Consider the following 57,671-nt stretch of genomic DNA (forward strand, 5'->3'; position numbering starts at 1 on the left):
GGTCTCTTGGGGTAGAGATTTCAAGATCGCCTGTATCACTGCGGACGGTCTTTTTAGTGTGTCCGTTGCGCTTGTTTGGTTTATCTGCTTTCTCATGCTTGGGGTAACCGAGGTGGTCTTCCATCTCGGCTTCAAGTGCGGTGTCGATAAAAGATTGCATGAGCTGCCTCTGAAAGTCTTTGATGTCATCGAAGCTGTTCATGCTACCAGCCATTTGCTCGGCCAGTTTTTTAATGTCAGATTGAGTCGTCATTGCTTATTCTCCTGTTAGTGGATTATAAGCAGTTACACAAAGTTTGGGAAAGGCTCGCTGTGGAATATATTTGTTCTATGTATAAATCTAATGATGGTTTTATCACTGTTCTATATAAGCTCTTCTATAAATTCACTTTGCGTCATGCCAGCATGCTTACAATAAAAAGCTTCTATTGAGTTTAAAGCGTCTCTTAGTTGCCGCTGTGACACCTGCACATACTGTAAGGTAACATCATCGCTTGATTTAGCTTCACGATGATTGAGCAATCGTTTAAGGACTGGATAGCTGATATTTAAGCTATTGGCTACCGTTCCAAAAGTACGACGCAGATCATGTGGTGTAATATATAGGTTTGCTTGATTACCTATGGCCTTATAACTACCACTTAAATCTTTTATATGGTCATCACTAGCTTGCAAGTCACTTGGGAATACCCATTGCTTACCAGAACTCATTCTCCACCTCTCTTCAAGTAGAGCCTGTAGAATATTACTAGTAGGCATATGATAATCAGAACCGTTTTTGGTATCTTTGAATATTATCCTGCCCGCTTTAAGGTCAATGTCAGACCACTTTAAAGACTGGGCTTCGTTTAAACGCACACCAGTAAACATAAAAAGTAGCATGATATCTCGTGCATTATTGCTATGAGGCGCTTGCATATGTGAGCTTCTATCAACATAACTTAAAAGCGTTTTGATGTACGTACCTAAATATTCTTCTTCGATATGTTTGGTACGTGGCTTAACTCTATTCCAATCTTTCTTTGCATTAAGTATGCGTATAGGTTGCTCTTTGATTAAAAAGTCTTCGTCATCATCTAAAAAGCTATCATGGCAATAATTCCAAACTGATCTCAGAGCTCTCATAGTTGCATTAGCCTGAGCTTCGCTATGCTTGCTTATCTCCTTATGTTTATCACTTATCATTGACTTAGTAATATCATTTAGAGAGATATTTAGCCAGTCTTTCAGCTTATTTAGTATTTGACGGTCATAAGTGGTAATAGTGCCTTCAGCTAAACCAGTCTTCATTAATTTAAAGTAGTCATAAGCTTCTTGCAGTGTTGGCACATTATTGGTCTTATCCTTCGGATCTTCTAGGTTCTCATGAAGCCCGTCATAAACATGCATGCCTTTTTTGATGTTAGCCATCATTATGCTGGCTTTTTCACGTGCTTCGGTTAGCGTAATTAGATGCGTTTCTTCTACTTCGTCTCTATACAGATTTCCGTTAATGCGCTTATGCAATGTATAGCGTTTAGACTGCTTACCTACACGTAGCGCAAATCCAGTTAGTACATCGTCCATATAGATTTCAGTACCTTTAGCGGTATAGTCTATTGAATCAATAAGTTTTTTGGTAAGTTTAACTTTCATATATCACCCATGCAGCAGTACATAACCATAGTGTTAGTAGTCATCATACTCTAATTACTACAAGGGTCAAAGTATCAAGATAGTATCAAAAAATTAATTACATCCGTACATTTACATAAATTTTAGACAATAAAAAACCCTTACAAGTCAATGACTGTAAGGGTTTGAATTTGGTGGGCCCAGTAGGACTTGAACCTACGACCAAAGGATTATGAGTCCTCTGCTCTAACCAACTGAGCTATGGGCCCTAACGTTAGACGCACAATGATACCTGATTTTTTTAATTTTTCAAGTAAAAGATAGGCAGTAATCAAGATATTTTTTATTGAACCATATTTTTGTATTACAGGTAACCACCAGCTATGGTTAGACTACGGCCTCCATCCACGGTGATGATCTCTCCTGTGACATAATTTGCCTGCACAAGATACAGTACGCTATGAGCAATCTCATCAGGTTGGCCTATGCGCCTCATAGGGATAGCGTCGATGATACTTTGTTGTTGCTCATTATCAATAGCTTGGTCGCTAGTAGGGTCAGGTAAAATGTTGACCCCAGGAGCAACCCCGTTGACCCGTACTTCTGGCGCCATCTCTAGCGCTAGCGACTGTACCATCATTCGATGCGCAGCCTTTGCCATGTTATAGACAGTATAGTGGTTAAACGGTCTATCATGTGCGTGTATGTCCAATAAACTGATAATACAGCCTTGTTGTTGCTTTAGATAAGGTAATAGGGCTTGGCTTAATAGTAAAGGGGCTTTCGCATTGGTCAAAAGCAACTCATCCCACTGTGCATCATTGATACTACCGAGCGGGCTAGGATAAAACCGTGAGGCATTATGCACCAGTACATCAAGCTGTCCAAACGCCTCTATAATACTTCCAACAAAGCTGTCTAAAGCCGCTCCATCGTTGACTATCGTTAAATCAGCAACGATAACTTTTGCACTATTAGCACGGATGTCGTTCAGATCATCAGCTAAGTCATTAGCGTCTTGTTCACTACGGTGACAATGAATGATAACGCGGTAACCTTGCCTATGAGCCGCTTTAATAATAGCTGCCCCAATGCGCCTAGCACTACCTGTGACAAGCATCACTGGCGTTTGGTTATTTATATTTTCTGCTTGGTAGGCATTAAGTTCTTGGTTCATAGCAATATTACTTTTTTCTCTAAGGTGCTTGTCTATATCATTGTTGCGCTTGCAAGTGTTCAATCCTGCTTTGGCGTAAGGCTGCACCAATAGCCGGGCCTTTAAGGTCTGGCGCAATGTCAGTCATACCGATGGCGTGAAAGCTGTTTAGTGCTAACATCATTTGGCGATGCTGTGTTGCTAGCTGTAACACATGACTGCACACTAGCAGTTGAGAGAGCTTGTCAGGCTCCTTATGCGCACCGCAGGCTTGGATTAGATCGATTTTTTCAGCCGCATTTAGACTGTTTATTGTGCTTAGTTTTTCAGCTTGCTGAGCGAATAAAATTGCGAACTGAGTATGTGCTTTTGGGACTTTGGCTTTATTACCGATAGCGTTAATATTTTTTATAGCGGTTGATACGTTAGACGTAGAATCAGAGTTTTCGCTAGTAAATAGTGATGAAGACAGGCTAGTCATTAGTAGTGCCCAACGCTGCGATAAATTTAAATGCATCTGTCCTGCAAAGTATAACGCTGTCTGCACTGTTTCTCTTATTTGAATATTGTCCCAAGCGTGATGCAAAGGCGCGAAATACTCTGCGAGTGCACCAATTTCAAACAGTTTTTGCCAGTAGACTTGCGGTGATAGTTGCATAGTTGCACGGCTTGACTCTTGCCAGATACGCTCGGCGCTTAAATGAGTCAGCTCTCCTGTATCGACCAATTGACGCATCAGCGTTAAAGTGTCATCCGCGATGGTAAAGCCCAAATCGTAGTAACGGCTATAGAAGCGTACTGTTCGAAGTACACGTAATGGGTCTTCATTAAAAGCACTGGACACATGACGCAATGTCTTACTTTTTAAGTCTTGTAGTCCGCCATAGTAGTCGATGACTTGTCCATTAATCGGGGTATCATCGGTTAAGCTGGTAACTTCGATTGCCATCGCGTTGATGGTTAAATCACGACGGCGCAAATCATCCTCTAGACTGACATCGGGACTGGCATGTACGCTAAAACCTTTGTAGCCTGAGCCTTGCTTGCGCTCTGTGCGTGCCAATGCATACTCTTCATGACTGGTCGGATGCAAAAACACAGGAAAGTCAGCGCCCACTTGTTGAAACCCTGCATCAATCATCTCTGCCACAGTAGCGCCAACGACGACGAAGTCCTTGTCCTTGATAGGACGTTTAAGCAGTCGATCGCGTACAGCACCGCCTACGAGATAAATTTGCATAGAAGCCTCTTGTTATTATCGAGCTTTATATCACTAGCTCAATTTTTATGAATCAAAAAACCAGCCAATGCTCTATAAGTTGCATTGACTGGTTTTAGTATAGCAGAAGGGCTCTGTCAATGGATGACAGAGCCCTTCTTAATATAATCAATCCTCTACAAATTTGGTAGGGTGTCAGCCTCGCTCAGTCTACTATTTGTAGTACTTTCACTCGGCTTCCTTGTATCCAAATTATATTGAACCGATACAGTGCATTCATACTGGGTATGGTATATGACTATTTTTCGTTTTCTAGGTCTTGAGCTTCAGTAACGGTCAGTGCAGTCATATTGACAATACCACGTGCTGTCGCTGATGGCGTCAAAATGTGTACCGGCTTATTAGTTCCTAATAGGATAGGGCCAACAGAAGCACTGCCAGTTGCTGTTTTGAGCAGGTTAAAAGCAATATTTGAGGCATCAAGGGTTGGCAAGATAAGCAGGTTCGCTGCACCTTTTAACGGGCTTGATGGCATATCGTTTAGACGAATATTTTCGTTAAGCGCGGCATCACCTTGCATTTCGCCTTCAAATTCAAAGTCGACATTCATATTGGTTAGTAGCTCATGAACCTTACGCATTTTGACAGCGCTGGCACGATCTGAAGCACCAAAGTTAGAATGAGACACTAGCGCAACGCGTGGCGTGATACCAAAGCGACGTAATTGATCTGTTGCCAAGACAGTCATTTCAGCCAATTGTTCAGCCGTTGGGTCTTCATGGACATAGGTATCAGCAATAAAGATATTACGATCTTGCATGAGTACCGCATTCATCGCATAGAAATCATTCATACCTTGTTTTTTGCCAATGACGCTTTCAACGTATTTTAGATGCAATTGGTAATGGCCAAAGGTACCACATACCATGCCATCTGCCGCACCGTTTTCGACCAGCAAAGAACCAATCAAAGTCGTCTTACGGCGAACATCACGACGCGCAAGCTCAATGCTTACACCGCGGCGTTTGTTCTTCTCGTAGTAGCCCTGCCAGTAGTCTTTGTAGCGAGGATCGTCATCAACGTTGACGATGGTAATATTCTCGCCAGCTTTTAGACGTAGGCCCAGTTTTTTGATATTGGCTTCGATAACTGAAGGGCGACCAACCAAAATAGGTTGTGCTAGCTTCTCATCAACGACCACTTGTACAGCAAGCAAGACGTTGTTGTCTTCACCTTCACAGTACACAATACGTTTTGGATCGGCTTTAGCACGAGCAAAGATTGGCTTCATCACAAACGCTGAGTTATAAACAAACTCAGATAGACGCTGACGATAGGCTTGCATGTCATCGATCGGTAGCGTGGCAACGCCCGAATCCATCGCTGCTTTGGCCACAGCAGATGCGATCTCAATGATTAGATTTGGTTCTAGAGGGCCTGGGATTAAGTAGTCACGACCAAAGCTCTGCATCTTTTCGATGTTTCTAGCGCTGGTAGTTGGAGTGGCTTCGACGTGTGCCATCGCAGCGATTGCTTTTACGCAGGCGACTTTCATCTCTTCGTTAACAGTGGTTGCACCAACATCTAATGCACCGCGGAAGATATACGGGAAGCATAGCGCGTTGTTTACTTGGTTTGGATAGTCTGAACGACCCGTTGCCATGATGACGTCTGGACGTACCGCATGGGCCAATTCTGGCATGATTTCAGGTGTTGGATTGGCAAGTGCAAAGACGATAGGGTCTTTTGCCATACGGCGAACCATATCTTCTGATAGTGTACCTGGCATTGATAGGCCTAGGAACATATCGACATCGTCCATGACTTCTTCGATAGAAGTAGCCGTAACATCACGAGCATAGCGTTGTTTGGTTTCATCAAGGTTTTCACGGCTAGTACTGATGATACCGCGTGAGTCTGAAACAATAATGTTGTTCTTATTAACGCCAAGCGCGCAAATAATATCTAGGCAAGAAATGGCTGCTGCGCCTGCGCCTGAACAAACAATTTTAATCTCTTCGATTTTTTTGCCAGTGATCAACAAAGCATTTAGCATGGCTGCGGCAACAATGATTGACGTACCATGTTGATCATCATGGAACACAGGAATGTTCATACGCTCACGTAGTACGCGCTCAATTTTGAAACATTCTGGTGCTTTGATGTCTTCTAGGTTGATACCACCAAAAGTAGGCTCAAGGGAGGCAACCGCTTCGATGAATTTGTCTGGATCATTTTGAGCAATTTCAATATCAAAAACGTCGATACCTGCGAACTTCTTAAATAGAACGCCTTTACCTTCCATGACTGGCTTCGATGCCAATGGACCGATATTACCCAGACCCAATACAGCAGTACCGTTAGTGATAACACCAACGAGGTTATTACGTGCCGTGTATTTAGACGCAAGTTTTGGATCTCTTTGGATCTCAAGACAAGGTACAGCAACACCTGGAGAGTAGGCGAGTGCTAAATCACGTTGGTTGGCTAGCTGCTTAGTAGGGGTTACCGAAATTTTACCTGGGCGTGGAAACTCATGGTAATGTAAGGCAGCTTGTTCAAACTGCTCTTTTTCTGTACTGAGGTTATCCGTATTCGAAGTGGTATCGTCATTCATAATAATTGCCATGGTTGGAATAAATTGGAATAAATTAAATGGTGATAAAAAACAACGTCTAACCCTCCAAAGATCATTGAATGATAATAATTGAAAGGGATAAAGACGTTAAACGACTCACGACCATCAGAATCATGGTCGACGATCAAAGATCAGGTCAAAAAAGCAAACCAGCTAAAATATTCATTCTAGCATTATTGCCAATTCACTGCCTAGTCAACAACGGTGAATTGTGCGAATAATATAATAAAATGATATTCGTTATTTATCTCGTTGATAATGCCAAAAAATGCAGTTGGATATCAACCTTAATTTCATAATATTTCAAAATATTACAGAATTGAAAGGTGTTAAGACGGGCAACTACTAAGATGAGCAACTAATAGGCATCTGCGGTGTATCAGGCGCAGGCGCACTGCTATCTAAATCATTAGCGATATCTTGCACGCTGTAAGGATTGGCTAATAAACGAAAAACTCGATCAACTTCTTCAAACTGGCCTTGCTCTGCGGCAGTAATTGCACGCTGCGCCATGCTATTACGAAGGACATAGACAGGATTGGTGGTTGTCATGTCGTTAACTACCTGTTCAAGTGGCAGCTGCTCGATCTGCGCCAGATAACGTGCTGACCAGTCTTGCCATACTTGCTGCGCATCATCGCTTAATTCAGTGGTCATGGTAGTCAGTAGCTTTTGCTCATAAGGATAATCTGCTGGTGCGACCAAACCGAGTAGGGCGCGGAAGCTATTGGTATAGTCGAGCAAGTTGTCTTCTAATAGTGTCAACCATTCAAAGGCTAAGCTGAGACTTTCTCTTTGATGCGGTAAGCCAAGCTTGCGGCACAGACCTTGCTGATAATGCTGCATAAAGGTTGCTTCGTAAGGCGCTAGGCAGTCAGCAAGAGTCTCACGAGTAACGCCTTCTAGGCGCATAAAGTGTGGCAGCCAAACGTTTAGATTCCAATGCCCAATAGCAGGCTGATTCTGATAAGCGTAACGACCCGTATGGTCAGAATGATTATTAATCCATGCAGGATTGAAGCGCTCCATAAAGCCAAACGGCCCGAAGTCCAAAGTACTGCCCGTGATAGATAAGTTATCTGTATTCATCACACCATGAGCAAAGCCAATCAATTGCCAATCAGCAATCATACGGGCCGTACGCTCGACCACTGCGGTCAAAAAAGCTAAGACAGGCGCTTCGCTATCACGGCACTCTGGATAATAAGTGTCAATCATATAGTCGGTGAACTCACCCAGTACATCAGGGGCGAAGCTGGCAATCCACTCGACATGACCGAGACGAATATGACTATCAGCCACACGCATCAACGCTGCACCTGCTTCGATACGCTCACGGCGCACTCTCGTATCAGATACCACAAACCCCAATGCGTTAGATGAGGGGATGCCAAGCTGGGTCAATGCATGACCGCACAGGTATTCGCGAATAGTACTACGTAAGACTGCTCGTCCATCACCCATGCGTGAGTAGGGCGTCAAGCCAGCGCCTTTGAGGTGCAAGTCTTGTGGCTGTCCATCATTATCGAGTACCTGTGCCATGAGCAAACCGCGTCCGTCGCCCAATTGCCCAGCCCACTGTCCAAACTGGTGACCAGCATAGGCCATCGATAATGGTTTGAAATCAGCTGGCACGTATTGACCGCCCAATATCTCAACCCAATTGGTCATCAGATCCTCATCGTCGGCCCAGCCCAACTGCTGTGCAACTTGACTATTGAAGTGACCGGCACGAGGATTGTCTAGTGGTGTCGGTGGCTGCTCATGATAAAGGCGCGTGTCTAGGTTGACGTAAGTGTTTTGATAACGCATACAGGCCGTTTCCATTAAATTATAAAAGTGAGAATGTCACTATAGCATAGCTCTCATATGGCATCGTTGCACTCTGTCCGTCTCTTGTAATATCTGACCAAAAAATAAAATTATCTGTCTTTAAGTAATTGAATGTGATGAATGTGATTGTTATTGCTTTTAGGTTGGAGCTGGCAATGGTTCAGCCAATGTACTTGACCATCTATTATGATAATAAGGTCATTAGAAGTAGCTGTAGTGACATAAGCGACAAATTATAAGCAAAAAAATCCCCCTATCTAGGACGGATAGGGGGATGGAGAAGCTTCAAAATTATAAAACAAATCAGAGGTTAATTAAGCAGCTTTTTCATTCGCGCCAATAGAGCGGAAGGCAGTTTTTAGATTGCTGTTATGCTCAAGGATTTTCTGTTCAATTTTCGCATAATCATGCTTTAGCTTATCATCAACTTCACGTAAGCGATCAGCACATTCTATTTTTTTCATTTCAATAGTTTGAGCTTTCAGTGATTGCCATTCTTCGACAGTTTGTTTAAATGCATCGTATTCAAACTTAATGCGGTCTTGGAAGCTCTTCATCGCATGAGGAAGATCGATGCCGCTTACTGCTGCTGTATCGATTTGCTGCTGAGCTTTCTTAAACTGCATTTGCACTTCGGCATGCTTAATAGTCGTATCATCAACAGTACGCAAATCCGTCGTTAAACCGATTTTTGATAAACCAGCAATCAACCATTTTGTTGGATCATATTGCCACCATTTCACGCCATTACGATAATCATACTGGAAGAAATGATGATAGTTATGATAACCCTCGCCCCACGTAAAGATAGCTAAGAAAAAGTTATCACGAGCACTATTAGTATCCGTATAAGGACGTGTACCAAACATATGACATAGCGAATTGATGAAGAACGTAAAGTGATGCGTCAATACCAAACGTAGTAGGCCTGCGATAACCAACGTACCCCAAACATCACCAAGCAACCAACCGATAGCGGCAACCATACCAACGTTCATGGCAACTACCCATAGACCGTAGTATTTATGCTGAATTTGTAAGACTCTATCTTTAGTCAAATCAGGAATGTTTTTGTAGTCGAACTTGCCGCTAGGGTAGTTGCGTAGCATCCAACCAATATGGCTGAACCAAAAACCACGCTGTGCTGAATACGGATCGTCCAAACGATCATCTACATGACGATGGTGAGTACGATGTCCAGAAACCCAATCAAACGCTGAGCCTTGTACGGCTAAGGTTGAACCTAACAATAAAAAGTTTTTGACAATAGGGTGCGCTTTGTAAGCACGGTGCGATAGCAGACGATGGTAACCCGCCGTGATACTGATACCTGTCCATACCATAAAGGCACCAAACACACCCCAAACAGGAGCGCTAACTTCATGAGTCCATAGATACCATGGCGTAATCACAGCAGCAGCAATTGGCGTCGCTACTAAAATAGCCGCTGGAATCCAGTTAATTGGTGCTTTGGTAAATTCAAACTCACGCATATCAATGCTTTGCTCTTGCGCAGAAAGATCCGCTTGCTCAGAAGCTTTCGCATAATTGCGTTTTGCAACAGGCTGCTCATCAAGCGCCATTTGCGCTTTTTTCTCATCGAAACGAGTTTTAAAACGCGTTACTTGAGTGCTGGCGGTCTTTACAAGCGTATCACCAGATTTGATAGCGAAACGTAAGCCTTTAAGCGGTAAGCCAAGTGCTTTTTTTGCAATCATATAATATCCCTAACGGTATTAATTTAAGCCACCATAGTACCTTAAAAAGCGTGTAAAGTGAACACTTATACACTATAAAAATATTGCTAAATAACAATAACTTGTATGGATTATAGAATGTATTGATCAAAAATACGAGTGACTTATCAGACATGAAGGAGAAATGTAACAAGAAGGGTAGATATGTAGAAAAGAATGCGTTTATCGAAAAAATGATTAAATATCAAAAAAGTACGGATAACTCGGTTAAGGCAACAGCAAATGACTTGGAAAATCCGTAATGATGACATCGGTCTGCCATTTGATGAGCTGCTCAATGGTGGGAATATCATTAACCGTCCAAGCACTTACGGGCAATCCATAACGGTGGCTATGCTTGATGACGGCTTGGGTCAAAAGCGGATAATGAATGCCCAGTTGAATACAGCCGAGTTGCAATGCGGTGTTGGTCGCGCTTGCCAACGCTTCTGGCGTACGAATAAGCAAGCCGCGAGGCATATGAGATAATAGTTTGTGACGTTGCAAACGGTTGTGTAACTCGACATCGAAGCTCGTCAATACAACTGGTAAGCTGGCAAGGGGTGTATCAATAAATGCCTGCCGAAGCGCTGCAATCAACACCGCGTAGTTGGTACGGCTATGCGTCTTAATTTCAAGCTCAATAACGTTAAACCCGCTAAGCGCAGGTGCCATGCTCGCCAATGTCATAATAGGTTGGCCAAACTGCAATTGGCACTGAATCTCAGTCAGTTTTAACTGATCAATACGTGATTGCCGACCGCACATACGCTCTAAATCATCGTCATGGAATACGATTAAGTGACCGTCAGCGTTTAGTTGTATATCAAATTCTACGCCTGCTAAGCCTTTTGACTTAAGATTTTGAGAGTATTGAAAGCCTGAAAAGGTATTTTCTAACGCCTCACCGCGTGCGCCTCGATGACCTAGTAATAATGTATCTCTAAAATTTATCATATGCACCAATTATCGATGATTTTATGCCCAATCATATAGCGTCATATCAATGACGTCTAACAAAAACTGTGATGCAATCCGTAGTTTTATAAATATGACTTCTTAGGGACTAAACTTGACAATGTTTGTTATGTTTTTGCAACCAAACGCAGGTTTTTCCCATAATAAGGGGCACTATTTGTATATCCATGGGCTACACTAATGACCATTTGATTTAAACACCGTATAATAATGTGGTTTTCATATCTGTAGCAGCTAGCGTTGCGATTTGAATGTTGAACACTGTCAGTCAGTGGCGGTACGAACCTGTAAATTGGGAGTAGAGTTAGTATGAGCGTAGCAAATATAAGTTTGAGCAAGTGGCATAAAGTTGCTGGGATTGGATTGGTATGTGGTTTGGCGCTTGCAGGCTGTGATCGCTCAGATAAAGAAGACACTACTGAGCAGGCAGAGCTAACAGAACAAGAGACGGTCGATGCTGAAAATAGCGTTGCGCCTGCGATCAGTTGTGATGATCCTATGGTGCAAGATCGCCTTAAGTCAGCTCTGAAAAATACGCTCAATCAACAAGCACAGTCATTGGCTGCCAATTATGCAAATGATGCTGAAATCAGTTTAGCAAACGGTGTGGTTAGCGAAAAAACCAATGGCGTTGTCATTGACGTTCAAAACGCTGCCATCTTGCAACAAGCCAATGAGAACGGCATGACCACTTGTCAAGCAAGTGTCAGCATGACGCTACCAAGTGAAGACTTGTATCAAGCCAGTCAGGTACAAGCGGCCAATAATCAGCCAAGTCTACAATCGCGTTTAGCGCAAGACAATATCCGTATCAATAACAATATGCTCGTTGATGACGCTTTCACTTACATCGTCGGTACTCAAGGCGGTCAAGTGCGTACGCGTATTGCGGGTCAGCCTGCTTTGATTACTGTTGTTGCAGATGTAATGGCAGGTTCTGTATTTAAAACTGCAATGGATGAGCAACGCGCCCAACGTGCTGCTGAGCGCCGTGCAACACAGAACAACGATACGGCTCAAACAGCGCCAATCCGTCAGCCAAGAACCGTAACGCCAGTTGAGCCAATTCGTCCAACTGAACCTACGCCGCCGCCAACCATCAATAAACCTGCTGAAAGTCAGAACAGTTCGACTGCAAACACTCAAGCAGATGCTGCCGAGCCTAGTAAGCCCGCCACGCCAAAAGCCGTACCTAAAGATGAAACCATCGATATGGTGATCATTGAAGACAACAGCGCGACTTATTAATTGGTCATTGTAATAAGAGATAGCGATATCCAGTAGAGCGAATTGCTATCGCTGAATAATAAAAACCCCGCAACAATTATGTCGCGGGGTTTTTTTGGGTTTAAGCTCTTTATTGTTAAATACTTAGTTTGTATTATTGACTGTCAGTGAACGTTTTCAATGCTTGACTGTCCCACAACACCTCAGAGACTTTTTCTGGGTCTGTACAAAAGCGTGCAGCGACAAATAACCAATCAGATAAGCGATTGATAAAGCTGACAGCAGTACTTCGAATCGCTTGTGGACGCTGCTGCTGCAATATCACAGCTTGACGTTCAGCGCGGCGACATACGCTACGCGCCACGTGTAATTGACTCACCAATATAGAACCTGTCGGCAAAATAAAGTCTTTCAGCGGTGGCAATGTGGCATTCATCATATCTATTTGCTGCTCTAACCATTCAATATGAGTGGCATTAACCCCTTCATACTCTGGCATGGCAAGCTCGCCGCCTATATTGAATAACAAGTGCTGAATGATGACCAAGGCTTCAGAGAACTCTTTCTCTATAGATTGCCCTTTATTATGCTTTAATTGCGCACGTACCAAGCCGATATGTGAGTTGAGCTCGTCGATGTCACCCATGACGCTAAATAGATCGTCCGCTTTACTAAGGCGGCTGCCATCAGCCATACCAGTGCTGCCATCATCTCCAGTACGTGTGTATATTTTGCTTAAGCGATTGCCCATCTTTACATCCTTAACGGTTTTTATGATTGAATAGCGTTAGTTGCACGCTCATTGTAGTATTTTACGCCTGTTTTCGCTAAGATAATGGGTTACGTTTTATATCACGACATTTTTGGTCTGAATTTTTTATTTTCTTGATTTATAGTTACAGTCGTTGGTATGGCTTATTCATACACGGCGGCTGAGATTTCCCATTTCTCTATTTTATTTACGTTACAAGGCTTTTTTACTATGACCACACCACTTGCAGATGCGATGTCCCAACTTGCTATTTACGATTCATTGACTGGCAGCAAGCGTCAGTTTTTACCACTCAAAGCAGGGCAGGTTGGTATGTATGTGTGCGGCATGACCGTTTATGACTATTGTCATATTGGTCATGCGCGAGTGATGGTCGGTTTTGATATGGCCGTTCGTTGGTTGGCACGTTTGGGTTATGACGTGAATTACGTACGTAATATCACTGATATCGATGATAAAATCATTGCCCGTGCCGCTGAAAACCGTGAAGAGATTGGTACATTGACGCAGCGTTTTATTGAAGCGATGCATGAAGACGCGATTGCCCTTGGTTGTGAGATGCCAAATGCTGAGCCACGTGCGACTGATCATATCGATGATATGCAGGATATGATTGAGACATTAGTCACTGGCAACTACGCGTACGCAGGCGACAACGGTGATGTCTATTATGCCGTCGATAGCTTTGACGGTTATGGCAAATTATCTAAGCGCAATCTAGACGATATGCAGGCAGGTTCGCGAGTCGAAGTTGAAAATGATAAACGCAATCCATTTGACTTTGTACTATGGAAAGCGGCAAAACCTGACGAGCCGCAGTGGGCATCACCATGGGGTCAAGGGCGTCCAGGCTGGCATATTGAATGTTCAGCGATGTCGACTAAGTGCTTAGGTAGCACCTTTGATATTCACGGCGGTGGTCATGACTTACAGTTCCCGCATCACGAAAACGAAATCGCCCAGTCTGAGGCAGCGACTGGTTGTGAGTATGCACGCAACTGGATGCATGTTGGTTTTATCAATGTCGATGGCGAAAAAATGTCTAAATCATTGGGCAACTTTTTTACCATTCGCGATGTCATGGCAAAGTACTTACCTGAGACGGTGCGTTTTTTCTTATTATCGAGCCATTATCGCAGCCAAGTGAACTTTTCTGATAGCGCATTGGATGAAGCGCATAATAGCTTAAGCAGACTGTATAATGCACTAAAATTGGCTGAGCAGCAAAAAGGACAGTCAATCACAATAAATGAAGATTTAGTGGCCGAAGCTTACAATAGCGCGGTTGGACAAGACTTCATAAAGGCGATGAATGACGATTTCAATAGCTCGACGGCTATCAGTGTCTTATTTGGATTGGCTCGCGATATCAATAAAACCATTAAAACGGAAGACGTCGATACCGCATGGCAATTAGCCCAGCAACTAAAAGCATTGGCACAAGTATTAAATATTTTACAGCAGCCAGTGCAGCAGTTTTTGCAAGCAGTGATTGGTGATCAGGCAGAAGATGGTCTAACGGATGCGGTTATTGATAATTTAATTATCGAACGTGCAGAGTCTAAAGCCAACAAAAACTTTGCCCGTGCTGATGAGATACGTGAGCAACTAAAAGAGGCGGGTATTGAGCTCGAAGATAGCCGTGCTGGCACGACATGGCGCCGCGCTTAAAACAACTCTTGCCGTTTATAGGGTAAATAGCTACAAATCTCGTAATAAATTAAGTCAGCTTTAGGCTGGCTTTTTTTTGCTTACTGAATTAGGTTAAAGCAGCACCGATATATTTTTTATACTTCCCTTTTGTAGACTGATGGCTTTGAAAACATGAATACTCTTAAACAAAATCCTATGGACCATCATTGTGATGTTTTGCGCTCAGATGATAATCATCAAGTAGATGTAGAGAAAAGTCGTTTTAAAAGCCACATGCTGCAAGTATTGTTGGGCTTTTTGATTGTCGCTATAAATGTCATCTATTCACCCGTTTATGCAGCAAATAGTGAAAATGGACAGAGTACGAGCGAGCCGGAAAAACAAACGCCTAGTAAGCCTGATAGTTTTTCTGAATATGCCGCTCAGCAAGTCAATGCGCTTAAAGATGAAAGTGTTAGTATTTCTGGTATTACTGAAGAAATCTTTGATCCTACTGAACGTAACGCAGTAGAGCAGGCAGGCAGGCTACAAGGGGATACGGCACTGACCGGAGAATATAGTGAGAGCTACTATATTCTCGATAAACTAAATGCAGGGTTGCCACCGTTATCTGAGCCAGCTAATTTAGAAACACCGCTTGCAGCCTTAGAGTTTTTTCAATCAGCATTAATGAAACAGCAGTATGATTTGGCCGCTTACGCACTAAATATGAATTTGATTGATGAAAAAAACCAACGGAGCCGTGCGCTTGATCTCACAAAACGACTGGATTTCTTATTGTCTGAAAAAGAGCTCTATGTATTCGACGATATGCCAGATCGTCCCGATGGCTTAATTGAACCACCGCTTGGTAATAATAGCAGTGTCATGGGTATTGCCAGACGTTCTATTCAGCTTGGCTATGTTGATTATCGCGAGCGCCGTGTTCCTATTTATTTGCAGCGAGTGCGAGTAGGAGATCAAGCACCTGTCTGGGTGTTTTCGGCACAGACAGTAGGCAATATTGATAATCTCTATGAGCAGTATCACCCAGCTGAGTTCGAGCGTTATTTGCCCACTTGGTTAAAGTTAAAGTTTTTTGGAATTGCGCTATGGGAATTCTCAGCGCTGATATTGTTCTTTTTATTAACCATGGGGATGGGTTGGCTACTCAGTAAAGGTACTGCAAAAATCATCAATCATTATATCGATGAAGAAAAATACAGCATGTATGTTGGCAGTACCAACGGCGTCGCCGATTTGGTTAGCAAGCTGACAGTACCATTAACCTTTACCATCAGTTTTTCACTAGTTTTTACCTTGGTTTCTGGTGGTTTTCCTTATTTAGATGCAGTCGCCTCATCTACGCGTCCGCTTATTTGGATTGGCCTGGTATTTAGTACCATGTGGTTGGGTATTCGTATCATTAACTTTTTTGCCAATCGCTATCAAGACATGCAGATTGAGAATCTGGCTGCAGAGCATTTTGACAAAGAACGTCGTCGCCGTACTTATGTATCGATATTCCGTCGAGTTTTTATTTTCGCGATGATTTTGGGAAGCTTCTGGATAGGTCTTAGTGAATTTGCCAATATGGAAGGCCTTGGCAAGACTTTATTGACCTCAGCGGGTATCGCAGGTGTGGTTATCGGCATTGCAGCACAGCCGATATTGGGGAATATTATCGCTGGTGTACAGGTGGCAGTGACGCAGCCAGTGCGGATTGGCGATAGTGTGATAATGGATGGTAATTTTAGTACGGTTGAAGACCTGCGTTACACGTATGCCGTGTTAAAAACATGGGATGAGCGTCGCTTGATCGTGCCGATGCGTGAGCTAATCACTGAACGAGTGGAAAACTGGTCGCATACAGAAGTTCATCAGACCTGTCCTGTGTTTTTATATATCGATTATGGCGCAGATATCGACGCTATCCGAGAGGCATTTATATCGATGGTCAAGGACAATAAGCTTTGGGATAATAAAACGGAACCCGAAATGTATGTGGTTGATGTGACCGAAAATACCATTCAACTGCGCGGCGCTGTTTCATCAGTAGGGCCTATAGAAGCATGGACGCTGGCCTGTGAGATACGGGAGCAAATGCTTGGTTATTTGCATGCGCAGCAAAACAAATATCTACCTACAGAGCGCTTTACGTTAACAAAAGACGACTAGAAATTGGGAATAGCGATGAGCCTTTCGAGCCGGATTGTTTTCAAAAGAGAGCTATTAATGGTTTGAGACATGACTGACATCGATAAAGACGCACTTGTGTAAAATAATCTGACAAATATAGTGTGTCAGCGAGGCGCTTATTTGTTATAATGTGGCGTTATTTTTATAGGATAACTGAGTGGTTGGCGATGAGTCGGCACTGTGTTTGCAGCTGCAATGATTGATACGCTTGACCCTTAGCTCCTACCCATCAAAATAACCACCACTAGGGGTCTGTATGTTGCGTATTGTCGATGAAGCCTTAACCTTTGATGACGTTTTATTATTACCAGCCTATTCTGAAGTTCTGCCAAAAACTGCTGATCTGTCTACTCGTTTGACCAAAAATATCACACTTAATCTTCCGCTAATCTCTGCGGCGATGGATACTGTGACTGAGTCTGAAATGGCTATCACTATGGCACAGCTTGGTGGCATGGGTATTTTGCACAAGAGTATGGACATCGAAAAGCAGGCCACACAAGTACGCCGTGTCAAAAAATTTGAAGCGGGTACCGTTGTTGATCCTATCACTGTACATCCAGAGATGACCATTGGTGAATTGCTACGTTTGACCCAAGATAACAATATCTCAGGTGTGCCTGTGGTCGAAAAAGGCACAGATAATGTTGTGGGTATTGTTACTCATAGAGATTGGCGTTTTGAGACCAATTTATCATTGCCAGTTAGCCAGATCATGACGCCTAAAGAGCAGCTGGTTACCGTACACGAAGGTGAAAGCAACGAGAATATCAAAAGACTGTTGCATGAGCACCGCATCGAAAAAGTCATCGTTATTGACGATAACTTCCGCCTGCGTGGTTTGATTACTGTTAATGATTTTGCCAAAGCTGAAAACAATCCAAATGCATGTAAAGACGAACAAGGTCGCCTACGTGTTGGCGCAGCTGTTGGTACTGGTGCAGACACGCAAGCACGCGTTGAAGCATTAATCGCTGCTGATGTTGACGTTATCGTCGTGGATACTGCGCACGGTCACTCAAAAGGCGTGATCGATAAAGTCTCTTGGATCAAGAAAAACTACCCGCATGTACAAGTAATCGGTGGCAACATCGCAACAGGTGAAGCTGCAATCGCTTTACGTGACGCAGGTGCTGATGCAGTAAAAGTAGGTATCGGTCCTGGTTCTATCTGTACCACGCGTATTATCGCAGGTATCGGTGTGCCACAAATATCAGCCATTGATAACGTTGCCAGTGCTTTAAAAGACAGCATTCCATTGATTGCTGACGGTGGTATCCGCTACTCAGGCGATATGGCAAAAGCAATCGCTGCAGGTGCATCATGCATCATGGTTGGTTCACTCATGGCTGGTACTGAAGAAGCACCAGGTGAAGTTGAGCTGTTCCAAGGTCGCTACTATAAAGCGTATCGCGGTATGGGTAGTTTGGGTGCAATGTCAGGATCAAACGGTTCTTCAGATCGCTACTTCCAAGATGCAAAAGACGGCGTAGAGAAGCTAGTGCCAGAAGGTATCGAAGGCCGTGTTCCTTATAAAGGACCAGTTGCGGGTATCGTTAACCAGTTGGTTGGTGGCCTACGTTCATCAATGGGTTATACGGGTTCTGCCACGATTGAAGATATGCGTACCAATCCGCAGTTTATCAAAGTAACCTCAGCGGGTATGAAAGAGTCGCATGTGCATGACGTGCAAATCACTAAAGAAGCACCGAACTATCGAGTAAACTAGATCGTTCCGTAAAATACTTCTCTTTTGTAGATTTAAAATGTATTGATGTTAGCTGAGACGTAAAGCTTCAGCGAGCTTAAGATACAAACAGCCAACAATGCTCTGTTATTGTTGGCTGTTTTTTTTGTAAAATACAGAAACAGATTATTACAACAATAGTATTGCCTGCGTATATGCTTGGCCTTTTATTTTTTGACTTGAGGAACATATAATGAGCTATTTTGGCACTGATGGAATTCGCGGAAAATTTGGTGAATTACCAATTACACCTGACTTTATTTTAAAACTAGGCTATGTCACTGGACTTGTACTCATAGAAAAAAATGAAAACTCTACGCGTAAGCCAAGTGTGGTGATTGGTAAAGATACACGTCTGTCAGGTTATGTGATAGAAGGAGCATTGCAAGCGGGTTTTAATGCGGCTGGTGTTGATGTTTATATGCTTGGTCCATTGCCAACCCCAGCGATTGCGCATTTGACCCGTAGTTTTAATGCAGATGCTGGTGTGGTTATTTCAGCCTCGCACAACCCTTACTACGATAATGGCATCAAATTTTTCTCAGGTGATGGCAAAAAGATAAGTGATGAGATGCAAACTGCAATCAATGATAAATTGACGGCAATTATGAACGACGTTGGTAGTGATGTTGCCATAATGCCTATTCTTGATCCTGCACATTTGGGCAAAAACAACCGAATTGATGATGCTAAAGGTCGCTATATTGAATTTTGCAAAGGCAGTTTTCCTTATCAATATGACCTCAGTCATCTGACGGTAGTAGTGGATTGTGCCAATGGTGCAGGCTATAGCGTAGCACCTAGAGTAATGCGCGAGTTGGGTGCCAACGTGATTGCCATCAATAATACGCCAGACGGTATCAATATCAATGCTGAATGTGGTTCTACCCATCCTGAAAGCTTACAAAAGGCTGTGCTTGAGCATGATGCAGATGTCGGTATTGCACTAGATGGTGATGGCGATCGTATCGTAATGGTTGATGAGACGGGTAAGCTAGTCGATGGTGATGGTATTTTATATGTGCTTGCTACCCAAGGTAAAACCAAAGCTGAAGGCGTAGTGGGTACACTCATGAGTAACATGGGATTAGAGTTGGCACTAAAAGATGCAAATATTCAGTTTACCCGTGCAAAAGTGGGTGATCGCTATGTGATGCAGGACTTAGAAGCCAATGGATGGATATTGGGCGGTGAGCCATCTGGTCATATCTTATGCTTAGATAAAAGTCGCACAGGGGATGCTATCATTGCTGGCTTGCAAGTACTGGCAGTCATGCAAGCCAGAGAGCGTGCGTTAAGTGAGCTTGTTGAAGGTTTTGAAGTGTTGCCGCAAAAGCTAGTCAATGTACGTTTGTCTCAAATGCAAGACCCATTCAAACATGAGGAGCTGGTTGCTGCTTTTGATAAAGCACAGGCAACGCTAGAGGGTCGTGGTCGTCTATTGATACGTCAGTCAGGTACAGAGCCTATGATTCGCGTGATGGTAGAGTCAGATGATGAAATTGAATGCGATGTAATGGCTAATGACTTAGCTGATCTTATAAAATCAGTACTAGGCTAATACTATTTAAGGCAATAATTGGTATTCAAAATAGTAACTGGTATTTAAGATAATGACTGGTATTCAAGATAATAACTGGTATTTAAGATAACAATATTATAGTTTTCAAATAAGGAACTGCTATGAGCATGGACTTTACCGACCAACGCCTCTCATACGAGAAAGGTGAGCTTGACCAACAGTCAGTACCAACGTCACCATTCGAGCTTTTTAAAGCTTGGATGAATGAGGCGTTAGCACAAAAGGTGCAAGAGCCTTATGCAATGAGTTTGGCGACATGTGGCGCAGACAATAAGCCTAGCGCCCGTATTGTGCTACTACGTGAGATTACTGAGACAGGTATCGTTTTTTATACCAATTATGAAAGCGCAAAAGGGCAAGATATTGCAGAAAATCCTAACGCTGAAGCGTTATTCTTCTGGCATGAGCTAGAGCGTCAAGTCCGTGTCAGCGGTAGTATCGCTAAAATAGATGCTGATAAATCGGCTGCATACTTTCAAAAACGTCCTCATGATAGTCAAGTAGGCGCTTGGGTCAGTCAACCGCAAAGTGGTGAAGTGGCCAATCGTGAAATCATGGAGCAAACGTTTGAACAGCTTCAAGCAGCGCACCCTGACAATACTACTGTACCAACGCCAGAGTTTTGGGGTGGGTATGAGATTATGGTTGAAAGTATTGAGTTTTGGCAAGGTCGCGCCAATCGGATGCATGACCGAATTGTGTATACGCAGAGTAGCGGCGATGACAGTGAAGGCAATACAAGCTGGACGACCAAACGTTTATTACCATAGTTGCTGTAGTTTGAAGCTATAGATTATACAAAACTAAAAAAGCCACTCTAAATCCAAGTTCTTTGGTGTCTAGAGTGGCTTTTTTACGTTGACTATTTACCTTGTTTGGCATTATTTTTTATTCAACCTTTCATTTAATATTGGTATCGACATCCACTGAGACTGACATGCCAGGACGTAAGCGTGCAAGTTCAGGCTGGTTTTGGTCTAGGTCTATGCGTACAGGAATACGTTGAGCAATTTTTATGTAGTTACCTGTCGCAGGGTTGGCAGCAGCAGCACTAAACTCGCTACCAGTCGCTGGCGAGATATTACTCACGTGACCCGTAAATTTGGCACTGCCAAGCGCATCGACATGAATGGTCGCAGGCTCGCCGATTGCCATATTGGCTATTTGAGTTTCCTTAAAGTTTGCAATGATCCAAATGCCTTTTGGTACGATATACATGAGCTGCGTACCAGCGCTGACGTATTGACCTTCTTTGACACTGACTTGGCTTAGCTGGCCAGATTCAGGCGCAGTGATGATAGTATTGTCTAGATTGATTTGCGCTTGCTTGACGCCTGCTTCAGCATTTTTAATATTTGCGTCCAGCGATGAGCGACTGCCACTGGTCTTTTCACGGTTTTCTTGGGCGGCTTGCAAATTAGCCTCTGCTTGCTGTACACCTGCCTGCGCTTGAGCCAATTGCGCCTTGATATGAGCAACTTCTGCTTTAGATACCGCACCAATAGCATCTAAACCTTGATAACGGTTAACATCTTCACGTGCACTCTCCACATTGATTTTGGCACTATATAAATCGGCTCTACGTGCTTCAATTTGTGCTTGGCTGGTTTGCGTATCTTGCTCATTAGTAGAGCGGTTAGTAAGAGCTACTTCGGTATTTGCTTGTGCCTGATCGAGCTGCTGCTGAAAGGTTCGATCATCTATCTTTATGAGTAAGTCGCCCGCTTTTACGTTGGCGAAGTCTTGCACGGCTACCTTGGTCACATAGCCAGAAACTTGCGGGCTAATAATAGTCGTCTGACCTTTGACAAAAGCATTATTGGTTTGCTGTACCGTTGGGGTAAATGGTGGGAGCTTCCACGCATACAAAATCAATGTCACGCCAATGACAATCAATAAAATTAATAAGCCTAAGTTTAGATAGGATTTTTTCTTGGGCGACCAACCAGTAGTATCGGGTATTGGCTCTTTTGGTGGCATCGGTGGTTCATTGCTGTCTGAACTGCTTTCTATATCACCTTCTGCTGTCTTAGTTGCTGATGGCGAAGAAGTTGCAGCAGACTCTTCTTTACTTATATCGGACGCTAGAGGTGTGTCTGTTGCTGGAGCATCAGTGGCCGTCTGAGGTGTTTGACTAAGCTCATTTGGTTTTTCTTGGCTCATGACATGCTCCTAAATTTTTAATAAATATTAAAATAGACTGGCTATAAATGAATGGGGTGAAACATGATTAATAGAATAAACTGAGTTATTTTGACTCACGCATTTTTGCAATAACGGCAAGCTCTTTGGCAAGTGGATTGCGCTTGTGGTAACGGTTATAAAAATAGTTGATCAATAAAATGGCTGTAACGAAAGTAGCAAAACTGGCCATCAAAAAGAACAGATCGCTATAAGCGGAGACAGTTGCTTGGCGCTGAATCCCTTGCAACACTTGGCTCATCGCGGCCACATTCGCTTGCGCTGCGTCCGTTGTTTGGTTTGACAATACACTACGAGTACCAGCAATTTGAGCGCTAAACGTAGGATCACCCAAATTCAGTGAGCTGACCATATCTGCATAATGCATTTGTGTACGAATGGTCGTAAATGCCTGAATAGCCGCTGCACCTGCCAATCCGCCAACCGTTTGGGAGATACCAAAGATAACCGAAAAACTAATGATATAAGCAGGGCCACTAGCAATAGCCCGCAAGAATCCTTCGAAAACCAAAGGCCCCATAAAATACACCGCGGCAAATGCAATCAAAAACTGGCTAATATAAAACATATCAGGTGCGGAGTTGATAGAGACCCCAACGTCCATCCAAGAACCTAAAGCAATCAATGCCACTGCAAAAATAACGGGACGGCGCAAGTCCATTGGATTGGTACTAAAAATACTAATCACCAAAGCCAGCACACTGGCAGCCATTATGACAGCATAAAAAGTAACCAGCTGATCATTGCCATAGCCCAAATTGGCAAGTAGGCCTGCAGCACCGACATTTTGTTCAGATAGCAAAATTCGCATGACTGCGCCAGTAATCATAAAGGCAATAATATTGCGGCTACGCATCCAGCGGACTTGTAGCATCGGGTTTTTGCGATGCGTTTCAATCCATAAAGCGATGCCAATCCCAACAATGGCAATCATCAGTGGATAGACGAGCCAAGGCGTCGTCCACCATAAAATCCTACCTTGCACCAAAATTACAGCCAGTGCCGCCAAACCGCTCGCAAAAAAAGCAAAGCTTAAAAAATCGAGTTTCTCAAATACTTTTTCGGTATTACCTGGCGGTAACTCCAATATGTTAATCAGTCCAAAACAAATCAATGCTAAACCAAATTGAAATAAAAATAAATTCTCAAGCTGACCGTCGATGGCGAGATAGGGCGAGATGATTCGTGATAATGGAATACCAAACTGCACCAAGCCAAAACCCAATATTAAGCCACTGGTCCGCTTGACGGTTGGCATGCCTTGCAAACAGTAGAATAACCCTAAAATGGTCATGCCACTTGCCACCATACCACTAAGTCCCCTGGCGACAATCTCTAGGTAATAAGGCTCAATTCCTATATTAGGCGTATCTAATAAGTGACTACTGATTAGCCACTGTAAACTCGTGGCGGCCAACAAAAAGAACAGAGTGATTTTGCTAAACAGTGACATACCAAATTGTTGGCGAATTTTGTACAGCAGAACGGTGATACAGGCATTGGTCATATTATAGCTAACAGATATCCAGCCACCTTCAGCTGGCGTTAAGCCCAGTTGACCCTGAATTTGAGTAAGATTTGCGACGAGCAGACCGTTTTGGAAACTGGCAGTGAGACCAACGAAAATTCCGATCAGTAAGTAAAATAATTTGCGGCGTGCAGGATGATCAGGATTGGCAGGAGAGCCCACCATTATCGGTTGTTCGTGGGGCTTAAACTGATATTCATTACTCATGGACGTACCATAATCTGTATAAGGAAATAGAATGGCATAGAACAGATTCCAGACGCAAAATCAGGTCAGTACGATGAATGTTCATAGCTTAAAAACAGCGGAGTTACTGATATAAATGCTGGTCAAACTGGAAAGATAACCCAAGAAATGCAGGGCATATTTTATCATAATCTTTATAGCGCTTTTGTCATTATCGCGTAACTCATTGGCGCTATTGAATAAAGATATAGCAGTATTTCGTGCAATATGACGAACATTAAAACAAGCGATGCAACAAGTAAAAAATGCTATACGCATAAAAAACAGCTCTATACAGAGCTGTTTGTGTGTATCGGAAAATTGGTCTGTCAGTTATGATGCAATGCTAAACGGATTGGTCGTACTTAGCCTCTAGCTGCATAGCGCGCTGATAGCTATCGAGACTGGCAAGCGCTTCAGCATACTGCCTGATATTCGAGTAAGCGTCGAGTTTTTGACGCTTAGCGAGAATGATTAAGTCAAATGACAACATAAAGTCAGCACCACTTAGCTTATCACCCACAATGAACGACTTACCTTTAACCGAAGCATCCAGATATTCAAACAATCTGGTTTTTTCTGTATCGATATAGCCACTCAAAAACTCATTGTCATCAATGCCTGCTTTTTTGGTAAATAGCTCAAGCATTAATGGCAACATCAGCGAGCTTTCTGCAAAGTCAATCCACTGCAGATAATATCCATAATCTGAACTATCTGTAGCAGGGCGCAGACGCTCTGGCGCAAATCGTTCAATCAATAACTCTGTAATCGCACCGGACTCAGCGTAAGTCTGTCCATCCATCTCGATAACCGGAGATTTACCGAGTGGGTGAACTGCCTTCAGGGAATCTGGTGCCAAATGAGTTTTGGCATCGCGCTGATGACTGACCACTTCATAAGGCACGCCTAGCTCTTCTAAGAGCCAAAGCGTACGCAACGAACGTGACTGATTAAGGTGATGTAAGCGAATCATGATATTAACCTTTGAGCTTGTTGATCAAACGCTTAGCCGCTTCTTCTGATGAGGCTGGGTTTTGACCTGTGATCAATAAACCATCTTCGACCACAAACTCTTCCCAATCAGCGGCTTTTTTATAGTTACCACCGTTGGCTTTCAAGACATCTTCTACTAAGAAAGGCACCACGTCTGTTAGGCCAGCCGCTTCTTCTTCTGAGTTGGTAAAGCCAGTAACGGTTTTACCTTTTACTAAGTATTCGCCATCAACTTTGACGCTTTTAAGCGCGCCAGGTGCATGACAAACAAAGGCAACAGGCTTGTCTTGCTTGACGAAACTCTCGATCAATTCGATAGAGTTCTTATCTACTGCCAAGTCCCACAATGGACCGTGACCACCTGGATAAAAGACTGAATCAAAATCTTCTACTTTCATGTCAGCAAGTTTCTTGGTATTGGCCAAGTGCTCTTGCGCCTCTTTGTCGTCTTTAAAACGCTTGGTATCTTTGGTTTGTGTATCTTCAGTATCGCTACTAGGATCTAGTGGTGGCTGACCACCTGCAGGAGACGTTAGAGTGACATTAGCACCCGCATCGAGAAACGCATAGTAAGGAGCTGCAAATTCTTCTAGCCAAAATCCTGTCTTTTTACCAGTATCGCCTAAACGGTCATGAGACGTTAGTACCATTAAAATGTTCATAATTATCCTTGTTTATTATTTATGTGTTAGTAACTATGTAGCCAACAGTCATAAGTTTTCCGTTGCATTATTAGCTGTTTTTACTTAATTAGCCTAGATGCAAATAATGACTGTTAGCATTATTCCTGCTTTGTAAGCAACTTTCAGTAGTGATATTAACAATTTATGTTGTTAAGTAGTTATTCACAACGATTGCTAACTGTCAGTAGCTGCTTAACTAGTCAATGTTTAACCAATAACTAGTTAACGTCAGATACTTTGATTACAGTCTTACCAAAGTTATCACCGTTTAACATACTGACAAATGCATCTGGGGCATTATCTAGACCGTCAGTAATGTGCTCTTTGGTTTTTACTTCGCCTGACTCCACCCATTTGCTCATGGTTTCTAAGAACTCTGGGAAGTGGTCGCCATACTCTTCAAAGATAATGAAGCCTCTGACAGTTAGGCGTTGGCTTAAGATAAGACCCATCAACATACCTAGGCGATCTTTGCCATCCGGTAAATCAGTTGCGTTGTACTGCGATACCAGACCACATACTGGAATACGTGCGTGGTCGTTAAGTAATGGCATTACCGCATCAAATACTTTACCGCCAACGTTTTCATAGTAGATATCGATACCATCTGGACATGCTGCTTTTAATTGCTCAGCGAAGTCGTCAGCTTTGTGATCGATACAGACATCAAAGCCAAGCTCATTGACCGCAAAGTCGCATTTCTCTTTGCCGCCTGCCACACCGACAGTGCGCAGACCATATTGATTACCCACTTGACCGACAGTGGCCCCGACCGGTCCAGTGGCTGCTGCCACGACTAAAGTTTCGCCTTTTTGTGGTTTACCGATATCAGTCAGACCCATATAACCCGTAAACCCTGGCATACCTAACACGCCTAAACCATAAGAAGGGTTAGACATGTTTTTGTCTAGTTTCAGGACGCCTTCGCCATCACTGACACTGTAGTCCTGCCAGCCTGAGTTTGATACGACTAAGTCGCCTACCGCGAAGTTGTCGATATTCGACTCGACCACTTGCGCTACGGTACCACCCATGATGACGTCACCGACTTCTAATGGGTCTGCATAGCTTTTTGCATCGCTCATACGCCCACGCATATATGGATCTAGTGACAGATATACCGTGCGTAGTAGCATCTCGTTATCTTTTGGCGTAGGAATGTCGCTAGTTGCCATGTCAAAATTGTCAGCAGTAGGTACGCCATTAGGACGGCTCGCTAATTTGATTTGACGATTTGTTTGTTGATTCTGTTGTTTGTCGAAGCTCATTGTAGGACTCCTTTATATTTATTAATTGTCATTATTATAGTGGTGTTAAATGTAGTAGCTACCCAACATGGAATAGCTACTACTATAAATAGCATAACGATATGTACTTATTGTTACTGCTGCGATTTTTCTTATAATTCTTCTGACAGTTCTTGCTATAGCGCTTATTAAGACGCTTTGCTAGTTACAGCGCGCTGCAAGATACGACGTGATACTTCTAGGTCGTTGGTACCATGTTCACCAAGCTTGACCATGTTATGCACTTCAAGCTGCTTGATGATTGGAACAATCGCTGATTCCGTCAAGTCAACATCTTCTAGGCTAACTGGCAAGCCAAGCTCGCGGAAGAAGTTTTCAGTGTAGACAATAGCCGTTTCGATAATGGCATCGTCGTCTAGGTTAGTATCGGTAATGTTCCATACGTTACGCGCATACTGAAGCAATTTTTCTTTTTTGCTTTCTTTTAGCTCACGCATCACTGATGGCAATACGATGGTTAGCGTACGTGCATGATCGATAGCGTGTAGTGACGTCAGCTCATGACCAACCATATGAGTTGTCCAGTCTTGTGGCACACCAGTACCGATCAGACCGTTCAATGCCATGGTCGCTGTCCACATAATGTTCTTACGTGTTTCTAGGTTTTCTGGATCTTGCTTAACAACTAGACCTTCATCAATAAGGATTTTAAGCAGGCTTTCAGCGAAGGCATCTTGGACTTTAGCGTTTACTGGGTAAGTTAGGTACTGTTCCATTACGTGAACAAATGCATCAGCCACACCATTCATAACCTGACGCTCAGGCAAGGTAAGTGTTTTGATTGGATCTAGGATTGAGAATTTAGGGAAGGCCAGTGGGTTACCAAATGGTAGTTTTGCTTGACGTTCGCTATAGTTAATCACGCCGCCTGAGTTCATCTCAGAACCCGTTGCTGGGATGGTCAATACCGCACCTAGGTCAACAGCAGAATCGATGTTCTTGCAATAACCCGTTAGCGCGTCCCAAGCTTGGTCACGTGAGACAGTACCGTCTTCTTCAGTTAATGAAGAAACGAGTGCAACAAATTTACTGCCGTCAATCACAGAACCACCGCCAACTGCTAACAAGAAGTCGATGTTGTGCTCATTCACCATATCAGCGGCTTTTAATAACGTAGTGAATTCTGGGTTAGCCTCGATACCACCAAATTCAAAAACAGTACGGTTACCGCTAGCCGCTAATGCAGTTTTTACTTCATCCAAAGTACCGGTACGCTGTGCTGAACCACCACCGTAAGTAATAAGAACGCGTGCATCAGTAGGGACTAGGTCTGATAATTGTTCGATTTGACCTTCACCAAAAACGATACGGACTGGGTTGTAATATTGGAAATTATTCATAAAATTCCTAATTAGTAATAAAAAGTTTTTAATAAAAACGGTTCAATTAAATTGTTTTGACATGAGATATTGTCTGATATTAATCAATGAATGATAAGCAATGCTCGTATAGACATTCATTCTTAATATTTGTGCGCATTGTACACCAATTAGACCAGTCGTCTAGCGATGTTTACAAAACTCTCGTATAATTGTTTAAGTCATATGCAAATGTCTTCAAGAAATTCGTTTAAAAAAGAGAAGGTCATAAAGCACACTGAATACTCAAGCATAATATTGATAGCTATTATCTATGAACGTTATGAATATTCAATGTGCCTTAATGGTTACGTTAGAAGTACAGTCGATAGAAATTCAAACGGTTAACGATTAGCGTCCCATTTGGGTCGTTGTCATCTGCCAAATTTCTGCTAAAGGCGTATTGGTTTGGCTAATCTTTGCAATTAAGCTTGCACCAAGCCATGCAAAATACCAACGCTTGGCCATACTCTCAGCCGAGATGTTATCGTGACGAGGGACAGACTCATCGAGCCAGCCAGCTTTGATCTGCTTGGCGAGCCACATAGTCGTTTGCTGATAGCCAGTATCGAGTGCCTTACGCATGGTTTCTGACATATCGGCTACCTCTGCGCTGAGCTTCACTACCAAGCATTTTTCATGGTCACAGCCGTTCTGCTGGGTGTCATACCAGTTTTGAAAATAATCATATAGTTTTTGCTGTGCACTGACATCTTGTGCATCGATGACATCCAACCGAGTCTTATATAAACTAAAATAATGATTAATAATTGCTTCACCAAAGGCTTCTTTAGAAGCAAAGTAGTGGTAAAAAGAACCCTTTGGCACACCTGCTGTATCTAAAATTTGCTTTAGACCAACAGCGGTAAAACCTTTCTTAGCAATTAATTGGTAGCCAGTAGCAAGTAAATGAGCTTTGGTATCTGGGGTAGTTGCGTCTGTATTAGACATAAACAGGATTGTCTCCCTTAGTAGTTGCTTATATTAGCGTATGCATTAGATAGTCAGTTAAAACAGTTAACGTTCATTTGAACGTCACGTTGATGGCGTATTGTAATAGGATATAGTTATATATGTTACGTTTTATCAACAATATTCACTGACAAAGTAGTCTTGTTTTATTAATAGCTATGGTAGCATTAGACCAGTCGTCTAGCAAGGTGGGTTTTGTTGTTATCCGTTACCGTTAGTATTTATTACTAAAGATCATTTCTCATTAGAGCTTTTTTTAATTGATGACTATTGATTGATAGCTCAGTAACGATTTCAGACTTACTTCTTGCCAGATATTTTCTCATTAAGATATCGCCGACTTAATAATTTTATTCTAATAATCGAAAACCAATACTTAACATAATAAATTAAAAATAAGGATGATTATGTCAACCAATACTACGAGTGCATACAGTGACTTCCATTTGCAGTTCATCGCTGGTGAATGGCAAACCGGTAAAGACGATAGCACCAACAATAATACCAACCCATATAACGGTGATACGCTTGTAGAGATCCAGCAAGCGACCAAAGATCAGTTGAACGAAGCCTATGATGCTGCAACCCAAGCTCAAGAAACGTGGGCTAAGCAGACACCAGCAGAGCGTTCTGCAGTATTATATAAAGTGGTCAACATACTGGATCAGCGCCAAGAAGAAATCGTTGATTGGCTAATCAAAGAGTCGGGCAGTACGCGTATCAAAGCCATGGTCGAGTTCGGTGCGACGCGCGCGATTACCCTTGAAGCAGCGACATTCCCTAATCGTGTCCATGGTGAGATTCGCCCATCAAATACTCCTGGCAAAGAAAACTTCATCTACCGTGAGCCTATCGGTGTGGTAGCAGTCATTAGCCCATGGAACTTTCCGCTACATTTGACTCAGCGCTCTATCGCACCAGCCCTAGCGCTTGGTAACGCCGTGGTACTCAAGCCTGCTAGCGATACGCCAGTGACTGGTGGTTTACTATTGGCCAAAGTATTTGAAGAAGCGGGTCTACCAAAAGGTCTGTTAAACGTGGTTGTGGGTTCAGGTAGCGAGATAGGCGATGCAATCGTTGAACACAAAGCGTCAAGTTTTGTGTCATTCACAGGATCAACTTCAGTGGGTAAACACATCGGTGAGCTAGCTAATGGTGGTGAGCATATCAAACAAGTGGCACTTGAGTTAGGTGGAAACAGTCCATTTGTTGTACTCAAGGATGCAGATATTGATCAGGCAGTAAAAGCAGCCGTGTTCGGTAAGTTCTTGCATCAAGGCCAGATTTGTATGGCTATTAACCGAATTATTGTTGAAAATGAAGTGTACGATGAGTTTGTAGAGCGTTTCTTGTCTCATGTTAAAACGTTACAGGTAGGTGATCCTAACGATCAAGGTACTGCTATTGGCCCAATCATCAATGAGAAACAAGTTCAGTCACTTAGAGATAAGATTGATGAGGCACAGAAAGAGGGCGCAAAAATGCTCTTGAGCGGTGAAATCAATGGTCAATTAGTCCCGCCCCATGTCTTTACCGAAGTTACTAGAGAGATGGATATTGCCTATAATGAAATATTTGGACCATTGATAGGCATTATTCGAGCCAAAAATGAAGAGGATGCTTTGTCGATAGCTAATGATTCTATGTATGGCTTATCTAGTGCGGTGTTTACCGCAGACATGCAAAAAGGTTTACGTTTCGCTCGTGGTATCCGAGCAGGTATGACCCATATAAATGATATTCCAGTAAACGATGAAAGTAACGTGGCTTTTGGTGGTGAGAAAAACTCAGGCATCGGTCGTTTTAACGGTGAGTGGGTACTAGAAGAGTTCACTAGAACGCATTGGATCTCAATGCAAAATGAACCACGTGAATATCCATTCTAATTGTCCTAAAATAGAATGCTGATAGCTAATAAAAAAGACCGCTTTGATAGCGGTCTTTTTTGTGTGATATTTGGCAACTTACTGAGAATGACGTATTTGAAGTTGGTCAATTTCTTATCTGGCATGAAAGCCAAGTAGCCCTTCAATCTCTTCCATCGTCATCCGTCTTACCAGTGCTTGTTCTTCTACCGACAAGCGATTGGTGTGCTCTTTTATCATCGTATGAATACTCCGCGATATCTCAGAGGTAGTCGCGTAATACATTTGAGGCTGTTCTTTTGTCAATCTCATCAAAAATCGATTGATAAGTTTACGCTTTTCATCTGATTTATTTTCTTCAGTCGTAGTATTATTTTGAGTCATGGTGTTCTCCTAGAGGTAAGCCATTTAAGCAGTCAGACACATGAGAGTCAGTGCTTATAAGTAGTTTCTGGGGCTGAGCGCATTGCCTTACAAGTATTAGGCTCGCATCATAGTTGAATGCTAAGTATGTTTTACACTGTATATGATATTTCAAGATTAAAAATAATAAATTAGCGCTAAATAGCTAGAAGGATAGAGTATGTCAAATCAAGCAGCGAACAACTTAGCGAACGAGAATGTCACATTGGTGCTATTTCACAATGACTTGCGGGTAGCGGACAACGCAACTTTGCTAAAAGCATCTGAAATCTCCATTGATGGCAAACTGCTACTGGTTTATGCGTCATCGTTGACAGACATATTAGACGATAAAGACTATTACGATGCCTATCGTTATGAGGCTATGGGGCAAGCTCGTCAGCAGTTTTTGCATGAGAGCTTGGCTGATTTAAATACTTCACTGATGCAGCGCGGTAATAGGTTGCTGTATTTACAGAAAGGCGATGAAGCATTGGACGTCTTTACTCAGTTGAGTGATCTAATAGCGCAGCAACGAGTGACAGATATCTGCATCAGTCAAACGGCAGATTATAATAAAAACAAAGTATATGACCTTATGCAGGCGAAATATCCAGAGATACAGTGGCATATACATACAACAGCGACTTTGTTTGATAAGTTACCGCTAGAGAGCTTACCCAAAAGTTTTACGCAATTTCGTAAAAAAATCGAAAGTGACTATGATTTGCTGCATGCAGAAAAAGATATAGCCATTTCTCCAACGCCAGAAACACTTGCTCCATTGCCTGACAATATGTTGAGTAGGGACGAGTACTTTTTTGAATCGCAGTTGTCTAGTGAGACAGAGGTCAATAAGACATTAAAGCAAACATCTAACTTTACAGGTGGTGAGTCAAACGGTTTGAAGCACTTAGATGCTTATTTCTGTTCCGATGCGCCCAGCACTTATAAAACCACACGAAACGCGCTTGATGAGTGGGCGCACTCCACAAAGTTCTCCGCTTGGCTTGCAAACGGTTCGCTATCTGTAAACACAATATTAAATCGTTTGCGCCGTTATGAGCGCGATATTATCGGAAATGACTCTACCTATTGGATATGGTTCGAGCTGCTGTGGCGTGAGTATTTCTATTGGTATGCTGTCACCCATCAGCAAAAGTTGTTTTGGTTTAAAGGCATCGCTCAGCACGCGCCTTCAACTCAATTGATTGAGAGTCTGTTAGCGCAATGGAAGAATGGTACAACACAATATCCTATCGTCAATGCTTGCATGAACCAATTGAACGCGACAGGTTATATGTCGAATCGCGGACGACAATTGGTTGCCAGTTGCTTTATCCATGAGCTAGGCCTTGATTGGCGTTATGGGGCAGCTTACTTTGAGCAACATCTTGTTGATTATGATGTCGGCAGTAATTGGGGCAATTGGCAATATCTGGCAGGCGTGGGTGCTGATCCAAGAGGGTGTAGACAGTTTAATCTAGACAAGCAAACTCAGCAATACGATCCAAACGGTGAGTTTATCCGTGAGTGGCAAGGCAACACACAAAAGAGCGATTAATGTATGTTGAAAACTCCCACTCAACAGATGATAGCCATTATTAGACTAATTATAAGATAGGTTTAAACAATGAAAAAGCCCAGTCCTTATCTCACTTTTGCAGGTGCTATTCCGTTTGTCGCCTGTGCATTTTTGCTGATGATAGACGTTGTTACCGTGCCTATGCTTGGCTCGGTAGTCGATGTATTAAGTGCTTATGGCCTAATGATTGGCTCGTTTATGGCAGGCGCACATTGGGGCAATCATCTGAGCTTGACAGAGGACAATGAGTGGAGGGTTAAGCTGCCTATATATAGCAATGTCATTGCGCTTGGCCTTTGGCTTGGTTTTTTGACCTTGTCAGCCAGTAGCTTTATTTGGCTATTAGTGATTGGGTTTATAAGTCTGTTGGTTATCGATTATAGTCTGCATCGAGCGCAGATTATCAGTTACATATATTTTAAAGTTAGGCAGTATGTCACGGCGATAGTGGTCGTATCGTTAGTCATCGCGGCATTACAGTTGTAAGTGGTGTTGACTAAGTCATGTCTAAATAATAGCTAAAGAACAGCCAGCCTGATTTCTCTATTTTTATATAGTCAAATCCATATAAATCCGCTACATCGTCATCCTCGCTAAGCATACTAATGTATAACTTGCGCTCGGTTTCCTTGTATCGAAATTATTTGAATTCAACTATACTTGAGATTTTGCTTCTAGAGATTTCCGTAGGCGCTGCACTTTAATGGATAGAATATTTCAATAATCAGACTAAAGATTTATAAAGTTCATTTAAAATGAATGTTATAATTAAAGCCATCTATATTCTTTAAGAAGATGGCTATGCAATCTATCAAGTTACCTAGCAAACCACCAAGCTCTCCGAATCCTATCCTTAATTTAAGCTTTCGCATATTTTTTAGTGCTGCTGCGCTATTTGCCGTAGTAACGATGCTGCTATGGGCGTTTGTGTTCACTGGTCACACGGATATCGATGCACAGGTTTTGAACCCGTTATACTGGCACGGCCATGAAATGGTGTATGGTTATGCCCTAGCAGTGGTAGCCGGGTTTTTGCTAACCGCGGTCAAGACATGGACAGGGGTGATGATGCCGCATGGTTATAAACTGCTAGGTATCTTTGTCTGTTGGTTGCTGGCTCGTCTGAGCTGGTTGGGTTTTGGGCTTGGCATAACGCTCATAGGTGATAGTATATCGTGGCTATATATAGCAGCCATTTTTGATGTAGTATTTGTCGCCTCGATGGCATATGTGATATGTCGAGCAGTATGGCAAGTTAAGCAGTACAAGCAAATGGGTATCTTGGCAAAACTGGCACTGCTGACCTTTGGCAACGGACTCTGCTATTGGGGCATTATTAATGCTGATATGAATACAACTAAGATAGGTATTTATCTTGGGTTCTACTTGATCATCGGTTTGGTGCTGACTATTGGCCGCCGCGTAGTGCCATTTTTTATCGAACGTGGTCTCAGTATAGATATGGAAACGTCAGAACCCGTTAAGCTACGTAATAGTAAAGGACAAGATATCGCAAGCTTAGTGTTTTTCTTCGCCTTTTTTATCAGTGATGTGTTTTATCCAAACCAGTATTTGCTGACGGTTACGGCGCTCGGTGTGGCAGTCATTAATATCGTTCGCCTGATAGGGTGGTATCATCACGGTATTTGGCAAAAACCATTACTTTGGTCATTGTATATTGCGTTTTTGGGCATGTGTTTAAGTTTCTTATTATACGCACTACAGCCTTGGTTGGGTTATCCGCACAGCCTCGCCATGCATGGATTGGCGATTGCAGGTATCGGTATGATGACGGTGGCAATGATGACGCGAGTATCTTTGGGTCATACGGGTCGCAGCATTCACCAACCGCCCAAAACGGTAAATCTTATGTACGGTTTGATGGTATTGGTATTTGTTAGCCGCGTACTGCTACCATTAGTAGATATGAGTCATTACCTAGTTTGGATTATGATTGCACAGGGTGCTTGGATTGCTTGTTTTGTGCTATTTTGCATCAGTTATCTGCCCATGCTGGCACGTCCTCGGCCTGATGGTTTATTTGGTTGAAGCGGGCTAACGATACTGTTTACAAATGCTATGTCTAAACGTTATTACCAAAAATGCGACTTACTTTGTCTAGGGCGTGTCCTCAATTCGAACGAGTGTCCTTTAAATGGGCTAAAAATAGCTAAATTTTGCCAAACATCGTCAAATAGTTGGTCAATATCTTGATATTATCTGCACTATTTTTCTCGTTTGACGGCAATTTATCTCATTTTTATCACCATTTTTAAAATGAGAACACGCCCTAGCTTAATATATAAAATTTATAAAAATAGGAGCGCAAATGAATGCGACTGACCAATTATAGTGACTACGCGCTACGCTCATTGATTTATTTGGCTGTGAGACCAGATCCATCACTATTGGCTAATATTAGCGATATTGCTGACAGCTATGGCATTTCTAAAAGTCATTTGACCAAGATTATTCATCAGCTGGGTCAGCTGGGTTATATAGAAAGTGTGCGCGGCAAAAACGGTGGCATACGATTGGCACGTGCATCTAGAGATATAAATTTGGGCGTATTGATCAAACAGATAGAGCCTGATTTTAATTTGGTTGAGTGCTTTGCCGTACCAGTGTCTCATAATGATAGTGAGCAGGGCGATCATCAGACGGATTTACCAGTGACATTCATTGAGGAAGAAAAGAATAAATCACTAGGCTGTGTGATTAGTCCAGCCTGCCAGCTAAAAAGCGTGTTTTTTGAAGCACTCACCGCATTTATCAATGTGCTTGAGCGTTATACATTAGCAGATATTCTGAACAACGAAGATGAGCTTGCGACATTGCTGTTTCGGTAACAGCTTCGATAATAGTGTTGATATGATTATGATCAGCTCACAAAAATGGGTCGCTACACTAGTAAATACAGTAATAGCGACCCATTTTTATATCTATAAAAAATATATGTCTAAGGTGTGAGAAATTAGGCGTTTTCTAGTTTTGGACGTGCTTTCTCAACGGCTTTCACCAGAGCTTTCTCAAACCCACCTTTTTTGAACTGAACAAGATAAGAATGCGCAGCGCAGAAATTGCGTACGTCACGCCATTCATGAGCCAAATTGGTCGCCCAGTCGCAGTATTGCGCGCCAGCGTTTGGTTCGTTTTTCAGTGCTTTTTTGGTCGTGGGGTGTAATATCAGCTCAGGCAATACAGCTTCTAATAACTTAATTGGTGGACTCATAAAAGTATCATCTACATGCAAGCTTTGACTAGCAGGATGATAAGCCAATAAAGAACCTGCATGGATCATCTCATTGGGCGAGATATAATAAATGCCCTCTGACATTGAAAACTTAAGCTCAGGATAGCGTGCAGCGACTGCGTCACTTTCTACCAAGTCATCTGCCCAATCGATTTCTGGTACTTTTTTATGGTGACGACTACTGCCATAAAAGGTGGCTTGCGGGAAGTCTTTGGCCATTTGAGCACAGCTGACTGTATGAAACGGATGTACGTTCAGCACGGCTTCGACATCTTGACCATTATTGGTAAGTGCCATAATCTCATCTCGAACATCACCCGTGAGGGCGTAACTGTCCAAAAAGATAAATTTTCCTGATGATAGCTTGACTAGCGAGCATTGAGTGCCGATATTTAGCACGCCACCGAGACGGAATGTTCCGCGTATGTTCCGAAATCCTGCGCCTAAATCATGAATGTGATCAGTCATTTATAATTTTCCTCGTCTAGTTAATTAAATAAAATATGTAAATAAAACAAAGCTACTTTTTCACTGTAAACTTTGTTTTTCGAGCTGTTTTAATGGTATGTGTTCTAACTCTTTACGCCTTTATGTTTGTTTTTATGCCTTCTCAAGCTCAGGGCGAGCCAGATCAATCGCTGAAATAAGTGCTGTCTCAAATTGACCTTTATCAAATATAACCAATCCCGAATGCGCACTGCAAAAATTTCGACCATCACGCCACTCGCTTGCCAGCTCTACGGCCCAATCACAATAGTGCTTAGCTGCATCTGGCTCATCTTTGAGCGCTTTTTTGGTAGTAGGGTGTAAGCCTAGGTTAGGCTGCACGGCACTTATTAACTTGGAAGGGGGTATCTCAAAGGTATCATCGACATAAATGCTCTGGCTGGCAGGGTGGTAGGCCAAAAGCGAGCTGGCATGAACCGCTTCATCCGGTGAGATGTAATGGATGCCTTGAGGAATAGAGAATTTAAGTTCAGGGTAGCGCGCAGCAACGGAATCGCTTTCGACTAAGTCATCTGCCCAATTGACTTCAGGCACTTGTTCTGGATGTCGGCTACTGCCATAAAACGTCGCTTGCGGAAAGTCTTTGGCCATTTGAGCACAGTGTACCGTATGGAACGGATGAACATTGAGAACGGCTTCAACATCTCGACCATCATTGGTTAGTGCCATTACTTGCTGACGAACATTATCTTTTAATGTGTAGCTATCTAAGAATATAAATCGTCCTGATGGTAGTTTTATGAGGGCACATTGAACACCGATATCAAGTATGCCGTTCTTTATAAATGAGCCTCGAATACTCCAAAACCCTGCACCTAAATCATACATTTCATCAGTCATCGACATTACTCCTTGATAGTTCATTTATTCAATCGTTTTACTTTTTTGTAGCACCCTATAGTCGGTTCAATATAATTTGGATACAAGGAAGGCGAGTGAAAGCACTACAAGTTGTAGACTAAACGAGCCTGATACCGTATCCAATTTATAGAAGATTGACTATATGATTATTAATTTTTATGGCAGTAAAGTCTGTAAGAAAAAAGATAGAAGCAATGTAAATGTGTAAAAATAAAAAAGAGTTGTTATTCAAATGTCATTATTAACAGTGAAAGCTGTCTGTCCTTCCTTTTATAAGTAGATTAAAAAATAGCTTATAAACAGTCTTCGTAATCATAGGCTGAGATACGAGGATCATCTTTGTAGCTTTCATTGCCACATAAGAATTTATCGAAACGGGTATCACCATTAATATAACGTTGCATCCATGCGATAGCAGGCTTACTTAATAGTTTCTCGTTAAAACGATGACTGGCACAGAAATGACTGCCGTTGTTAATCTCGACCTTCATTTTTGGACCGTCAGCTTTTTGATAAAAGGTATTGGTATATTTTTTATTCGGGGCGATACGGTCATTTTCACAAGCGATGAATAGAGCAGGCGTATCCATCGCACCATAGCTCGTATCATGATAGGGCGTTTGTGCAATGATGGCTTGCACCGTACTGCGCTCAGTTGCCAATCGTAGCGCACCGCCGCCGCCCATTGACCAACCAATCGCGCCCAAACGATTTGGATCGATCATATGCCCCACTGTTTTATCAGCGATGAGATGATCGAGAGCCGCGCTCAATTGCTCAGCACGGCTATCCGGATTATCATAAATGGAGCTAGTATTAATAGTAATAACGACAAATCCCCAAGAGGCTAGACGCGGTCCCCACCATTTGATAGAAGACTCATAAGACACATAACCTGGCACTACCGCGATACCACCTAGCAGACCACAGTTAGCAGCATCCGTTGGATAATGTATGGTACCGCCACCAAAGCCATTGGCTGATTGGCGACTCACATGCTTGGACTTTATAGAAAACGGACCGTTATCACGTGTTTTTGTGAGCTCAGTAGCAGTGATAGCGTCATCCTTTATACAGTCTACTGCCGCTAGTGAGTTTGTAGCGTCGAGTGTTGATCTAACTGGGTTGAGGCTTTTAACGCTAGTCTCGGATACAGTTACTTCTGCTATAGCCATTGTAGAGAAAACCAATGTGCTCATCGCGATCATAAGTTGTGAAAGCATCATATTTTTCATCATAGTAAATTGTATTCTAAAAGGTTGTGTGGTCGTGCATGTCTATGGGTTAGAAAAGATAGACGTAGGTAGTGATTGTTAATTGTCAACGTCATCAATCGTTAAAGCAGTTAAGTACTCAACAAGTGCGTCAAGAGCATCTAACCATACTATCCTGTATATGCAGTAAACGTAACTTTGATCATGAACTTGTGAGTCGAAAGCTGTCTTCACCGTCTCAAGTCGAAATGTGATTCCTAGTCAAGTTTTTCTACGATAATCTCGTACCCGAATAAAGAATCTATCAAGTGGCAATAACACTTTTAAACCTGAGTATATTGATGAATGTGCTACCATAATTGGCTTGTCATTATGATGAGCATTTATCGTTTAATAACGGTGCTTTTGCTTATACATTTAGCATAAATCACCGTTATTCCTCTCTATCATCCACGCCAGTGACGGTTATTATTTACAGTCATGGTATAACCAATATAGTCAGATCCCCTGTGAATAATTCTAAAGATCAGATCCAAAATATAACAGCTGTGCCGCCAGTCACTTCCAATCATTCAACGTCGTGGATACTGAAGCTAACAATTGGCCTGATAGGTATGTTTGCTTTTTTGCAAGTGTATTCTATTCAGGCAGTACTACCAGTTATGATGGTGGACTTTGCTGCGACTGAAGTACAGGCTGGCATGATCGTTGGTGCCACTGTGTTGGCAATCGCCATTATGTCACCATTTTTGGGCATGCTCTCAGATGCAGTCGGGCGCAAGTCGTTTATCGTTGGCGCTTTATTGTTTTTAGCGATACCGACAGCGCTTATTGCCCAGAGCTCGAGCATTGAATGGGTCGGTATTTGGCGCTTCATGCAAGGATTGTCCGTACCGGGTATTACGGTGGTGACAATTGCTTATATCGGTGAGGAGTTTGAGGGACGGGCGATGACTGAGCTGATGTCCTTTTATGTGTCAGGATGCGTGCTTGGCGGCTTTATGGGTCGGTTCTTGCTGGGGCATTTGCATGAGCTGATTGGCTGGCGTCATGGTTACTATGTGATGACGGCGATGACGCTATTGGGTGCAATATGGGTCGGCAAGATGCTACCATCCTCTCGTCACTTTGTGGCCAATCCTAATTTTCGCTCAGCGATACAGACGCTGGGTGAGCATGTCACCAATCGCTATGTGGTAACAGCATGTCTGCTTGGCGCTTGCGTACTGTTCTCCCTTGTAGGCTGCTTCACTTTTATCAATTTACATTTGGCAGATAAGCCTTATGAGCTTGGTACTGGTGCGCTCGCCAATATCTTTGCAGTATATTTGCTTGGTGTTATTATCACGCCATTATCTACGACATTGCTACGTCGGTTTGGCTCAGCGCGTACAGTACGGGTGGCTATCGTCGTATCTATGGTCGGAGTATTATTGACTTTGGTCACGCCATTATGGGGGGTGATCATAGGACTGGCCATTATGTCGTCTGGTGTATTTATCACGCAGTCAGCGACCATCAGCTATATTGCAGTCAATGTGAAAAAAGGCCGTTCATTAGCATCGGGTCTATATTATATGGGCTACTATACAGGCGGTACGTTAGGGGCATGGCTGGGTGGCATAGCTTATGCGCGAGGGCAGTGGTCTCTTACCGTATGGTTGTTATTGTTTGTGCAGGTATTGGCGTTATTAATAGCCAGTTTTGGGATGATTAAAACCACGGTACGTACGAAGTGATTGGCTGTCTGATGTAGCATATGTTTAGTTAGCCATCTTATGATACTTAATGTAAGACCGCTTTACACAGCGCCGCTTTTTTCTTACTATCAATAACGATGTTAGGGTCTGTTGAACATTCAAATATTAGGGCTGCTGATTGCTAAAGGTGCACCAAACGAGGCGCAAGCCGACGATAATGTCGAGACCTTAGCTAGGATGACCCTATTATTATAAAAATTAAAATGGTTAGCGCAGTAGATTTTATGCTGCTATTAACTTGATTGTTATTATTATTGTTATTTACCCCTTATAAGTACGACAAACAAGGAAGTCAAATCTATGTCAAACATTTACCACAGTGCACCATCTGCCTACGATTATCCATTACTGGTCAAGCAGCTATTAAGCCGTGCAAAAACGGTATCGCAAGATCAAGAGATTGTTTATGCGGACAAAAAGCGCCTGACTTATAAAGAGTTGTTTGAGCGTATCAATCGCTTGGCCAATGTATTGGCAGACTTAAAGCTTGATGCAGGTGATGTGGTTGCCGTGATGGATTGGGACAGTCATCGCTATCTTGAATCTTATTTTGCCGTGCCAATGTCAGAGTATGTTTTACAGACTGTCAATATCCGTCTATCGCCTGAGAAAATTCTTTATACCATCAACCATGCCAAGCCTAAAGTGCTCATGCTCAACTCTGAGTTTGCGCCATTGGTTAAAGACTATCAGTTTGAAAATTCAAGTATTGAGCATATTATCTGGCTAGATGACAATGGTGTCACTGCTGAAGGTATCTTTGGTAGCAATCAAAGCCGTGTTACAGGCGAATATGAAGCGCTATTAGAAGCTGCCAATAGCGAATTTGATTTCCCAGATTTTGATGAAAATACCATTGCGACGACCTTTTATACGTCAGGCACGACAGGTGATCCAAAAGGGGTCTTTTTTAGTCATCGTCAGCTAGTCCTACATACACTAGCAGAAGCGGCAACTTTGGGTATGCTGCCTGATAAGCAAGGCGTGAGCTATGGTGATGTCTATATGCCTATGACGCCAATGTTCCATGTACATGCATGGGGTTTTCCGTTTACAGCAACGATGGTAGGTCTAAAGCAAGTCTATCCAGGTCGCTATGCGCCTGATACGTTGATGGACTTAATTGTCAATGAAAAGGTCAGTATCACCCATTGTGTACCAACGATTTTGCAAATGGTACTCAAAGAAGCACAAGACCGTGACGCTAGCTTTAATGGTTTAAAAATGATTATTGGTGGCTCACGATTGACAGAAGGTCTAGCTAAGACGGCAATGGCACAAGGTATCGAAGTCTATACAGGCTATGGTATGTCAGAGACTGCACCGCTCATTAGTTTGACCCACTTTAGCTTAGATGAGCCAGCAATGACGGAAGAAGAGGATATTGAACGTCGTTGTATGACAGGTAAGCCAGTGCTCATGGTTGATGCTCAAGTATGGGGTGAAGGCAACAAATCCGTAGGGACTGGACCAGACAATACAGGCGAGCTGGTATTGCGTGCGCCTTGGTTGACCCAAAGCTATCTTAAGAATGACGATGCTGGCAAAGAGCTGTGGGAAAATGGCTATATGCATACCCAAGATATCGCTTACCTACGTCCTGATGGCTACATTAAAATCACCGATCGCTTAAAAGACGTAATCAAATCAGGTGGTGAGTGGATTTCATCACTAGAGATTGAGACCATTTTATCACTACATCCGTCAGTGGCTGATGTGTCAGTGATTGGGGTGCGTGATAAGCAATGGGGTGAGCGTCCGTTGGCTTTGGTGGTGCTAAAGCCTGATGCTAAGGATACTAGTGCTGATGATATTAAAGCGATTGCAGAAAAAGCGGTAGAGCGCGGTATCATTCCTAAGTATGGTGTGCCAAGCCAGTTTAAGTTCGTTGATGAGCTACCCAAAACTTCCGTTGGTAAACATGACAAAAAAGTCATGCGTGAGATGTATGCCAATCAAACTGAAATTTAATTAGTATTAGTTAGATTTTCAAATATTTGTATTCGTCAAAATGTAGTGCGTATTACACGCTTAATAGTTGACCTTTCCGATAGGCTCTGCTACATTTTAAACCGATACATATCGTATCGGTTTTTTAATTCTGGCAAGGATGACCAGTATTTACTAAGACATGGTTTTTTATAGTTGAAGCATTTTAGAGTTGGTATCAGCCAGTTGCACGCAGACAGTGCACCGTGCGAGGTGAGTACCGTGACAACTTATTGAGTGCCTTAACTATAAAATACTACTGCCTCATTTCTCGTTTATGCTAAGGACAGCTACTATGAGCGACCATTCCCTATCCCCAGTTTCCACCCAAACGACAGACACGCCAAACTTCGCTGATATTTATCATGAGTCTATTACGGATCGAGAGCAGTTTTGGGCTGAGCAGGCGAAGCGTATCTATTGGCATAAAGAGCCTGAGCAAATTCTAGATGACAGTAATCTGCCTTTTGCCAAATGGTTCGTCGGCGGTGAGACAAATCTTTGTTATAACTGCGTCGATCGCCATCTAGCAGACCGGGCAGAGCAAGATGCTTTTGTGTGGGTGTCATCAGAGATTAATCAAGAATTGATAGAAACCTTTCCAGCGGTCGTTGATTCGTTTAAAGATTTAGGTAACAACGTCGAGTTTTATACAGACTATACCAAGCGCCGCCTGACTTATAATGACTTGTATAAAGAAGTTAATTATTTTGCCGATGTGCTACAGCGTCACGGTATTGGTAAAGGTGACCGTGTCATTATCTATATGCCAATGATATTAGAAGCGGCTTATGCCATGCTGGCGTGTGCGCGTATTGGTGCCGTCCATTCAGTCGTATTTGGTGGGTTTGCCGCCCATAACTTGGCTATCCGTATGGATGATGCCGAAGCCAAAATGGTCATTACGGTGGATGCAGGGCTACGCGGCGGTAAGGTCGTCAATTATAAAAACCTAGTCAATCAAGGCGTCGAGCAAGCGACTGTCAAGCCAGAGCATGTGCTGGTGGTCAATCGCGGTATATTGCCATTTGAAACTAAAGCGATCGATGTTGATTATGCAACCGAGCGTCGTCATAGCTGTGAGACCAATGCAGTCGTAGAGCCAGTTTGGCTCGAGTCAAATACCCCATCCTATTTGCTTTATACTTCTGGTACTACTGGCACACCAAAAGGGGTGCAGCGCGATACAGGTGGTCATGCCGTCGCGCTGACGACGTCGATAGATTATGTCTATGACGGCAAGGCTGGCGAGACGTTCTGGGCGATATCTGATATTGGTTGGGCTGTCGGGCACTCTTATACGATCTATGCGCCGTTACTGGCGGGTATGACCAGCATTATGTATGAGGGCTTGCCGCATATGCCAAACCCTGGTATCTGGTGGCGTATCGTTGAAGCTAACAAAGTTAATATTTTATTCACCGCACCCACAGGCGTGCGTATGCTCAAAAAACAAGATGAAAGCTGGATGACGCGCTACGACGTTTCCAGTGTGAAGTCGTTCTTTTTGGCAGGTGAACCGCTTGATGAATCGACAGCTAGTTGGTTGACTCAGCACCTAGGCGTGCCAATTTTAGATCACTATTGGCAAACAGAATCTGGTTGGCCAATCTTGAGCCATACGCCAAAATTCAATCATAAGCCGCACAAGCAGGGGTCACCTGGTTACCCGATGTATGGCTATGAGGCACATGTCATCAACGAGGAAACGGGCGATCCTTGTCAGGCTGGCGAAAAAGGATTGCTTGCAATTAAAGCACCATTACCGCCTGGTTGTCTCACCACGGTATGGCGTAACGACGAGCGTTTTATTAGCAGCTACTTTGGTTTGTTTGATGGTCAGCAGTACTCAACCTCGGACTATGCAGTGACAGATGAAGAAGGATATTTCTACATCTTAGGACGTACCGATGACGTGATAAACGTTGCAGGACATCGTATAGGCACGCAAGAGATTGAAGAGGCAATCAGTACGCATCCAGAGATGGCAGAGTGTGCCGTAGTGGGTATTCAAGACGAGCTAAAAGGTGAGCTACCTATTGCATTCTGTGTCCTAAAAGATCAGACGCAAATTGAAACTACCGAAAACCGTTTTCGTATCGAGCAACAAGTGATAGGTGCTGTCGTCAAATCTTTGGGCGGTATTGCTCGACCCGCTGCTATTTATTTCCCGCAGGCATTACCAAAGACTCGCTCGGGTAAAATCCTACGTCGCTCAATTCGTGCGTTAGCGGAAGACCAGCCAACAGGAGACATGTCAACGCTTGACAATCCAACAGCAATCGATGCGATCAAGCAAGCGATGAAGGATTATTGATTAACGCAATGTATCGATCTATAAGTCAGCAATGATCGTTATTTCACATAACAAATAGATTTATTTTATAAAAGCTCATGAGTAATCATGGGCTTTTTTGTGTTTGTTATTTAAACTATTTCTATAGAAACACATGCTATTAAAATAAACTTAGATAAAATTTTGATAAAGCGCTTGACCGTAAAAATGGTTTATTGTTATAGTCAATAACGATACAAAATAAATCATTTTAAAATTCAGTTTTTAATAATGCTTTACAGACAAACACTCATCGCTTTTATTTTTCTAATAAATATATAGGTGCCGTCACACGGTACTCTCGCAAAAAAGATAAGGATATCTTATGCACCACGTTCAACAGCTTATCAATGGTCAGTTCGTACAATCAAACACCGACAAATGGATTGATATCACTGATCCAGCGACGCAAGAAGTCATTGCCAAAGTGCCACAAACTACTAATGATGAGATTAACCAAGCTGTCGCAGCCGCACAGACTGCGTTTGAGACATGGCGCAAAACGCCAATCACCACGCGTGCGCGTATCTTTTTAAAGTATCAGTCTCTGATTCGTGATCATATGGATGAGTTGGCAGAAATCTTGACCGCAGAGCAAGGAAAGACGATTGCTGATGCACGCGGTGATGTGTTCCGCGGTTTAGAAGTGGTAGAGCATGCCGCTGGTATTGCTAACCTGCAAATCGGCGACTTCGTAGAAAACGTTGCGTCAGGTGTCGATACTTATAGTATTTGGCAGCCACTCGGCGTTTGCGCTGGTATCACACCATTTAACTTCCCAGCGATGATTCCACTATGGATGTTCCCAATGGCGATTGCTACGGGTAATACATTTATCCTAAAACCGTCTGAACAAGATCCGATGGTGACTATGCGTTTGGTTGAGCTAGCGATTGAAGCGGGCGTACCAGAAGGCGTTCTAAACGTGGTACATGGAGGCAAAGCAACCGTCGATGCTATCTGCGACCATCCAGATATCAAAGCCGTTTCTTTTGTAGGCTCTACTCATGTAGGCAAACACGTCTATGAGCGTGCCAGTCAATCAGGTAAGCGTGCCCAGTGCATGATGGGTGCCAAAAACCATGGCGTTATCCTGCCAGATGCCAATAAAGAGCAAACGCTCAATCAGTTAGCAGGCGCAGCATTTGGTGCAGCTGGTCAACGCTGTATGGCGCTGTCAGTCGTTGTACTAGTAGGCGCAGCTGGTGAGTGGATTGATGAGATTAAAGCAAAAGCAGAAAGCTTGGTCGTCTCAGCTGGCAAAAATGACAAGGATTTGGGGCCGTTGATTTCGCCTGCTGCGAAGGCCCGTGTCGAGCATTTGATTGGGACTGGGGTAGAAGAGGGCGCGAGCTTGATACTAGATGGTCGCGGAATTACCGTTGAAGGGTTCGAGAAAGGTAACTTCGTTGGCCCAACTATCTTTGATAATGTCACAAGTGATATGCAAATTTATCAACAAGAAATCTTTGGTCCAGTACTATGTATTATGCGTGCTAACAGCTTGGACGAAGCGATTGCCCTACTGAACGCCAATCCACATGGCAATGGTACGGCGATATTTACTCAGTCAGGGGCAGCTGCACATAAATTCCAGCAAGACATTCAAGTCGGTCAAATCGGTATTAACTTGCCAATCCCTGTGCCACTCCCAATGTTCTCATTCTCAGGGTCACGTGCCAGTAAGCTTGGCGACCTAGGTCCTTATGGTAAGCAAGCCGTACAGTTCTATACTCAAACCAAAACCGTCACTGCGCGATGGTTTGATGATGAGGCAAGCCGCGGCGTCAATACAACGATTTCAATGTAATCGTCAGCTTATTGTTTTATCAGTATGACATTTTGTGTTTTAGGTATGACGATAATGCGACTTGCGGTACTATTAAACGCAATTCTATTATCGTTATACCGCTATCATGTCGCGCTAATGTCTTATAAAATCTCTGACCAACCTTTTTATTAGCGCTTTTATCAACGTTTATCCGAGATTTAAGCCCTCTATTTGATCTATAAGAACAAGGATGACCCTATGGATTTTTCATTGACCGATGACCAAGTCGCCTTTCGCCAGACGGCTCGTCAGTTTGCGCAAAAAGAGCTAAAGCCAAATGCTGCTGAATGGGATCGTAACTCGCATTTCCCAATAGATATAATCAAAAAATCTGGTGAGCTTGGCTTTTTGGGACTGTACACCAATCCAGAATATGATGGCTTGGGCCTACCAAGACTGGACTCAGCGATGGTATTCGAAGAGCTTGCATGGGGCGACACGGCTGTAGCAGCGTATATGAGTATTCATAATATGGCGGCATGGATGATTGGTGAATATGGTAGCGATACGCTATGCAAAAAATATCTACCCAATATGGTCAGCGGTGAGTGGCTTGGCAGCTATTGCCTAACAGAACCAAATGCAGGGTCTGATGCAGCCTCCTTACGTACCAAAGCGGAGAAGCAAGGCGAGCATTACGTACTAAACGGTGAAAAAACCTTCATTTCTGGCGCAGGCTCAACCGATGTATTGGTAGTAATGGCACGTACTGGTAGCGCTGGGCCCAAAGGCGTGTCAGCGTTCGTCGTAGACGCCAATAGTGCTGGTATCGAATATGGCAAAAACGAGCATAAAATGGGCTGGAAAGCACAGCCAACACGCACGATTAGTTTTAAAGACGTTAAAGTCCCTGTAGAAAACCTGATAGGTGAGGAAGGCCAAGGCTTTCGTATCGCGATGAAAGGACTGGATGGCGGTCGTATTAATATCGGTATTTGTGCGGTAGGTACGGCGCAAGCGGCGTTAGAGACCGCAACCAGTTACGTACAAGAGCGTAGCCAGTTTGGTAGTCCGATTGCTAGCTTACAATCGGTACAGTTTAAACTTGCTGATATGTTGACTCAGACCATTGCCGCACGCCAAATGCTGTATCTAGCAGCTGATAAAGTCGATAACAATGATGGACAAGCGTCTACCTACTGCGCGATGGCAAAACGTCTGTCTACGGATCTTTGTTTTGATGTTGCCAATGAAGCCCTGCAGTTGCACGGCGGCTATGGTTATCTAAATGAGTATCCACTTGAGCGCCATGTACGAGACTTACGTGTCCATCAAATCCTGGAAGGTACCAATGAGATCATGCGAGTGATTATTTCACGTCAGGTCTTGCAAGATGAAGGGTTAAGTCAGCTCCGCTAATTTATCTCGTTTTACTGAAACAAGGATGTTTTATGACAGATTATACCAATCTACAGCTATCAATTGATGGTCATACCGCAACGTTGACGTTGAATAACCCACTGGCACATACATGGACGATGGACAGTTTGCATGCGCTTAAGCAGCTCATCACCGACCTCAATGCTAATGACGATGTCTACGCATTAATTGTGCATGGAGATGGCGAAAAGTTCTTTTCAGCTGGTGCAGATTTAAACAATTTCTCAGACGGTGATAAAGGCCGCGCAATAAGTATGGCAATTGCATTTGGTGAGGCGTTTGAAGCTTTGTCTGCCTATCGCGGTGTCAGTATCGCTGTCATCAATGGCTATGCGATGGGCGGCGGACTTGAGTGTGCGCTCGCATGTGATATCCGTATCGCAGAAGCGCACGCACAGATGGCATTACCAGAGACAGGCGTAGGATTATTGCCATGTGCTGGCGGCACGCAAAATCTACCTATGTTAGTAGGGGAAGGTTGGGCTAAGCGCATGATACTGTGTGGTGAGCGGGTCGATGCAGATACGGCATTGCGTATCGGTCTGGTTGAAGAGGTCGCTGCAAAAGGTGAAGGTCTGCAAATCGCTCAGGACTTAGCAAAAAAAGTCGCAAAGCAATCACCCGTTGCTGTCAGTTATTCCAAGCAACTTATTCAAGCGGCTAGAGACACCCCACCTGCGCAAAACCTCATCCATGAGCGTGAAGCTTTCGTGAAGTTGTTTGATACCAAAGATCAGCGCGAAGGGGTACAGGCCTTTTTAGAAAAGCGTAAACCCAATTGGCAAAACAAATAAACAGCGGTCAAAACGCTTGAGCCATTTTTATTATTTAATTTTGTAGGTCACTTTTATGACATCAGCTATGACAGCGACGAACGATACTAAACAAGAAGCACCTGTGTTATTCAATACTGAGCCGACAGATTGCGGGCACTTGATTGGGATCATGACACTTAATACACCCAAATCGCTTAATGCACTCAGCGTTGATATGTGTCAATTGCTCTCAGCGCAGTTAGAGCAGTGGCAAGCGGACGAGCAAGTGGTTGCGCTTGTATTAAAAGGTGCAGGGGATAAAGCGTTCTGTGCGGGCGGCGATATTCGTAAGCTCTATGACAGCATGTCTACTGATGCGCCAATACCAAACCCGTATGCTACTGAGTTTTTTAGTTACGAGTACCGTCTCTATCGTCAAATGCACTTTTATCCGAAGCCACTGATACTTTGGGGTGACGGTATCATCATGGGCGGCGGTATGGGACTGATGGCAGGATGTAGTCATCGTCTGGTCACTGAGCGCACACGTTTTGCCATGCCTGAAGTCTCTATTGGACTGTTCCCTGATGCTTCTGGCAGTTGGTTTTTGCAGCGTATGCCTGCTAAGACTGGGCTGTTCTTGGGTTTAACTGGAGCGATGTGCAATGGCAGCGATGCGCTATTGGCCAATCTGGCAGAGTATGCTGTTGCCAGCCATGACTATGATGCTGTTATCCAATGTCTCAAACAGAGCAACTGGCAGGCAGTCGATAACACTAGCAGTGCAGATAAGTGCCATAACAATAGTGCGCATAGTATTGTCAGCCGTTTACTTGCTGAGCTGCCAGTAGCCGAACTACCTGATAGTAAGCTTGCAACATACTGGCAGCCTATTCAGCAACTGATGAATAGCGGTGGTCTGGCTGATATCGATGCGCTGCTACAAAGCGATGCTGCGCTCGCACAGCTAAACCAAGACTTTGCAGCAGACAGCTGGACGCAGCGCGCAGTCGCCACTTATCGCCATGGCTGCCCAGTAACAGCAGCGTTAACCTATGCGCTGTATCACAAAGTCGCTGACCTATCGATCGAACAAGTACTGTATTTAGAGACCAATGTCGCAGTACATTGCGCGGCTAATCCTGATTTTAAAGAAGGCGTGCGGGCATTATTAATTGATAAAGATAGAAATCCTAAATGGTCGCGCTCATTAGCAGACTGTCTAAGCATAGAAGGCCAAGCGTATATCGATCAGCATTTTGTCAATCCTTATCCAAAAGGTGAGCATCCTTTGGGCGATTGGCTGGGTAACGATGCCTTAGGTAGTCGATACGTCGGCTGACTGTCTAAAAGAAATTTATAACGTAAGACTGTCAGCGATTTTATAAAGTTCTAAAGAAGGGTGCTAAGACATAAGATAGCAGCATTCATTAATAAGCAATACTCACTAATAAATACTGTTAAATAGTATGTAGCTATTGCTACAACATAAATCATCAAGGAGTGATGAGATGGGTACAAAGGATACAAGTACGATGGATAATAATAACTCTAAACCAAATATTGCCTTTATTGGGCTTGGTAATATGGGTGCGCCAATGGCAGAGAACTTATTAAAGGCAGGTTACACGCTATCTGTCTTTGATTTGTCTGAGGTTGCAACCCAGCACCTAGCACAAGCAGGGGCTAGTGTCGCGAAAAGTCCTAAAGATGCTGCAAGTAATGCTCAAGTTGTAATTAGTATGTTGCCTGCAGGGCAGCACGTGCATTCGGTGTACTTAGGGGAAAGTGGATCCGATGGTTTACTGGTAGAGCTGAATGAAGGTACGCTAGTGATTGATAGCAGTACGATAGCGGCAGCTGATGCAAGGACAGTAGCAGAGGCAGCAAGTAAGCTTGGTATAGACTTCTTGGATGCACCAGTCTCTGGCGGTACAGGCGGGGCAGCTGCTGGTAGTTTGACCTTTATCGTCGGTGGCGATGCTGCTGCTTTTGCTAAGGCTGAGCCAATACTTGCTGTGATGGGGAAAAACATCTTTCATGCTGGCGAGCACGGCGCAGGACAAGTCGCAAAAATCTGTAATAATATGCTGCTAGGTATTCTGATGGCAGGCACGGCAGAGGCGATTAATCTAGGCGTTAAGAACGGCTTAGATCCCAAAGTGCTATCAGATATCATGCTACAGAGCTCAGGGCGTAACTGGACACTAGAAGTTTATAACCCTTATCCGCAAGTCATGCAAAACGTGCCCTCTAGCAATGGCTATCAAGGCGGCTTTATGAGCAAATTGATGCAAAAAGATTTGAACCTTGCGATGCAGACGGCTCAAGATACTGAAGTAGAAACGCCAATGGGTGCCAAAGCAACAGAATTATATGCCTCACATACTGTAGAGAATGGTGATAAAGACTTTTCTAGTATTATCGGACGTCATGATGTCTCATTATTGTCCTAAGCATGACTCTCTTGACTGTGTCTCTTTTGAAAGTAACTTTCTTAGACATACCGATTCTTAAACATACTAATATTAAGAATTTTTAGTATCACTAGTAGGTGGCATTAATTAAGAGAATGCATTTGCTAAAAAGAAAAAGGTCTACGCTAAAATCATAGCGTCGTCCTTTTTTTATGGCTAATAGATAGTATTAGCTTTGCAAATCATAGACGAGCGTCTGAACGTCTTGTGCTGCTTTCTGTAGGCGTGGTACATGAGTCAGCAGATCGTCGAGTGATACCCGTATAGTTGGTGCATGCAAATAGAGTGAGGCCAAATAGCGTTGCTTTTTATCCAAGATAGGTACAGCCACCGCTACCATCTCAGAGATAAATTCCTCATTGTCGATACCAATGCCAGTATCAGCGATACGATCAAGCTCAGCATTCAATGCATCAATATCAGTAATCGTATTCTTAGTAAACTTATCTAATGGCAATCCTTGTAGTATTTTCATACGGCTAGTTGTAGATAGTTGGCTTAGATAGAGCTTGCCAGTCGCTGTACACCACATGGGTGATTTTGCTCCGACAGGAAGATAAATCTGTAGTGGTAAGGTCGTTTGAGCACGGTTGGTATAGATCATATTCATATGATAAGGAATGCCAATACCGCAAGTTTCTTTAAGCTCATCAACCAGCTTTTGCAAAATCATCTGCCGTTCGTTAAAAAATAACCGTTGCTGCCAGAGCTCAACGCTCAAATTGCGTACGCGCTTACCAGGGATAATACCGCCACCAATATCAACAGTCAAAAAACCATCATCAACCAAATTTTGAATCAATCTATGAATGGTCGGTTTAGGGATATCTAGCTCCTGTGAGAGCTCAAGTGGAGAAAGCGGTTTTGAAGCATAGGACACTGCTTCGATGATTTCTAGTACACGGGTAATCGACGATACTTTAGGCATATATATGGCTCAGTAGGAGTAAAGAAATAGAGCAAATAGCGTCACAAGGTTTTCATAACTAAGACAAATAGTGACAATACTGACGTTCTATAACAAATCTGTTATCACAACTAATTTAGCATAATATTCGCTTGAGGCAAGCGTTAGTCGCGTTATATGAGATCATTTATATCGTTTTATTTATCGGTGTAGATTTTCTCATATAAGTAACAATAGATACGTTAACTCACAAGGCACACTATTCGGTAAGGTTAAGCCATATAACTGTCATTGATTCAAAGTGCGTTCTAGATAATTATGTGGACATGTTTTGCAATACCCTTACATAAACATTAAGCAAGCGAAGTCTCATGTTTACGCTGTTTGGTTACTTTAAGGACGTTATGTAACATAAAAGCGAATTTTTGCAGATTGGTGTAGCAATTATTACAGTACCTATGCAATCTTTACATAATGGCAAATAAAAACAGCATCAGTAGGGGTGACTTTTTAAGTCAGAATTGTTTTAATCACCTCAACAAAATGATGGTTTAACAAAAGCACAATCATCGTTTTTTATGGGCGGGTTTATTTCACACTTTAGGAGAATAATTATGAAATTTATTAAATTGACGGCAATCTCTGCTGCTGTTCTAGCATCAACTGCTGCACTAGCTGCTGATCCAGTTATCGTTGTTGATGACAACGCTGCAGTTGCATATGAAGTTGAGCCAGTTGCTGTTGCCTATCAAGCAGAACCTGCTTCTTACGCATATGATGCTAACGCTGGTGTAGTAAGCAACACTACTGGCGCTGTTGTTGGTGGTACTAAAGGTTTCTTCAGTAAAGTAGTGAACCCAGCATCTGTTAGCGCTGAAGTTGGTACTCTAGGTTATGGTGCGAATATCGGTTGGTCAATGAATGAGAAAACTGAACTACAAGCTGGTTGGGCAGGTGGCGATGTAGCTGACCTTTTCGGCGGTGATTTCGATGCAGACGACGTAAACTATGATGTAGATGCTGACTTTAGCAACCCATACCTAGGTGTACAATTACGTCCTACTGGTAACTGGTTCACAGTTGGTGCTGGTATCATCGTTCCAGACAACGATTTTGATGTAACTGCTAACTCTGAAGGCGGTACTTACAAAATTAATGATGTATCATACAACGCAGATGATGTAGGTACTTTACAAGGTACTATGGAGCATCGTAACAAGCTAGCTCCTTACGCTACTATTGGTTTCCGTCCAAACATCACAAATAACTTCGGTTTATTTGGTGAAATCGGCGCAGCTTACATGGGTAAAACAGATGCTACAGTAAATGCAACTGACCCAGAAAATGTTGTGAGAGTTTCTAACGGTGTTACTGATATACCTTCTGGTCTTAATGCGGGTCAAGTTGCTAAACTTGCTGAGCAAGAGCTAGAAGATAAAGATTGGTTAGAGTGGTTGCCAATCGTTAAAGTTGGCGCAACTTACCGTTTCTAATCTAATCACAGTTTAAATACTGTCATTAGTAGAAAACAAAAAAACGATCCTTTTTAGGGTCGTTTTTTTATGCTTAAAATAGAGTATTGAAAGATATGCTAAAAATCAGGTTTGAACTTTACTGAGAAAACTCTGCTCAAAAAACGATGACAGTCTGCTGCGATTGTAACGTGGCAATGCGGTAAACAGATTGGCAGTTAGCATCCTCACTATCATTGGGTACAGAGGTAGAGTTAATCTCTTTATCATTCTCGATTAAGCTAGAAATAAGGTGAGAGTAATCCATACCCAAGCCTTGAGCTAATGTATATTGGTTCACTTTGATAAAACTTTCTTTTATTTGCCATAACAGTTTGGCAGTGCGTTCACGCTGATCTGTAGACAGTTCCTGTAAAATGCTCAACTCACTCTCTGAATAGAAACGCTTGACTACATGCCACGAAATATTATTACTCTCTATATCGATACCAGCAGGACGCTGACGACTGATCACGACAGCTATTTTGCTGTGTAAACGTGTAAAATTTGTCTGATTCGATTCTGTAGTTTGCTTCGAACTATTAGTTCCTGTATGGCTAAAGCATACATAATGCTGACTGTTGACGAGCCGATAGGGAAAGCTTGACTCATCCAAGGTGTCATCTATTTCTAATTTTTTGAGCAGCTCTTGCAATAGTTGCCTGACGCCTTGCCGCTGCTGCTGACGCTGTTTACGTGCTAGAGCAGGTACTGAGTGTTTAGGCACTGCTGTCGCCATCTGATATTGCCAATTTAGGCTATTAAACTTGATGATGTCTTCATACGACGTATTACATGATGACAACCATGAGGATGTATTGCACAAGCTTCCAGTGACTGAATGACTGATTGACTCGCTCACTTGGGCAGTCACACACCATGTCGTGATGTCGAGTTGAGTGTACTGTATCTGGGTAAGGTTGGAAGTCGGCATATATTACTAGTCGTCAAAAATGATTATTATAGAATTGAGTATATAAAATTGTGTAAGTCTGAACGCTATGTATTTAGTATTTTGCTCATAGATAGTCATATCTCAATAGCTATGTCTAAATAATCTATATTTAATTATCTGGTCAAGAATATCAAAAGCCCAGCAATAGTATATTGCTGGGCTTTAATTAAACTATCAAACTCTATAAATAACGCTAAATCACAATTTAGTAAGACAACTCGGCACGACGGTTTTGTGCATACGCGTCTTCAGTGTTGCCAGCTGCTGCAGGGCGCTCTTCACCATAGCTAATCACACGGATGTTGTTTGCAGTGACACCTTGAGCAGCAAGGTAGTTACGAGCAGCTTGTGCGCGTCGCTCACCTAGTGCCATGTTATATTCACGGCTACCGCGCTCATCAGTGTGACCTGCGATAACGACAGTCGCTGCTGGGTTTGAATTTAGCAGGCTTACGTGTTGGTTAAGGACGCTCGCTGATTGAGCAGTAATTTCGCTGCTATCAAAGGCAAAGTAGACCACTGCTTGAATATTCTCAGCGCCAGTAATGACAGCGTTTGAGTTATCAACGATAACCGCACCATTGTAGCCAACTTGTCCACCTGGAATACCTAGCGGGGCAACGACAACTTCTGAGGTAGAACGCTTGGTAGCACAACCAGTGGTCAGTGCAACAGCGCTTGATAGTACAGCAAGAACAGCGATCTTAGAAAAACTGATTGACATGACGAGCTCCTAAAATTTTAATTAAATTTGTTTTTTTAAACTGCTTCCGATAAAACTTAGGCAATCTCTATCTATAATATACTAAATGTTAATTTATGTAAGTATTTTTACTGTAAATTACGATAGATAAAATCGAGCGTATTACCAGCGGTGCTTGCCCCAGTTTTCAGGGTTGGCCCAGTAGTCAGCATTGAGCCAATTCGGCAGTTGTTTGTAATCATATAGGTTAAATTGCCAAAGCGTTGCAGTAACGGTTGATGAGGTAATAGATTGAATGTCATCAATATTTAGAGATGGCTCACTTAATATATCAAATGGCGTAAAGCCATAAGGTTTCAAATCTATCGAGCTGTCCAATGCAATAAGCAAATGCGCGGCATACAGGTCACGGTAGCGCATCAGTAGCGGCACATAGTGTTGAGTCAGCTCTTCTGACAAGGTAGGCAGCCAAAAGCAAGCAAGCTCATAACGATCAGGTACATGCTGTTTAGCAAGATCTGATAACGTTGATAATTTTTGTGCGTTCAGCTTCGCTTCAGTGTTCTTATTAGTAGATGTAGTATCGTCAAGTTGTGCTTGTAGTGCTAATAAGTCGGCATGGTTATGTGCTACCCACAATGCTTCACTATTATCTTTGTTATGCTCAGGTGACAGTTCTGTCTGAGTCGTCAATGAAGGTAGTAGCGCGTCAACATACTCTATAAGTAAAGGTAGGGTAATGTCTGCGCGTTTCACCGTATTTTTTGTCATATAATAAGCCGTTAGTTAAATGATTGGTCATCAGTACGACTATTAAATCATTTTCAACGACATTATCCAATTGATAACGTATGTTTCATATTTAAATCATCTTGAACCGACGATATCTTACTTTACATACTTGAAATTTGGCGATTTAGGTCAATCTAGCTATAAGCTTGATGAGAAAATCAATTTAGTAATAAAAGTTAGCTTAATCACTGCGAAGCTTTGTCTATGTGCTTAGCTTACTATGCGCTTAGCTGATTAGTTAGCCTAGAGACTAAGTCTTTATTTGCACTAAAGCCTTCTGCAAATAGCGAAATGATATTACTCATTATTATATTATTCACCCCTAGTAAAAATAACTTATAACCAAATCAACGATAATAATAGGACACCATATGTCTACTGCTGAAACTGATGCACAAATCATCAATCCTGAAATGCCAGATGTGCCGCCCCATGCGCCAAGCAAGATTAATCTAAAAGACTATACCAAACCAAGTTTTGATGTCGATACGGTACATTTAGATATCAAACTGTTTGAAGACTACGCGCAGGTAGACAGTACGCTTGAGATGGTACGTCAAACGGCAGGGGATATCGTCTTATTTGGTGAGTCATTAGAGCTGCTAACGATTACGATGAACGGTAAGGCACTGACCACTGAGGATTATCAGCAGGAAGCGGGTAAGCTGACGATTTATAATGCTCCTGAGCGAGCTACTTTAGATATTCAAGTACGTATCTGTCCGCAGACCAATACGGCGCTTGAAGGCTTATATATGGCCGGTAGCGGTGACGACACGATGTTTGTGACTCAGTGCGAGCCAGAGGGTTTCCGTAAGATTACTTTTTATCCTGATCGCCCTGATGTGTTGGCGATATTTACCACGCGACTTGAAGCAGATAAGCGCTATCCGACGTTGTTGGCCAATGGTAACTTAGTCGAAGCAGGCGAAGTAGCCGATGCACCAGACCGTCATTATGCCATCTGGCACGATCCAACTAATAA

Annotated in this window: 45 protein-coding genes and 1 tRNA gene (1 of these 46 running past the window's edge); 21 read left to right on the forward strand and 25 right to left on the reverse strand. The window is 42.9% G+C overall.

Annotated elements, in window-relative coordinates; genetic code table 11:
* From JMX63_RS06575 to JMX63_RS06615, 9 genes are all read right to left on the reverse strand, one after another.
* Nucleotides 1–253: transposase (locus tag JMX63_RS06575; RefSeq protein ID WP_201571685.1), on the reverse strand; the 253-nt coding region annotated here is incomplete at its 3' end.
* 110 nt (nt 254–363) lie between these two features.
* On the reverse strand, nt 364–1,635 hold the full coding sequence (locus JMX63_RS06580; RefSeq protein WP_201571686.1) for a tyrosine-type recombinase/integrase: 1,272 nt from the start codon (nt 1,633–1,635) through the stop codon (nt 364–366).
* A gap of 171 nt (nt 1,636–1,806) precedes the next feature.
* Nucleotides 1,807–1,883: transfer RNA gene (locus JMX63_RS06585), tRNA-Ile, on the reverse strand.
* 95 nt (nt 1,884–1,978) lie between these two features.
* Nucleotides 1,979–2,791 carry a pteridine reductase gene (locus JMX63_RS06590; protein WP_102094502.1) on the reverse strand — a complete coding sequence of 271 codons (813 nt, stop codon included), beginning with the start codon at nt 2,789–2,791 and terminating at the stop codon, nt 1,979–1,981.
* 37 nt (nt 2,792–2,828) lie between these two features.
* Nucleotides 2,829–4,010: a tRNA nucleotidyltransferase gene (locus tag JMX63_RS06595; RefSeq protein ID WP_102078007.1), complete on the reverse strand. Its 1,182-nt coding sequence runs from the start codon at nt 4,008–4,010 to the stop codon at nt 2,829–2,831.
* Between the two features lie 277 nt (nt 4,011–4,287).
* Entirely contained in the window at nt 4,288–6,606 is a 2,319-nt protein-coding gene (locus JMX63_RS06600) for an NADP-dependent malic enzyme (protein WP_102094503.1), read from the reverse strand.
* Between the two features lie 366 nt (nt 6,607–6,972).
* On the reverse strand, nt 6,973–8,439 hold the full coding sequence (locus JMX63_RS06605) for a protein adenylyltransferase SelO (RefSeq protein WP_102078005.1): 1,467 nt from the start codon (nt 8,437–8,439) through the stop codon (nt 6,973–6,975).
* 335 nt (nt 8,440–8,774) lie between these two features.
* On the reverse strand, nt 8,775–9,953 hold the full coding sequence (locus JMX63_RS06610; protein WP_180952617.1) for an acyl-CoA desaturase: 1,179 nt from the start codon (nt 9,951–9,953) through the stop codon (nt 8,775–8,777).
* A gap of 471 nt (nt 9,954–10,424) precedes the next feature.
* Nucleotides 10,425–11,153 (reverse strand): glycerophosphodiester phosphodiesterase, encoded by a 729-nt coding sequence (locus JMX63_RS06615; RefSeq protein ID WP_102078003.1) that lies wholly within the window; start codon nt 11,151–11,153, stop codon nt 10,425–10,427.
* A gap of 330 nt (nt 11,154–11,483) precedes the next feature.
* Between JMX63_RS06615 and JMX63_RS06620 the strand changes: the two genes are divergently transcribed.
* A complete protein-coding gene (locus tag JMX63_RS06620; RefSeq protein ID WP_201571688.1) occupies nt 11,484–12,422 on the forward strand; it encodes a hypothetical protein in 939 nt (312 codons plus the stop codon).
* Nucleotides 12,423–12,555: 133 nt separating this feature from the next.
* Here the strand turns inward: JMX63_RS06620 and JMX63_RS06625 are convergent, their stop codons facing one another.
* On the reverse strand, nt 12,556–13,152 hold the full coding sequence (locus tag JMX63_RS06625) for a cob(I)yrinic acid a,c-diamide adenosyltransferase (RefSeq protein WP_057760540.1): 597 nt from the start codon (nt 13,150–13,152) through the stop codon (nt 12,556–12,558).
* A gap of 231 nt (nt 13,153–13,383) precedes the next feature.
* Here JMX63_RS06625 and cysS point away from each other — a divergent pair, with 231 nt between their 5' ends.
* The 5 genes from cysS to pdxH all read left to right on the forward strand — a co-directional run bounded on the left by cysS (nt 13,384) and on the right by pdxH (nt 21,103).
* Nucleotides 13,384–14,844 (forward strand): cysteine--tRNA ligase, encoded by a 1,461-nt coding sequence (cysS, locus tag JMX63_RS06630; protein ID WP_201571689.1) that lies wholly within the window; start codon nt 13,384–13,386, stop codon nt 14,842–14,844.
* A 153-nt stretch (nt 14,845–14,997) separates the two neighbouring features.
* Nucleotides 14,998–16,983, forward strand: coding sequence for a mechanosensitive ion channel family protein (locus tag JMX63_RS06635; RefSeq protein WP_227673265.1), 1,986 nt, complete (start codon nt 14,998–15,000; stop codon nt 16,981–16,983).
* A 277-nt stretch (nt 16,984–17,260) separates the two neighbouring features.
* Nucleotides 17,261–18,733 (forward strand): IMP dehydrogenase, encoded by a 1,473-nt coding sequence (guaB, locus tag JMX63_RS06640; RefSeq protein ID WP_057760534.1) that lies wholly within the window; start codon nt 17,261–17,263, stop codon nt 18,731–18,733.
* A 211-nt stretch (nt 18,734–18,944) separates the two neighbouring features.
* Nucleotides 18,945–20,312, forward strand: a complete 1,368-nt coding sequence (gene glmM / locus JMX63_RS06645) for a phosphoglucosamine mutase (RefSeq protein WP_201571690.1) — start codon at nt 18,945–18,947, stop codon at nt 20,310–20,312.
* Nucleotides 20,313–20,440: 128 nt separating this feature from the next.
* On the forward strand, nt 20,441–21,103 hold the full coding sequence (pdxH, locus tag JMX63_RS06650) for a pyridoxamine 5'-phosphate oxidase (protein ID WP_180952616.1): 663 nt from the start codon (nt 20,441–20,443) through the stop codon (nt 21,101–21,103).
* Between the two features lie 130 nt (nt 21,104–21,233).
* Here pdxH and JMX63_RS06655 read toward each other — a convergent pair whose 3' ends face one another.
* The 7 genes from JMX63_RS06655 to JMX63_RS06685 all read right to left on the reverse strand — a co-directional run bounded on the left by JMX63_RS06655 (nt 21,234) and on the right by JMX63_RS06685 (nt 29,583).
* A complete protein-coding gene (locus tag JMX63_RS06655; RefSeq protein ID WP_201571691.1) occupies nt 21,234–22,496 on the reverse strand; it encodes an HlyD family secretion protein in 1,263 nt (420 codons plus the stop codon).
* Nucleotides 22,497–22,581: 85 nt separating this feature from the next.
* A complete protein-coding gene (locus JMX63_RS06660) occupies nt 22,582–24,270 on the reverse strand; it encodes an efflux MFS transporter permease (protein WP_201571692.1) in 1,689 nt (562 codons plus the stop codon).
* A 364-nt stretch (nt 24,271–24,634) separates the two neighbouring features.
* The gene (locus JMX63_RS06665; protein WP_102077995.1) at nt 24,635–25,264 is read right to left on the reverse strand and encodes a glutathione S-transferase family protein; all 630 of its coding nucleotides are present in this window, start codon (nt 25,262–25,264) and stop codon (nt 24,635–24,637) included.
* A 4-nt stretch (nt 25,265–25,268) separates the two neighbouring features.
* Nucleotides 25,269–25,946, reverse strand: coding sequence for a type 1 glutamine amidotransferase domain-containing protein (locus JMX63_RS06670; protein WP_102077994.1), 678 nt, complete (start codon nt 25,944–25,946; stop codon nt 25,269–25,271).
* Nucleotides 25,947–26,185: 239 nt separating this feature from the next.
* Entirely contained in the window at nt 26,186–27,235 is a 1,050-nt protein-coding gene (locus tag JMX63_RS06675; protein WP_102077993.1) for an NADP-dependent oxidoreductase, read from the reverse strand.
* Between the two features lie 167 nt (nt 27,236–27,402).
* Complete coding sequence (locus JMX63_RS06680; RefSeq protein ID WP_102077992.1) at nt 27,403–28,614, reverse strand: iron-containing alcohol dehydrogenase; 1,212 nt, start codon at nt 28,612–28,614, stop codon at nt 27,403–27,405.
* Nucleotides 28,615–28,983: 369 nt separating this feature from the next.
* On the reverse strand, nt 28,984–29,583 hold the full coding sequence (locus tag JMX63_RS06685; RefSeq protein ID WP_057760518.1) for a TetR/AcrR family transcriptional regulator: 600 nt from the start codon (nt 29,581–29,583) through the stop codon (nt 28,984–28,986).
* A gap of 428 nt (nt 29,584–30,011) precedes the next feature.
* Here JMX63_RS06685 and JMX63_RS06690 point away from each other — a divergent pair, with 428 nt between their 5' ends.
* On the forward strand, nt 30,012–31,490 hold the full coding sequence (locus tag JMX63_RS06690) for an aldehyde dehydrogenase family protein (protein ID WP_102077991.1): 1,479 nt from the start codon (nt 30,012–30,014) through the stop codon (nt 31,488–31,490).
* 114 nt (nt 31,491–31,604) lie between these two features.
* Here the strand turns inward: JMX63_RS06690 and JMX63_RS06695 are convergent, their stop codons facing one another.
* On the reverse strand, nt 31,605–31,853 hold the full coding sequence (locus JMX63_RS06695) for a hypothetical protein (protein ID WP_057760515.1): 249 nt from the start codon (nt 31,851–31,853) through the stop codon (nt 31,605–31,607).
* 199 nt (nt 31,854–32,052) lie between these two features.
* Here JMX63_RS06695 and JMX63_RS06700 point away from each other — a divergent pair, with 199 nt between their 5' ends.
* The 4 genes from JMX63_RS06700 to JMX63_RS06715 all read left to right on the forward strand — a co-directional run bounded on the left by JMX63_RS06700 (nt 32,053) and on the right by JMX63_RS06715 (nt 36,305).
* Nucleotides 32,053–33,435, forward strand: a complete 1,383-nt coding sequence (locus JMX63_RS06700) for a DASH family cryptochrome (protein ID WP_201571693.1) — start codon at nt 32,053–32,055, stop codon at nt 33,433–33,435.
* Between the two features lie 69 nt (nt 33,436–33,504).
* Nucleotides 33,505–33,942, forward strand: a complete 438-nt coding sequence (locus JMX63_RS06705; RefSeq protein ID WP_102077989.1) for a DUF3429 domain-containing protein — start codon at nt 33,505–33,507, stop codon at nt 33,940–33,942.
* A 315-nt stretch (nt 33,943–34,257) separates the two neighbouring features.
* Nucleotides 34,258–35,505 (forward strand): NnrS family protein, encoded by a 1,248-nt coding sequence (locus JMX63_RS06710; protein WP_102077988.1) that lies wholly within the window; start codon nt 34,258–34,260, stop codon nt 35,503–35,505.
* A gap of 284 nt (nt 35,506–35,789) precedes the next feature.
* A complete protein-coding gene (locus tag JMX63_RS06715; RefSeq protein WP_102077987.1) occupies nt 35,790–36,305 on the forward strand; it encodes an Rrf2 family transcriptional regulator in 516 nt (171 codons plus the stop codon).
* Between the two features lie 125 nt (nt 36,306–36,430).
* Here the strand turns inward: JMX63_RS06715 and JMX63_RS06720 are convergent, their stop codons facing one another.
* From JMX63_RS06720 to JMX63_RS06730, 3 genes are all read right to left on the reverse strand, one after another.
* Nucleotides 36,431–37,177 (reverse strand): hypothetical protein, encoded by a 747-nt coding sequence (locus JMX63_RS06720; RefSeq protein WP_102077986.1) that lies wholly within the window; start codon nt 37,175–37,177, stop codon nt 36,431–36,433.
* 132 nt (nt 37,178–37,309) lie between these two features.
* Nucleotides 37,310–38,056, reverse strand: a complete 747-nt coding sequence (locus JMX63_RS06725; protein ID WP_102078452.1) for a hypothetical protein — start codon at nt 38,054–38,056, stop codon at nt 37,310–37,312.
* Between the two features lie 314 nt (nt 38,057–38,370).
* Complete coding sequence (locus tag JMX63_RS06730; protein WP_102078453.1) at nt 38,371–39,303, reverse strand: dienelactone hydrolase family protein; 933 nt, start codon at nt 39,301–39,303, stop codon at nt 38,371–38,373.
* 536 nt (nt 39,304–39,839) lie between these two features.
* Between JMX63_RS06730 and JMX63_RS06735 the strand changes: the two genes are divergently transcribed.
* The 8 genes from JMX63_RS06735 to mmsB all read left to right on the forward strand — a co-directional run bounded on the left by JMX63_RS06735 (nt 39,840) and on the right by mmsB (nt 51,797).
* Nucleotides 39,840–41,030 (forward strand): MFS transporter, encoded by a 1,191-nt coding sequence (locus tag JMX63_RS06735; protein ID WP_201571725.1) that lies wholly within the window; start codon nt 39,840–39,842, stop codon nt 41,028–41,030.
* A 321-nt stretch (nt 41,031–41,351) separates the two neighbouring features.
* A complete protein-coding gene (locus JMX63_RS06740; protein ID WP_102091487.1) occupies nt 41,352–43,022 on the forward strand; it encodes a fatty acid--CoA ligase in 1,671 nt (556 codons plus the stop codon).
* Between the two features lie 313 nt (nt 43,023–43,335).
* A complete protein-coding gene (locus JMX63_RS06745; protein ID WP_201571694.1) occupies nt 43,336–45,357 on the forward strand; it encodes a propionate--CoA ligase in 2,022 nt (673 codons plus the stop codon).
* Nucleotides 45,358–45,700: 343 nt separating this feature from the next.
* Nucleotides 45,701–47,185, forward strand: coding sequence for a CoA-acylating methylmalonate-semialdehyde dehydrogenase (locus tag JMX63_RS06750; RefSeq protein WP_201571695.1), 1,485 nt, complete (start codon nt 45,701–45,703; stop codon nt 47,183–47,185).
* A 219-nt stretch (nt 47,186–47,404) separates the two neighbouring features.
* Nucleotides 47,405–48,565 (forward strand): acyl-CoA dehydrogenase family protein, encoded by a 1,161-nt coding sequence (locus tag JMX63_RS06755; protein ID WP_201571697.1) that lies wholly within the window; start codon nt 47,405–47,407, stop codon nt 48,563–48,565.
* 32 nt (nt 48,566–48,597) lie between these two features.
* Nucleotides 48,598–49,380 carry an enoyl-CoA hydratase gene (locus JMX63_RS06760; protein ID WP_201571699.1) on the forward strand — a complete coding sequence of 261 codons (783 nt, stop codon included), beginning with the start codon at nt 48,598–48,600 and terminating at the stop codon, nt 49,378–49,380.
* 55 nt (nt 49,381–49,435) lie between these two features.
* Nucleotides 49,436–50,683 (forward strand): enoyl-CoA hydratase/isomerase family protein, encoded by a 1,248-nt coding sequence (locus tag JMX63_RS06765; RefSeq protein WP_227673266.1) that lies wholly within the window; start codon nt 49,436–49,438, stop codon nt 50,681–50,683.
* Between the two features lie 193 nt (nt 50,684–50,876).
* Nucleotides 50,877–51,797: a 3-hydroxyisobutyrate dehydrogenase gene (mmsB, locus tag JMX63_RS06770; RefSeq protein WP_227673267.1), complete on the forward strand. Its 921-nt coding sequence runs from the start codon at nt 50,877–50,879 to the stop codon at nt 51,795–51,797.
* A 190-nt stretch (nt 51,798–51,987) separates the two neighbouring features.
* On the opposite strand, the gene JMX63_RS06775 is transcribed toward mmsB, so the two are convergent.
* On the reverse strand, nt 51,988–52,746 hold the full coding sequence (locus JMX63_RS06775; RefSeq protein ID WP_201571702.1) for an IclR family transcriptional regulator: 759 nt from the start codon (nt 52,744–52,746) through the stop codon (nt 51,988–51,990).
* A gap of 593 nt (nt 52,747–53,339) precedes the next feature.
* Between JMX63_RS06775 and JMX63_RS06780 the strand changes: the two genes are divergently transcribed.
* Nucleotides 53,340–54,218, forward strand: a complete 879-nt coding sequence (locus tag JMX63_RS06780) for a hypothetical protein (protein WP_201571703.1) — start codon at nt 53,340–53,342, stop codon at nt 54,216–54,218.
* Between the two features lie 136 nt (nt 54,219–54,354).
* On the opposite strand, the gene JMX63_RS06785 is transcribed toward JMX63_RS06780, so the two are convergent.
* The 3 genes from JMX63_RS06785 to JMX63_RS06795 all read right to left on the reverse strand — a co-directional run bounded on the left by JMX63_RS06785 (nt 54,355) and on the right by JMX63_RS06795 (nt 56,665).
* Nucleotides 54,355–55,170 carry a 4'-phosphopantetheinyl transferase family protein gene (locus tag JMX63_RS06785; RefSeq protein ID WP_201571704.1) on the reverse strand — a complete coding sequence of 272 codons (816 nt, stop codon included), beginning with the start codon at nt 55,168–55,170 and terminating at the stop codon, nt 54,355–54,357.
* A gap of 226 nt (nt 55,171–55,396) precedes the next feature.
* Nucleotides 55,397–55,915, reverse strand: coding sequence for a peptidoglycan-associated lipoprotein Pal (gene pal / locus JMX63_RS06790; RefSeq protein ID WP_057760480.1), 519 nt, complete (start codon nt 55,913–55,915; stop codon nt 55,397–55,399).
* Nucleotides 55,916–56,056: 141 nt separating this feature from the next.
* Nucleotides 56,057–56,665, reverse strand: a complete 609-nt coding sequence (locus JMX63_RS06795) for a DUF6231 family protein (protein WP_201571705.1) — start codon at nt 56,663–56,665, stop codon at nt 56,057–56,059.
* 434 nt (nt 56,666–57,099) lie between these two features.
* Between JMX63_RS06795 and pepN the strand changes: the two genes are divergently transcribed.
* Nucleotides 57,100–57,671: the 5' portion of an aminopeptidase N gene (pepN, locus tag JMX63_RS06800; RefSeq protein WP_227673270.1), read on the forward strand. 2,029 nt of this gene lie beyond the right edge of the window; only the first 572 of its 2,601 coding nucleotides appear in the window; its start codon is at nt 57,100–57,102; its stop codon lies off the right edge, out of view.

Origin of the sequence: Psychrobacter nivimaris (assembly GCF_904846365.1) — a bacterium.
Lineage (GTDB): Bacteria > Pseudomonadota > Gammaproteobacteria > Pseudomonadales > Moraxellaceae > Psychrobacter > Psychrobacter nivimaris_B.

Bases quoted from the DNA above. Each gene is read 5' to 3' on its own strand.
- JMX63_RS06660 (WP_201571692.1), bottom strand. From the start codon at position 24,270: ATGAGTAATGAATATCAGTTTAAGCCCCACGAACAACCGATAATGGTG.
- JMX63_RS06760 (WP_201571699.1), top strand. From the start codon at position 48,598: ATGACAGATTATACCAATCTACAGCTATCAATTGATGGTCATACCGCA.
- JMX63_RS06600 (WP_102094503.1), bottom strand. From the start codon at position 6,606: ATGAATGACGATACCACTTCGAATACGGATAACCTCAGTACAGAAAAA.
- JMX63_RS06595 (WP_102078007.1), bottom strand. From the start codon at position 4,010: ATGCAAATTTATCTCGTAGGCGGTGCTGTACGCGATCGACTGCTTAAA.
- mmsB (WP_227673267.1), top strand. From the start codon at position 50,877: ATGGATAATAATAACTCTAAACCAAATATTGCCTTTATTGGGCTTGGT.
- JMX63_RS06730 (WP_102078453.1), bottom strand. From the start codon at position 39,303: ATGATGCTTTCACAACTTATGATCGCGATGAGCACATTGGTTTTCTCT.
- JMX63_RS06720 (WP_102077986.1), bottom strand. From the start codon at position 37,177: ATGACTGATCACATTCATGATTTAGGCGCAGGATTTCGGAACATACGC.
- JMX63_RS06705 (WP_102077989.1), top strand. From the start codon at position 33,505: ATGAAAAAGCCCAGTCCTTATCTCACTTTTGCAGGTGCTATTCCGTTT.
- JMX63_RS06700 (WP_201571693.1), top strand. From the start codon at position 32,053: ATGTCAAATCAAGCAGCGAACAACTTAGCGAACGAGAATGTCACATTG.
- JMX63_RS06795 (WP_201571705.1), bottom strand. From the start codon at position 56,665: ATGACAAAAAATACGGTGAAACGCGCAGACATTACCCTACCTTTACTT.
- JMX63_RS06695 (WP_057760515.1), bottom strand. From the start codon at position 31,853: ATGACTCAAAATAATACTACGACTGAAGAAAATAAATCAGATGAAAAG.
- JMX63_RS06675 (WP_102077993.1), bottom strand. From the start codon at position 27,235: ATGAGCTTCGACAAACAACAGAATCAACAAACAAATCGTCAAATCAAA.
- JMX63_RS06725 (WP_102078452.1), bottom strand. From the start codon at position 38,056: ATGACTGATGAAATGTATGATTTAGGTGCAGGGTTTTGGAGTATTCGA.
- JMX63_RS06690 (WP_102077991.1), top strand. From the start codon at position 30,012: ATGTCAACCAATACTACGAGTGCATACAGTGACTTCCATTTGCAGTTC.
- JMX63_RS06625 (WP_057760540.1), bottom strand. From the start codon at position 13,152: ATGGGCAATCGCTTAAGCAAAATATACACACGTACTGGAGATGATGGC.
- JMX63_RS06785 (WP_201571704.1), bottom strand. From the start codon at position 55,170: ATGCCGACTTCCAACCTTACCCAGATACAGTACACTCAACTCGACATC.
- JMX63_RS06605 (WP_102078005.1), bottom strand. From the start codon at position 8,439: ATGCGTTATCAAAACACTTACGTCAACCTAGACACGCGCCTTTATCAT.
- JMX63_RS06715 (WP_102077987.1), top strand. From the start codon at position 35,790: ATGCGACTGACCAATTATAGTGACTACGCGCTACGCTCATTGATTTAT.
- JMX63_RS06680 (WP_102077992.1), bottom strand. From the start codon at position 28,614: ATGAATAATTTCCAATATTACAACCCAGTCCGTATCGTTTTTGGTGAA.
- JMX63_RS06765 (WP_227673266.1), top strand. From the start codon at position 49,436: ATGACATCAGCTATGACAGCGACGAACGATACTAAACAAGAAGCACCT.
- JMX63_RS06610 (WP_180952617.1), bottom strand. From the start codon at position 9,953: ATGCGTGAGTTTGAATTTACCAAAGCACCAATTAACTGGATTCCAGCG.
- JMX63_RS06750 (WP_201571695.1), top strand. From the start codon at position 45,701: ATGCACCACGTTCAACAGCTTATCAATGGTCAGTTCGTACAATCAAAC.
- JMX63_RS06755 (WP_201571697.1), top strand. From the start codon at position 47,405: ATGGATTTTTCATTGACCGATGACCAAGTCGCCTTTCGCCAGACGGCT.
- guaB (WP_057760534.1), top strand. From the start codon at position 17,261: ATGTTGCGTATTGTCGATGAAGCCTTAACCTTTGATGACGTTTTATTA.
- JMX63_RS06580 (WP_201571686.1), bottom strand. From the start codon at position 1,635: ATGAAAGTTAAACTTACCAAAAAACTTATTGATTCAATAGACTATACC.
- JMX63_RS06590 (WP_102094502.1), bottom strand. From the start codon at position 2,791: ATGAACCAAGAACTTAATGCCTACCAAGCAGAAAATATAAATAACCAA.
- cysS (WP_201571689.1), top strand. From the start codon at position 13,384: ATGACCACACCACTTGCAGATGCGATGTCCCAACTTGCTATTTACGAT.
- pal (WP_057760480.1), bottom strand. From the start codon at position 55,915: ATGTCAATCAGTTTTTCTAAGATCGCTGTTCTTGCTGTACTATCAAGC.
- JMX63_RS06665 (WP_102077995.1), bottom strand. From the start codon at position 25,264: ATGATTCGCTTACATCACCTTAATCAGTCACGTTCGTTGCGTACGCTT.
- JMX63_RS06615 (WP_102078003.1), bottom strand. From the start codon at position 11,153: ATGATAAATTTTAGAGATACATTATTACTAGGTCATCGAGGCGCACGC.
- JMX63_RS06745 (WP_201571694.1), top strand. From the start codon at position 43,336: ATGAGCGACCATTCCCTATCCCCAGTTTCCACCCAAACGACAGACACG.
- JMX63_RS06780 (WP_201571703.1), top strand. From the start codon at position 53,340: ATGAAATTTATTAAATTGACGGCAATCTCTGCTGCTGTTCTAGCATCA.
- JMX63_RS06670 (WP_102077994.1), bottom strand. From the start codon at position 25,946: ATGAACATTTTAATGGTACTAACGTCTCATGACCGTTTAGGCGATACT.
- JMX63_RS06635 (WP_227673265.1), top strand. From the start codon at position 14,998: ATGAATACTCTTAAACAAAATCCTATGGACCATCATTGTGATGTTTTG.
- JMX63_RS06620 (WP_201571688.1), top strand. From the start codon at position 11,484: ATGAGCGTAGCAAATATAAGTTTGAGCAAGTGGCATAAAGTTGCTGGG.
- JMX63_RS06775 (WP_201571702.1), bottom strand. From the start codon at position 52,746: ATGCCTAAAGTATCGTCGATTACCCGTGTACTAGAAATCATCGAAGCA.
- glmM (WP_201571690.1), top strand. From the start codon at position 18,945: ATGAGCTATTTTGGCACTGATGGAATTCGCGGAAAATTTGGTGAATTA.
- JMX63_RS06685 (WP_057760518.1), bottom strand. From the start codon at position 29,583: ATGTCTAATACAGACGCAACTACCCCAGATACCAAAGCTCATTTACTT.
- JMX63_RS06740 (WP_102091487.1), top strand. From the start codon at position 41,352: ATGTCAAACATTTACCACAGTGCACCATCTGCCTACGATTATCCATTA.
- JMX63_RS06655 (WP_201571691.1), bottom strand. From the start codon at position 22,496: ATGAGCCAAGAAAAACCAAATGAGCTTAGTCAAACACCTCAGACGGCC.
- pdxH (WP_180952616.1), top strand. From the start codon at position 20,441: ATGGACTTTACCGACCAACGCCTCTCATACGAGAAAGGTGAGCTTGAC.
- JMX63_RS06710 (WP_102077988.1), top strand. From the start codon at position 34,258: ATGCAATCTATCAAGTTACCTAGCAAACCACCAAGCTCTCCGAATCCT.